The organism is Solibacillus sp. FSL W7-1324, from assembly GCF_038008025.1.
Taxonomy (GTDB): Bacteria; Bacillota; Bacilli; order Bacillales_A; family Planococcaceae; genus Solibacillus.
Genome location: NZ_JBBOYH010000001.1, coordinates 2,029,804 through 2,085,538, shown reverse-complemented (window position 1 = coordinate 2,085,538; position 55,735 = coordinate 2,029,804). Strand labels below are relative to the sequence as shown.

At 35.4% G+C, this 55,735-nt stretch carries 71 protein-coding genes and 1 pseudogene (1 of these 72 cut by a window edge); 55 read left to right on the top strand and 17 right to left on the bottom strand.

What is annotated here, in order from left to right; translation table 11 throughout:
* Both MKY71_RS10245 and MKY71_RS10240 read left to right on the top strand, forming a co-directional pair.
* Positions 1-153, top strand: the 3' end of a protein-coding gene (locus tag MKY71_RS10245) for a histidine phosphatase family protein (protein WP_340733633.1). 405 nt of this gene lie to the left of the window's left edge; 153 of the gene's 558 nt are visible here — the last part of the coding sequence; the start codon falls outside the window, past its left edge; its stop codon occupies positions 151-153.
* Positions 154-376: 223 nt separating this feature from the next.
* Positions 377-694 carry a hypothetical protein gene (locus tag MKY71_RS10240; protein WP_340732504.1) on the top strand — a complete coding sequence of 106 codons (318 nt, stop codon included), beginning with the start codon at positions 377-379 and terminating at the stop codon, positions 692-694.
* A gap of 334 nt (positions 695-1,028) precedes the next feature.
* Here the strand turns inward: MKY71_RS10240 and MKY71_RS10235 are convergent, their stop codons facing one another.
* Complete coding sequence (locus MKY71_RS10235) at positions 1,029-1,208, bottom strand: hypothetical protein (RefSeq protein WP_339171576.1); 180 nt, start codon at positions 1,206-1,208, stop codon at positions 1,029-1,031.
* A 292-nt stretch (positions 1,209-1,500) separates the two neighbouring features.
* Between MKY71_RS10235 and MKY71_RS10230 the strand changes: the two genes are divergently transcribed.
* Positions 1,501-1,785 (top strand): SH3 domain-containing protein, encoded by a 285-nt coding sequence (locus MKY71_RS10230; RefSeq protein ID WP_340732503.1) that lies wholly within the window; start codon positions 1,501-1,503, stop codon positions 1,783-1,785.
* Between the two features lie 287 nt (positions 1,786-2,072).
* Complete coding sequence (locus MKY71_RS10225) at positions 2,073-2,219, top strand: hypothetical protein (protein WP_340732502.1); 147 nt, start codon at positions 2,073-2,075, stop codon at positions 2,217-2,219.
* A 54-nt stretch (positions 2,220-2,273) separates the two neighbouring features.
* Here the strand turns inward: MKY71_RS10225 and MKY71_RS10220 are convergent, their stop codons facing one another.
* Both MKY71_RS10220 and MKY71_RS10215 read right to left on the bottom strand, forming a co-directional pair.
* On the bottom strand, positions 2,274-2,573 hold the full coding sequence (locus MKY71_RS10220) for a hypothetical protein (protein WP_339171565.1): 300 nt from the start codon (positions 2,571-2,573) through the stop codon (positions 2,274-2,276).
* On the bottom strand, positions 2,570-2,776 hold the full coding sequence (locus MKY71_RS10215) for a helix-turn-helix transcriptional regulator (RefSeq protein ID WP_339171562.1): 207 nt from the start codon (positions 2,774-2,776) through the stop codon (positions 2,570-2,572). The genes MKY71_RS10220 and MKY71_RS10215 overlap by 4 nt, the downstream gene beginning before the upstream one ends.
* A 295-nt stretch (positions 2,777-3,071) precedes the next feature.
* Here MKY71_RS10215 and MKY71_RS10210 point away from each other — a divergent pair, with 295 nt between their 5' ends.
* The 5 genes from MKY71_RS10210 (at position 3,072) to MKY71_RS10190 (ending at position 6,905) form a co-directional block, all read left to right on the top strand.
* Positions 3,072-3,551: a hypothetical protein gene (locus tag MKY71_RS10210; protein WP_340732501.1), complete on the top strand. Its 480-nt coding sequence runs from the start codon at positions 3,072-3,074 to the stop codon at positions 3,549-3,551.
* A gap of 139 nt (positions 3,552-3,690) precedes the next feature.
* On the top strand, positions 3,691-4,968 hold the full coding sequence (locus MKY71_RS10205; RefSeq protein WP_340732245.1) for an IS110 family transposase: 1,278 nt from the start codon (positions 3,691-3,693) through the stop codon (positions 4,966-4,968).
* Positions 4,969-5,374: 406 nt separating this feature from the next.
* Complete coding sequence (locus tag MKY71_RS10200; RefSeq protein WP_340732500.1) at positions 5,375-5,665, top strand: 3-isopropylmalate dehydrogenase; 291 nt, start codon at positions 5,375-5,377, stop codon at positions 5,663-5,665.
* A gap of 193 nt (positions 5,666-5,858) precedes the next feature.
* On the top strand, positions 5,859-6,185 hold the full coding sequence (locus MKY71_RS10195) for a nucleoside triphosphate pyrophosphohydrolase (RefSeq protein WP_340732499.1): 327 nt from the start codon (positions 5,859-5,861) through the stop codon (positions 6,183-6,185).
* Between the two features lie 75 nt (positions 6,186-6,260).
* Positions 6,261-6,905, top strand: coding sequence for a DUF6518 family protein (locus tag MKY71_RS10190; protein ID WP_340732497.1), 645 nt, complete (start codon positions 6,261-6,263; stop codon positions 6,903-6,905).
* Positions 6,906-7,082: 177 nt separating this feature from the next.
* Here MKY71_RS10190 and MKY71_RS10185 read toward each other — a convergent pair whose 3' ends face one another.
* The gene (locus MKY71_RS10185) at positions 7,083-7,772 is read right to left on the bottom strand and encodes a Dph6-related ATP pyrophosphatase (protein WP_340732495.1); all 690 of its coding nucleotides are present in this window, start codon (positions 7,770-7,772) and stop codon (positions 7,083-7,085) included.
* Positions 7,773-8,161: 389 nt separating this feature from the next.
* Between MKY71_RS10185 and MKY71_RS10180 the strand changes: the two genes are divergently transcribed.
* Both MKY71_RS10180 and MKY71_RS10175 read left to right on the top strand, forming a co-directional pair.
* On the top strand, positions 8,162-8,470 hold the full coding sequence (locus MKY71_RS10180; protein WP_339171553.1) for a hypothetical protein: 309 nt from the start codon (positions 8,162-8,164) through the stop codon (positions 8,468-8,470).
* Positions 8,471-8,616: 146 nt separating this feature from the next.
* Positions 8,617-9,582, top strand: coding sequence for a quinone oxidoreductase family protein (locus tag MKY71_RS10175; RefSeq protein ID WP_340732494.1), 966 nt, complete (start codon positions 8,617-8,619; stop codon positions 9,580-9,582).
* A 99-nt stretch (positions 9,583-9,681) separates the two neighbouring features.
* On the opposite strand, the gene MKY71_RS10170 is transcribed toward MKY71_RS10175, so the two are convergent.
* Positions 9,682-10,215, bottom strand: a complete 534-nt coding sequence (locus MKY71_RS10170; RefSeq protein ID WP_340732492.1) for a PadR family transcriptional regulator — start codon at positions 10,213-10,215, stop codon at positions 9,682-9,684.
* On the bottom strand, positions 10,212-11,054 hold the full coding sequence (locus MKY71_RS10165) for a sialate O-acetylesterase (RefSeq protein ID WP_339171548.1): 843 nt from the start codon (positions 11,052-11,054) through the stop codon (positions 10,212-10,214). The genes MKY71_RS10170 and MKY71_RS10165 overlap by 4 nt, the downstream gene beginning before the upstream one ends.
* A 180-nt stretch (positions 11,055-11,234) precedes the next feature.
* Between MKY71_RS10165 and MKY71_RS10160 the strand changes: the two genes are divergently transcribed.
* From MKY71_RS10160 to MKY71_RS10145, 4 genes are all read left to right on the top strand, one after another.
* Positions 11,235-11,819 (top strand): RNA polymerase sigma factor, encoded by a 585-nt coding sequence (locus tag MKY71_RS10160; protein ID WP_339171546.1) that lies wholly within the window; start codon positions 11,235-11,237, stop codon positions 11,817-11,819.
* Positions 11,812-12,588, top strand: a complete 777-nt coding sequence (locus MKY71_RS10155) for a polyphosphate kinase (RefSeq protein WP_339171543.1) — start codon at positions 11,812-11,814, stop codon at positions 12,586-12,588. The genes MKY71_RS10160 and MKY71_RS10155 overlap by 8 nt, the downstream gene beginning before the upstream one ends.
* A 118-nt stretch (positions 12,589-12,706) precedes the next feature.
* Positions 12,707-13,264, top strand: coding sequence for a hypothetical protein (locus MKY71_RS10150; protein ID WP_339171541.1), 558 nt, complete (start codon positions 12,707-12,709; stop codon positions 13,262-13,264).
* A gap of 213 nt (positions 13,265-13,477) precedes the next feature.
* Positions 13,478-13,951, top strand: a complete 474-nt coding sequence (locus MKY71_RS10145) for a hypothetical protein (protein ID WP_339171539.1) — start codon at positions 13,478-13,480, stop codon at positions 13,949-13,951.
* Between the two features lie 183 nt (positions 13,952-14,134).
* Here the strand turns inward: MKY71_RS10145 and MKY71_RS10140 are convergent, their stop codons facing one another.
* Complete coding sequence (locus tag MKY71_RS10140; protein WP_340732490.1) at positions 14,135-15,820, bottom strand: methyl-accepting chemotaxis protein; 1,686 nt, start codon at positions 15,818-15,820, stop codon at positions 14,135-14,137.
* Between the two features lie 230 nt (positions 15,821-16,050).
* On the opposite strand from MKY71_RS10140, the gene MKY71_RS10135 reads away from it, so the two are divergent.
* The 5 genes from MKY71_RS10135 to MKY71_RS10115 all read left to right on the top strand — a co-directional run bounded on the left by MKY71_RS10135 (position 16,051) and on the right by MKY71_RS10115 (position 19,739).
* A complete protein-coding gene (locus MKY71_RS10135; RefSeq protein WP_340732489.1) occupies positions 16,051-16,224 on the top strand; it encodes a Fe3+ hydroxamate ABC transporter substrate-binding protein in 174 nt (57 codons plus the stop codon).
* Positions 16,225-16,610: 386 nt separating this feature from the next.
* Positions 16,611-16,994, top strand: coding sequence for a hypothetical protein (locus MKY71_RS10130; RefSeq protein ID WP_340732488.1), 384 nt, complete (start codon positions 16,611-16,613; stop codon positions 16,992-16,994).
* 60 nt (positions 16,995-17,054) lie between these two features.
* Positions 17,055-17,444 carry a hypothetical protein gene (locus MKY71_RS10125; protein ID WP_340732485.1) on the top strand — a complete coding sequence of 130 codons (390 nt, stop codon included), beginning with the start codon at positions 17,055-17,057 and terminating at the stop codon, positions 17,442-17,444.
* Between the two features lie 388 nt (positions 17,445-17,832).
* Complete coding sequence (locus tag MKY71_RS10120; RefSeq protein WP_340732483.1) at positions 17,833-18,966, top strand: YibE/F family protein; 1,134 nt, start codon at positions 17,833-17,835, stop codon at positions 18,964-18,966.
* A 2-nt stretch (positions 18,967-18,968) separates the two neighbouring features.
* Positions 18,969-19,739, top strand: coding sequence for a YibE/F family protein (locus MKY71_RS10115; protein WP_340732482.1), 771 nt, complete (start codon positions 18,969-18,971; stop codon positions 19,737-19,739).
* A 177-nt stretch (positions 19,740-19,916) separates the two neighbouring features.
* Here the strand turns inward: MKY71_RS10115 and bla are convergent.
* A pseudogene (gene bla / locus MKY71_RS10110) lies at positions 19,917-20,567 on the bottom strand (class A beta-lactamase); the annotation flags it as partial.
* On the opposite strand from bla, the gene MKY71_RS10105 reads away from it, so the two are divergent.
* Both MKY71_RS10105 and blaI read left to right on the top strand, forming a co-directional pair.
* Positions 20,566-22,344: a BlaR1 family beta-lactam sensor/signal transducer gene (locus MKY71_RS10105; protein WP_340732481.1), complete on the top strand. Its 1,779-nt coding sequence runs from the start codon at positions 20,566-20,568 to the stop codon at positions 22,342-22,344. The pseudogene bla and the gene MKY71_RS10105 sit on opposite strands and share 2 nt — an antisense overlap.
* Before the next feature lie 31 nt (positions 22,345-22,375).
* Positions 22,376-22,756 (top strand): penicillinase repressor BlaI, encoded by a 381-nt coding sequence (gene blaI / locus MKY71_RS10100; protein ID WP_339171515.1) that lies wholly within the window; start codon positions 22,376-22,378, stop codon positions 22,754-22,756.
* 134 nt (positions 22,757-22,890) lie between these two features.
* Here the strand turns inward: blaI and MKY71_RS10095 are convergent, their stop codons facing one another.
* Complete coding sequence (locus tag MKY71_RS10095) at positions 22,891-23,853, bottom strand: ABC transporter substrate-binding protein (protein WP_340732480.1); 963 nt, start codon at positions 23,851-23,853, stop codon at positions 22,891-22,893.
* A gap of 184 nt (positions 23,854-24,037) precedes the next feature.
* Here MKY71_RS10095 and MKY71_RS10090 point away from each other — a divergent pair, with 184 nt between their 5' ends.
* The 7 genes from MKY71_RS10090 to MKY71_RS10060 all read left to right on the top strand — a co-directional run bounded on the left by MKY71_RS10090 (position 24,038) and on the right by MKY71_RS10060 (position 30,677).
* Positions 24,038-25,042, top strand: a complete 1,005-nt coding sequence (locus tag MKY71_RS10090; protein ID WP_340732479.1) for a FecCD family ABC transporter permease — start codon at positions 24,038-24,040, stop codon at positions 25,040-25,042.
* Positions 25,039-26,094, top strand: a complete 1,056-nt coding sequence (locus MKY71_RS10085) for a FecCD family ABC transporter permease (RefSeq protein ID WP_340732478.1) — start codon at positions 25,039-25,041, stop codon at positions 26,092-26,094. Before MKY71_RS10090 ends, MKY71_RS10085 begins: the two co-directional genes overlap by 4 nt.
* A 25-nt stretch (positions 26,095-26,119) precedes the next feature.
* On the top strand, positions 26,120-26,944 hold the full coding sequence (locus tag MKY71_RS10080) for an ABC transporter ATP-binding protein (RefSeq protein WP_340732477.1): 825 nt from the start codon (positions 26,120-26,122) through the stop codon (positions 26,942-26,944).
* Between the two features lie 427 nt (positions 26,945-27,371).
* Positions 27,372-28,649 carry an IS110 family transposase gene (locus tag MKY71_RS10075; protein WP_340732245.1) on the top strand — a complete coding sequence of 426 codons (1,278 nt, stop codon included), beginning with the start codon at positions 27,372-27,374 and terminating at the stop codon, positions 28,647-28,649.
* A 407-nt stretch (positions 28,650-29,056) separates the two neighbouring features.
* Positions 29,057-29,614, top strand: a complete 558-nt coding sequence (locus MKY71_RS10070; RefSeq protein ID WP_339171505.1) for a hypothetical protein — start codon at positions 29,057-29,059, stop codon at positions 29,612-29,614.
* 111 nt (positions 29,615-29,725) lie between these two features.
* Positions 29,726-30,130, top strand: coding sequence for a hypothetical protein (locus MKY71_RS10065; RefSeq protein WP_340732476.1), 405 nt, complete (start codon positions 29,726-29,728; stop codon positions 30,128-30,130).
* A 64-nt stretch (positions 30,131-30,194) separates the two neighbouring features.
* Complete coding sequence (locus tag MKY71_RS10060; protein ID WP_339171500.1) at positions 30,195-30,677, top strand: NUDIX hydrolase; 483 nt, start codon at positions 30,195-30,197, stop codon at positions 30,675-30,677.
* A 100-nt stretch (positions 30,678-30,777) separates the two neighbouring features.
* On the opposite strand, the gene MKY71_RS10055 is transcribed toward MKY71_RS10060, so the two are convergent.
* On the bottom strand, positions 30,778-31,044 hold the full coding sequence (locus MKY71_RS10055; RefSeq protein ID WP_340732474.1) for a YesK family protein: 267 nt from the start codon (positions 31,042-31,044) through the stop codon (positions 30,778-30,780).
* 157 nt (positions 31,045-31,201) lie between these two features.
* On the bottom strand, positions 31,202-31,717 hold the full coding sequence (locus tag MKY71_RS10050) for a nucleotidyltransferase family protein (protein WP_445683743.1): 516 nt from the start codon (positions 31,715-31,717) through the stop codon (positions 31,202-31,204).
* Between the two features lie 191 nt (positions 31,718-31,908).
* On the opposite strand from MKY71_RS10050, the gene MKY71_RS10045 reads away from it, so the two are divergent.
* The 4 genes from MKY71_RS10045 to MKY71_RS10030 all read left to right on the top strand — a co-directional run bounded on the left by MKY71_RS10045 (position 31,909) and on the right by MKY71_RS10030 (position 35,286).
* A complete protein-coding gene (locus MKY71_RS10045; RefSeq protein WP_340732472.1) occupies positions 31,909-32,316 on the top strand; it encodes an NUDIX hydrolase in 408 nt (135 codons plus the stop codon).
* 29 nt (positions 32,317-32,345) lie between these two features.
* Positions 32,346-32,789: an NUDIX hydrolase gene (locus MKY71_RS10040; protein WP_340732471.1), complete on the top strand. Its 444-nt coding sequence runs from the start codon at positions 32,346-32,348 to the stop codon at positions 32,787-32,789.
* A 484-nt stretch (positions 32,790-33,273) separates the two neighbouring features.
* The gene (locus tag MKY71_RS10035; RefSeq protein ID WP_340732470.1) at positions 33,274-33,843 is read left to right on the top strand and encodes a manganese efflux pump; all 570 of its coding nucleotides are present in this window, start codon (positions 33,274-33,276) and stop codon (positions 33,841-33,843) included.
* A 420-nt stretch (positions 33,844-34,263) separates the two neighbouring features.
* Complete coding sequence (locus MKY71_RS10030; protein WP_340732469.1) at positions 34,264-35,286, top strand: CAP domain-containing protein; 1,023 nt, start codon at positions 34,264-34,266, stop codon at positions 35,284-35,286.
* A 139-nt stretch (positions 35,287-35,425) separates the two neighbouring features.
* Here MKY71_RS10030 and MKY71_RS10025 read toward each other — a convergent pair whose 3' ends face one another.
* The gene (locus MKY71_RS10025) at positions 35,426-35,608 is read right to left on the bottom strand and encodes a DUF4017 family protein (protein WP_340733632.1); all 183 of its coding nucleotides are present in this window, start codon (positions 35,606-35,608) and stop codon (positions 35,426-35,428) included.
* A gap of 314 nt (positions 35,609-35,922) precedes the next feature.
* Entirely contained in the window at positions 35,923-36,153 is a 231-nt protein-coding gene (locus MKY71_RS10020) for a hypothetical protein (RefSeq protein ID WP_340732468.1), read from the bottom strand.
* Between the two features lie 211 nt (positions 36,154-36,364).
* On the opposite strand from MKY71_RS10020, the gene MKY71_RS10015 reads away from it, so the two are divergent.
* The 9 genes from MKY71_RS10015 to MKY71_RS09975 all read left to right on the top strand — a co-directional run bounded on the left by MKY71_RS10015 (position 36,365) and on the right by MKY71_RS09975 (position 43,060).
* The gene (locus MKY71_RS10015; RefSeq protein ID WP_340732467.1) at positions 36,365-36,643 is read left to right on the top strand and encodes a hypothetical protein; all 279 of its coding nucleotides are present in this window, start codon (positions 36,365-36,367) and stop codon (positions 36,641-36,643) included.
* A 141-nt stretch (positions 36,644-36,784) separates the two neighbouring features.
* The gene (locus MKY71_RS10010; RefSeq protein WP_340732465.1) at positions 36,785-37,324 is read left to right on the top strand and encodes a hypothetical protein; all 540 of its coding nucleotides are present in this window, start codon (positions 36,785-36,787) and stop codon (positions 37,322-37,324) included.
* A gap of 95 nt (positions 37,325-37,419) precedes the next feature.
* Positions 37,420-37,884 carry a GNAT family N-acetyltransferase gene (locus tag MKY71_RS10005; protein ID WP_340732464.1) on the top strand — a complete coding sequence of 155 codons (465 nt, stop codon included), beginning with the start codon at positions 37,420-37,422 and terminating at the stop codon, positions 37,882-37,884.
* A gap of 156 nt (positions 37,885-38,040) precedes the next feature.
* Positions 38,041-39,318 carry an IS110 family transposase gene (locus tag MKY71_RS10000; protein ID WP_340732245.1) on the top strand — a complete coding sequence of 426 codons (1,278 nt, stop codon included), beginning with the start codon at positions 38,041-38,043 and terminating at the stop codon, positions 39,316-39,318.
* 410 nt (positions 39,319-39,728) lie between these two features.
* Positions 39,729-40,196 (top strand): GNAT family N-acetyltransferase, encoded by a 468-nt coding sequence (locus MKY71_RS09995; protein WP_340732462.1) that lies wholly within the window; start codon positions 39,729-39,731, stop codon positions 40,194-40,196.
* A 32-nt stretch (positions 40,197-40,228) separates the two neighbouring features.
* Positions 40,229-40,714 (top strand): HIT family protein, encoded by a 486-nt coding sequence (locus tag MKY71_RS09990; RefSeq protein WP_340733631.1) that lies wholly within the window; start codon positions 40,229-40,231, stop codon positions 40,712-40,714.
* A gap of 54 nt (positions 40,715-40,768) precedes the next feature.
* Positions 40,769-41,689: a phosphotransferase gene (locus tag MKY71_RS09985; RefSeq protein ID WP_340732461.1), complete on the top strand. Its 921-nt coding sequence runs from the start codon at positions 40,769-40,771 to the stop codon at positions 41,687-41,689.
* A gap of 191 nt (positions 41,690-41,880) precedes the next feature.
* Positions 41,881-42,357 carry a CarD family transcriptional regulator gene (locus MKY71_RS09980; protein WP_340733630.1) on the top strand — a complete coding sequence of 159 codons (477 nt, stop codon included), beginning with the start codon at positions 41,881-41,883 and terminating at the stop codon, positions 42,355-42,357.
* Between the two features lie 157 nt (positions 42,358-42,514).
* Complete coding sequence (locus MKY71_RS09975; RefSeq protein ID WP_340732460.1) at positions 42,515-43,060, top strand: D-glycero-alpha-D-manno-heptose-1,7-bisphosphate 7-phosphatase; 546 nt, start codon at positions 42,515-42,517, stop codon at positions 43,058-43,060.
* A 61-nt stretch (positions 43,061-43,121) separates the two neighbouring features.
* On the opposite strand, the gene MKY71_RS09970 is transcribed toward MKY71_RS09975, so the two are convergent.
* Complete coding sequence (locus MKY71_RS09970; RefSeq protein WP_340732458.1) at positions 43,122-43,769, bottom strand: DUF421 domain-containing protein; 648 nt, start codon at positions 43,767-43,769, stop codon at positions 43,122-43,124.
* 169 nt (positions 43,770-43,938) lie between these two features.
* Between MKY71_RS09970 and MKY71_RS09965 the strand changes: the two genes are divergently transcribed.
* The 11 genes from MKY71_RS09965 (at position 43,939) to MKY71_RS09915 (ending at position 51,339) form a co-directional block, all read left to right on the top strand.
* A complete protein-coding gene (locus tag MKY71_RS09965; protein ID WP_340732457.1) occupies positions 43,939-44,469 on the top strand; it encodes a helicase in 531 nt (176 codons plus the stop codon).
* 60 nt (positions 44,470-44,529) lie between these two features.
* Positions 44,530-45,021, top strand: coding sequence for a DinB family protein (locus MKY71_RS09960; protein ID WP_340732456.1), 492 nt, complete (start codon positions 44,530-44,532; stop codon positions 45,019-45,021).
* 20 nt (positions 45,022-45,041) lie between these two features.
* Positions 45,042-45,479 (top strand): DMT family transporter, encoded by a 438-nt coding sequence (locus MKY71_RS09955; protein WP_340732455.1) that lies wholly within the window; start codon positions 45,042-45,044, stop codon positions 45,477-45,479.
* A gap of 425 nt (positions 45,480-45,904) precedes the next feature.
* Positions 45,905-46,627 (top strand): DUF5694 domain-containing protein, encoded by a 723-nt coding sequence (locus tag MKY71_RS09950; protein WP_340732454.1) that lies wholly within the window; start codon positions 45,905-45,907, stop codon positions 46,625-46,627.
* 47 nt (positions 46,628-46,674) lie between these two features.
* Positions 46,675-47,172: a GNAT family N-acetyltransferase gene (locus MKY71_RS09945; RefSeq protein ID WP_340732453.1), complete on the top strand. Its 498-nt coding sequence runs from the start codon at positions 46,675-46,677 to the stop codon at positions 47,170-47,172.
* Between the two features lie 252 nt (positions 47,173-47,424).
* The gene (locus MKY71_RS09940) at positions 47,425-48,303 is read left to right on the top strand and encodes a pirin family protein (RefSeq protein WP_340732451.1); all 879 of its coding nucleotides are present in this window, start codon (positions 47,425-47,427) and stop codon (positions 48,301-48,303) included.
* A gap of 112 nt (positions 48,304-48,415) precedes the next feature.
* The gene (locus MKY71_RS09935) at positions 48,416-48,580 is read left to right on the top strand and encodes a hypothetical protein (RefSeq protein WP_340732450.1); all 165 of its coding nucleotides are present in this window, start codon (positions 48,416-48,418) and stop codon (positions 48,578-48,580) included.
* Between the two features lie 56 nt (positions 48,581-48,636).
* Entirely contained in the window at positions 48,637-49,089 is a 453-nt protein-coding gene (locus MKY71_RS09930; protein ID WP_340732449.1) for a GNAT family N-acetyltransferase, read from the top strand.
* A gap of 11 nt (positions 49,090-49,100) precedes the next feature.
* The gene (locus tag MKY71_RS09925) at positions 49,101-49,592 is read left to right on the top strand and encodes a fructose-bisphosphate aldolase (RefSeq protein ID WP_340732448.1); all 492 of its coding nucleotides are present in this window, start codon (positions 49,101-49,103) and stop codon (positions 49,590-49,592) included.
* Positions 49,593-49,634: 42 nt separating this feature from the next.
* Positions 49,635-50,471, top strand: coding sequence for a hypothetical protein (locus MKY71_RS09920; protein ID WP_340732447.1), 837 nt, complete (start codon positions 49,635-49,637; stop codon positions 50,469-50,471).
* A gap of 259 nt (positions 50,472-50,730) precedes the next feature.
* A complete protein-coding gene (locus tag MKY71_RS09915) occupies positions 50,731-51,339 on the top strand; it encodes a cysteine peptidase family C39 domain-containing protein (RefSeq protein ID WP_340732446.1) in 609 nt (202 codons plus the stop codon).
* A 50-nt stretch (positions 51,340-51,389) separates the two neighbouring features.
* Here the strand turns inward: MKY71_RS09915 and MKY71_RS09910 are convergent, their stop codons facing one another.
* Positions 51,390-51,917: a DUF2179 domain-containing protein gene (locus MKY71_RS09910; protein ID WP_339171416.1), complete on the bottom strand. Its 528-nt coding sequence runs from the start codon at positions 51,915-51,917 to the stop codon at positions 51,390-51,392.
* Between the two features lie 319 nt (positions 51,918-52,236).
* Between MKY71_RS09910 and MKY71_RS09905 the strand changes: the two genes are divergently transcribed.
* A complete protein-coding gene (locus tag MKY71_RS09905; RefSeq protein ID WP_340732445.1) occupies positions 52,237-53,490 on the top strand; it encodes an S-layer homology domain-containing protein in 1,254 nt (417 codons plus the stop codon).
* Positions 53,491-53,531: 41 nt separating this feature from the next.
* On the opposite strand, the gene pdxT is transcribed toward MKY71_RS09905, so the two are convergent.
* Together pdxT and pdxS are read right to left on the bottom strand one after the other, a co-directional pair.
* Positions 53,532-54,119, bottom strand: a complete 588-nt coding sequence (gene pdxT, locus MKY71_RS09900) for a pyridoxal 5'-phosphate synthase glutaminase subunit PdxT (protein ID WP_340732444.1) — start codon at positions 54,117-54,119, stop codon at positions 53,532-53,534.
* A 1-nt stretch (position 54,120) separates the two neighbouring features.
* On the bottom strand, positions 54,121-55,005 hold the full coding sequence (pdxS, locus tag MKY71_RS09895) for a pyridoxal 5'-phosphate synthase lyase subunit PdxS (RefSeq protein WP_339171411.1): 885 nt from the start codon (positions 55,003-55,005) through the stop codon (positions 54,121-54,123).
* A 190-nt stretch (positions 55,006-55,195) separates the two neighbouring features.
* Here pdxS and MKY71_RS09890 point away from each other — a divergent pair, with 190 nt between their 5' ends.
* Positions 55,196-55,675 (top strand): nucleoside deaminase, encoded by a 480-nt coding sequence (locus MKY71_RS09890; protein ID WP_340732443.1) that lies wholly within the window; start codon positions 55,196-55,198, stop codon positions 55,673-55,675.
* Positions 55,676-55,735: the final 60 nt, after the last annotated feature.

Sequence of the window (55,735 nt, the reverse complement as noted above, 5' to 3'; positions counted from 1 at the left end):
ACACATGGAAATATAATGGTTTTAATCATGAATTTCTTTGATAGCCAGTTTGATTTTTCTTTTTGGCAAAATCTTGATATGCCAGATATATATAAATTAACTTTTAATGGTAAGGTGCTAACAAACGTAGAGAAAGTATGGCAAAGAACATAATATAATTCTTCGATTAAGGGCTGCTCTAGTTGAATAAGATGTTCAATAATTGGGCGTGATTTATAAAGAAGAAGATCGCGTTTTATACGTTATAGGAATAGTATTCTAATAAATTCCTTATAGATAACTGGATATTTATGTTAAAATTTAAGCTAGTTTGTGAATTAAAACTATCGGGTCATTATCCTTTAAAAAAGATTTGGTGTGAAAGGAGAATAAATAAATGGAGAGTAGATTAAGAAAATCAAGTATATATGGACTATTGTTTGGATTGGCCATCTCTATTTTATTTGTTAATTATAAGGATGTTACACAGATAGGGGATGGGGTTTATCAAACTACATATAAACCTGTAATTGAATATATCGTTTCAATCTTGCGCTTCGGAATTATAGGAATGTTTTTAGGTTTATTTATTGGTTGGAAGAGTTTAAAGGGACAACAAAATTCCCAACAAAAAACCAAACAAGAAAAAACCTATTACCTCCTGTTCTTTTTAATTGTTTTCCTCGTCTCAAGTATTTTGATGTTAGTTTATTAAATTGTAATAATAGTTAATTACTAAAAGCTCTTTAGTAATCATTATTTTTATGGCGCTATTCTTGTATAACGAAAGGATGATATTATGGCAAGAAATAAGAAAAATGAGGTACTAATTGTTATTCTAAGCAGCTTATTACTTCTCGTTTTGCCTACACTTTACTATAGAGAAGCAAATAGTTTAATAATAGGCACTTATACTATTATCATGTTTATTATACTATCTACGTTAACGATAAAAATGATTAGACAATATTATAATGGGAAAGAAAATTAAAGGGGAGATTTCTAATTTTCGGATATTTAATGTTTCAAATCTGACTCATATGTACGATTCAAAATTCACCTTTTTTCCCCATATTACTTTTATTCAAAAGAATTGAACCACCTTGAATAAATAAAAAAAATCCAATAAATTTTACGGTGATTTGCCACAAAAGATGAAGATCTGAAACATAAATAGTAATTATTTTGGCTCCAATTAATAATAAAATTAAACCTAATATTTTTTTCAAAGTAATTCCCTCTTATTTATTGCGACTTATTTATAAAATTCAATAAAATTGTTAAATTTCCTTTCACAACGAGCTAAATTGTGGAGAACGTTAGGTCAATAAAAAATGATAAGATTGGCCTTACTATGGTTCAAAACCTACATAAAAAGGTGTGAGATAATGCGTTCAACGAAAATAATGTTATTTGGAATCTCAATAATGCTAATCTCATTATTCATTCAAAATGAAGAGGGGATTAATCTTTATGGAAGAGAGATATTTATTTTAGCTTTTGGCTTTTTCATAATACTAATTGGATTCTTTTATAAAGGTAAAAAGCAATAAAGTTAAACGATTTTCACAGGGAGATAAAAATAAATACAAAATTCAAATATCTAAACCAGTAATACCAAAAGGAAAAGTAACAGCATATCATTTAAACGTTCGCTCTAAAGCATCAAACAGTGGAAAAGTGTTAGGATCTATTGCTAAAAACAAAGAAGTAGAAATACTTGGCAATGAAAAAGGCTGGTATGTCATTTCCTATAAAGGGAAAAAAGGCTATGTGTACAGTCGATATATTAACTTATTAAAATAATGTGAAAACACTCATTCGGGAAAAACGGATGAGTGTTTTTTATAGTAGAAAACCATCCAAGAAATACGTTATATGTCGGTTAAGAATTTATTGATAAAGAGTACAATCCGGTGCGAAACCTCAATATGAAGATCACGTTTTCCTTAAAAAAATCAGGTTGTGAAGAAAAGAAAGGAATATACATTTAGTAAATCGAAATAACTATATAACGCACGATTTTCTATTTATAGATAAATTATACAGTTTGCTTTATAATAATTTTAAATACTTAAAGGTGGAGTGATTGAATGTTAAAATTTGTAGATGACTTGGCAGGCGCAGTCTTTGATATATTAAAGTCAACTTTATACTACATTTCATACTTCATTGTCGGTTTTACTTTAGTCGCTTTACCCTTATTTTTAATTGCTAAAATATTTGAATGGCTGTTATAAATTTGTTAGTCTTTGATGCACAAAAGCTCCCGTTAGTTACTAAGAACGGGAGCTTTAAATTTTTCTTGAGTGATATAAATACACACTTGAAGCTATACTTTGAATAAAATAAGTTATCATAATAATCATTATAAATGCTTCTATTGGAACTAATTTCAATACACCAACCAAAATAACTCCTAGTATAATCCCACCTGACAAGATTGAATAAGAAAGAGATTTAGATTTATAAATTAATTGTAATCCTCGTTCATCTTTAGACTCCTTGTCACTTTCAAATCTAATCTTATAAATCTCCGCTGCTATTACTAATATAACTAAAAAGAAAATAGCATATTCTATAATTAAACTCATTTATTCTCCTCCTTGTAATTAAAGATAGTTGTAATAGGAACGTCTAATGCGTTCGCCACTTTAAAAGCCAGAATTAATGATGGGTTGTATTTGTTTTTCTCCATGGCTGCGATTGTTTGACGACTCACTCCTATCTGGTCCGCTAATTGTTGTTGTGTCAATTTCTTTCTTGCTCTAAATACGTGAATTTCATTTTCTAACATTAATAATCACCTGTGCCTTTAAATGAATTGTAATATATTTACAACAAAATGTAAAGAATATATTACAATTCAAATACTAAAACAAAATTTAGAAGTGTAGCTTATCATCTTTTAATAGCATTTATTATTAACCATTCGGGCGCAATTCTTCACTAAGAAGATTGCGTTTTTCCGTTATATGGTCATGTCGTTGAATAACCTACTTTTATGAACGTTGGGCCAAACAACCCCTGGGATCTGTGTTTACGGGTATGATACAATTTAAATACCAAATATTAGGGAGGTTTCGCTAAGGATGGCAAAAGAAATTATTAACGTTGTTTTAGCAATGAAAACCTTTGATACATCCAAAATGGATTCGTGGTCTGATGAACAGTGGCAGGAATTTGTGGGAGAAGAAGAAGACCACGGAGGCATACAATTGTTGTTGATAAATGATAACAGTTTTTATCTAAAAATAACCGGTATTCACTTTGATGAAGAGACTGAAGAAATAGTTTTTAATTTTGATACACAAAATAAAATGAATAAAAATATAAAGATTCAATTCGGTCACTGGCAAATTGATGACAATATCTATAATCTTATTGCGAAAAAACCACTATATTTGGTTAATTTTTCTGGGGTTAGAAGTTTTCAAAAATGCGTAAAGCGCTCTAATTTAAATGAGTGGGACAAGACAATAATTGAAATGAAAATTATAGATGCAGAAATAAATATAATTATTAGAGACCTCGAATTACAATTAATTAAACATTTTACACAAATTTTTTAGGTTCCAAAAAATACGTTTACAAAGGAGCATTCCTGTTAGAAGGATTTTCGGGGACTTGAAAACAAAAAAGCCCTCCTGTATGATGCTTGAGTGTCAACCGGAAAATTGACTCGCACATCCACAGAGAGGACTTACAACAATGAATTTTAATACGAATGAAAAAATTAATCAAGTTTCTGAAAATACACTAGTAATCGGTATCGATATTGCGAAGCACAAACATTTTGCTTGCGCTATTGATGATCGAGGCCGAGTGCTCCAAAAATCATTTCCTATTACACAGTCACGCATTGGATTTGAAGGCTTTTATGAGCGCTTACTCGCTCTAAAAACCACTCATGAAAAACAGGAAATCCTCGTTGGTTTTGAGCCAACAGGACACTACTGGATGAACTTGGCGGCGTTTCTGACAAGCTACGGAATACCATTCGTGATGGTCAATCCAATGCACGTCAATCGTTCCAAGGAATTGGACGACAATCTTCAAACGAAAAATGACCAAAAAGACGCACTTGTCATTGCTCGCCTCATGCGAGATGGTCGCTTCAGCTATCCACGACATCTCGAAGGTATCGAAGCGGAGTTACGAAATGGTGCGACATTACGTTCAAAGATTCAAGAAGACTTAAATGCCCTACAAAATCGCATGATTCGTTGGCTGGATCGCTTTTTTCCTGAATTCACACAAGTGTTTAAAAGCTTTGGGAAAATGGCGTATGCGGTACTTGAAAAAACACCATTACCAACAGATATTGTAGGCAAATCACCAGAAGAGTTACTATTTTTATATCGCCAGGTAGACGGTCTGAAAAGCCCACAGCTACCAAAGGCAAAACAATTAGTCGAGGTAGCAGAAAGCTCAATCGGACTGACAGAAGGTATAGTGATGGCCAAATTCGAAATCGCCACGCTTCTTTCCCAGCACAAATTGATGCAAGCACAACTAGACGACTTAACAAGTCAACTCGCAGAGTTAGCCAAACAAATGACGGATTATGACTATTTAGCATCGGTACCTGGAATCGGGGATGTCACGATTGTCGATTTACTATCAGAGATTGGTTCTTTAACGCAATATACACATCCACGCCAATTAATTAAACTAGCGGGACTCACATTGCGTGAAAACTCTTCCGGTCAGCAAAAAGGACAAAAACGGATTTCTAAACGAGGTAGAAGAAAACTTCGCGCCCTCCTCTTCCGAGTCATGATGCCTTTAATCTTGCATAATCCAGCATTCAAACAATTACATGAATACTACACAACACGTACAGTCAATCCGCTTCGAAAAAAGCAGTCCATCGTCGTGTTATGTGGGAAGTTACTGAAGATTTTACATGCCTTATGTAAAAAGAAAACCATGTTTAATGAACAACAAATGATGAACGATTTTGCCAGTCTCCAAACAGCTGCTTAAGCGTACTTCATCAAAAGTTTAACCAAGAGGATGACACGGAGAAGCCGGCATTATTTACCCCATCCGACCGTGATTAATTAAACGAGTCCCTAAAGGAGCATCGCCAGCCTCTGCCTTATGAATAGACCGAACGAAGGAATGTACGCGCAATCAGACGCCTAGAGACATGGGAGGGTCCGTCATCATAAGCTACGCAGAGATCCAAAAGTGCATCAATATACAGCACAGGATCAGGAGGAACATTACCAATTAATGGTTCATCTTTTAGCGAAGCTTTCAGATATATTGTTAAAAAAATCAATAATTACAAAATAAAGATAGATGTACGTGTCGGGAGAATATTTTTTTGACACTCTAAAATGGCGTGAGCCATTGATACATCAACATTTATAGAGGGAGGGGTTAAATGACTAATTTTTTCTTAATCCTTATGATTTTCTTAATTGTTGTTGCAAATGTTATTGGATTTATATCCTACAGGAAAAAGAAAAATCTATACTCTTGGGCTTTTGCAATATTTATATCAGCAGTTTTATTTGGGGCAATCGGGGGTGTATTAGCACTTTTAGTTATTCGTGATGCTTTTGCGATATTTTACGGTTTCCAGATAGGGCAATATTTACTAATAAACAGTGTTATTGTTCTTTTTATTGCCATTTTAATGACTGTAATAAGGAAATACAACAGAACTACCTAATTCACCACTCTCTCTATAAAATAGTTAAATCTGGCGCTTTCCTAGTATAAGGAAGGGCCTTTTGGGACGCAATTCTTTTACAAAGAACAAACTATGAGGGGGATATACAAGCATTAATAAAATTTGTTATTAAATTCTTCACGAATTAATTTTAAGAAGTAAGGTTTCAATTTACATAAAGGAGCTTAAGATTATGCCTGTATATAATAAATTAGTAAGAGATAGGATTTTAGAAATTATCGAATCTGATGGATTAGTTTATAATGCTCGAATACTCGAGCCAACGGAACTCTTAAAGGAAGTTAAGGCGAAAATGATCGAGGAAGCCAAAGAGTTTCAAACAACAAAAACTGTTAATGAAAGCGTGGAAGAATTAGCAGATGTTTTAGAATTAATACATACAGCTCTTAGTACATTAGGTGTGACATATGATGAGCTAGATGAAGTGCGGTTGCAAAAAAAGGTAAGGAGAGGTGGTTTTGAAAAGGCAATTTACTTAGTAGACGTAAAAGACAAGTGATTCAATTCGCTGTTAAAAACTCTATTATGAACAATTGTGACATTGTATGTATTAATAATGTCGTGGAGGAAATAAATGATAAATTTTTTAAATAAGATTCGTAGACCAAAAAAAATATCGCAAACAAAAAATTTATTATATACGGCTTCAATTTTAATTATGGGCGTTATTTTAGGCGTAATTTCCAAGGTGCTTGATACAATCCCAAGTAATTATTTACCTTATTCCCTTGAAATGTTAGATTTAGGGAACTTCTTTTCTCGCATGGGGGTTTGGATTTTTCTTGCGGTAGTAATATCTATGTATAGCAAATCACCCATTAGGTCTGCCATAAATACTTTTTTGTTTTTTGCAGGTATGGTCGGTAGCTATTATCTATACACAGTTCTGGTGGCTGGTTTTTTTCCTAAATCATATATGATGATTTGGATTTTCATGACTATTATCTCGCCATTTTTGGCTATTGTATGTTGGTATGCAAAAGGAAAAGGTATTGTAGCTATAACTATTTCATCAATTATATTTATGCTTATTACAAGACAGGCTTTTGGTTTTGGAGTTTGGTATTTTTACATTAAATATAATCTTGAATTGTTACTCTGGTTCGCCACAATTTTTGTTTTATATCAGTCTCCAAAACAAATAATTCAGGTGGTAACAATAGGTATGATTCTTCGGTTCCTTACCAATGAGATCAATCTATTCTGGGGGATGTTATAACTTCTATTTACCCTCTTACAGGAACGCTTTTTCATTAAGAGGCAAGTAGTAAAAGAGATGACGAATGAGCGCGATTCTTAATTTTTACAAAAAGGTAACTATATTGAGAATAAAAGCGTGATTTGATCCATTACAAAACACGCTTCTTCGTTTTGTATTTTTCTCAGGCTTAATGAGTTACTCATCTAGCTCTAAGGGTAAAAAAGCATATTCTCCGTCCTTAATAATTTCACATTTACGGACTGGAATAGGATGTTTAAAAATGGGCCCATCTAATACTGTAGTATGGAACTCTCCACCTTCTCCGCAAGGGTCAACCCCACGAGCTTCAAGTTCCTTCACGTAATCATGAGTTAACATTCGCCCTAAATCGTCTTCTCGCATTCCAAGTGATAAATTTACAGTTACAATAATCGTTACAAAACCTAAATTTATGAACTCTTCGACAGCTTCTTGATGGTTCATTCCCCATAAAGGCATTCCAAGCTTTAATCCAGCATACTTCGTAACTTTTTCATGCCAACACCCATGTTTCGGCATATCTAAGTCGCCAGTTACTAACACTTCTGCTCCTTGATTTTTAGCCTTTTCTAAAAGATGTATAAATACTTTTTCATAATCTGTCCAACTTGCAGCTGCAGTATATACGGGCAAACCTATGGATTTAGCTTGGGCCTGAATGAGTTCCGGAGGCATTCCATGAGATCTTGAACGTTTTCCTTCTTCCTCCAGCATGACAATCAGTCCAACCGCTTCTCCAACCATCATTGCTTTATATAGAGCTAAGGCACTATCCTTTCCTCCGCTAAAAGAAGCTATAAATTTTTGCCCGTAAGCACTATTTTTCCAATCCATTAATTCTGCCATTTCTATCTTTCCCCCTTATATTTAATGACTTTAATGAGTTTTCATAGCTCTAATTATTTGTTTAATTTTATCACGAATGGACCTTATAAATAGGCTAGTATTGTATCCTGGTAGAATAAGGTTGAAATAAAAGAAAAAATTATTTCAATAAAATTCCTTCATACGACAGAGAATTGAGATGTCCGATCACTAAATGAGGTTATTCCAGTATGCAATTTTAGGGCGCGTTCCTTGTATTAGGAGAGGGTCTTTTTTCCTTTTCCTTTAAAGGGCAAAATAATTGAACTCAGCCTGATTTTTCTAGGTTACAATTTAGAAGATATTGTTAAAAAGTGACGGGTAGGAATATTGAAATTAAAATGAGAGATTTAAAGATTAGGGGGAGTACGATGAAAAAAGTTTCAATTTTATTGATTATAGTCGTTTTATTGGTTCTCGCCTCTTGTGGAGGACCTTTTAAATCAACGGCCTCGATATTGATAGTTATTGAAAAGGGGCATTCAAGTGACTTTAAAGAGTATTGGATTAAAGCATACGATCCGAATAATCAAACTAAAGAAGAAGCATTTAAGATTGTAGTTCAAGAAGAAATGGTATGGAACTTAATTGAGGAAAATAAAGAATATTTTTCTTTATATTCAAAAGAAGGAGATAAATCCTGGATATTAGAACAAATCGAACATATAGAAAATCAATAATGTTGGAGCTGTTGGTTAAGTATGTCCATCCATTAAATAATCAACCTAAAGTATTATGTTAATATTTCCCTTTTTATTTTACGATAGTTAATACAAGGTCAAAAATGAACTAGTAGACTACTTGAGAATTGAAAGAGGGGGAGAAAATGAAAGCTATAATTCAAAGTGAATTTGGGGATGCAAATGTCCTTTCATACAAGGATGTTCAAATACCGGAAATTGGAGATGAGGAATGTTTAATTAAGGTCGCTTATACAAGTGTGAATTATGCAGACATTAAAAAACGGATTGGGAATAAAGGAAAAGGGAATTTTCCTTTAATATTAGGGTTAGATTGTGCCGGGATAATTGTAGAAACCGCTCCTACTTCGAGTTTTTCAATTGGCGATCGTGTCATTGCATTTCCTAAAGATGGCTCCTATGCAGAATATGTACGTGCAAATGAAAAGCTAGTTTTTAAAATTCCTGACACACTTTCATTTGAACAGGCAGCTGCAATGCCTACAGTAGCCATCTTGTCGTACCTACTATTACATGAGATAGGGCTAGTAAAAAAATCTGATACTATTGTTATACATAGTGCTGCTGGCGGTGTAGGTTCAATGCTTGTTCAATTAGCGAAAATTGCAGGCATTCAACAAGTCATTGGAACAGTCGGTAATCTTGAAAAAGCTAATTATGTGAAAGAACTAGGGGCTGACGTAGTTTGCACTTACGAAACATTTACCGAAGAAGTCTTAACAGTTACAAAGGGTCGAGGTGCAAACATTATATTCGATTCTGTTGCAGGTTCTGTAACAAGTAGAAGCTTAGATTGCTTAGCTTTATATGGGACGCTTGTTCAATTTGGAAATAGCAGTGGGGAAGCTGGTCACTTTAAAACAAGTGATGTTCATAGTAGCTGTCGAAACATAAAAGGATTTAGCCTAGGTACAACAAGGGAACATGATCCATTACGATTAGCGCCTGTTGCTGAAAAAGTAATTGAACTATTTAATTCACAACAGATTTCACTTCCAATTGCACAAATTTTTAATTTAGAGGATGCTGCTGCAGCTCATGAATTAATTGAGAGCCGGAATTATGAAGGGAAAGTTTTACTGAAAGTCTAGTGGAGAAAAGTTAACTGAATCAAGTAGGGCGCGTTCCTTTAAAAAGGATACGCCCTTTATTTCATTTACAAGTGAGCGGAAGAGGATTATAGCTTTAATCTATACTTCTTCTATGTCTGCCTTCAAATCTTTAAACCATTTCAAGTTCACTAGATGGTGAGAACGAGAATTTTCATTCATGCGGCGAAAATAATCAATTTTACCAGGAGATTCATTGGTGTTGGCTAAGTATTCATCAAGAAGAGCGATTCTAGCTTCCGTTTGATCAATTTGGGATTGGATTAATTCTAATAATTTATTCGTATCAAATTCATCTGCAAACAATAATGCCCCGTAGAATTGTAAGTTTACATACTCGGATTTAGTCCCATATTTGGTCATTAACTTTTCGAATTCTTCAATCCCTAAAGAGGTGATTTCATAGGGATGAATTTCGCGTCCATTTTTAGAATGAGTCTGATGTGTTTGTTCTATGAAACCTTTCTCTTCAAGTTGTTGCAAATTGTAATAAAATGATCCTTTAGTGAAGTTCACGATATATTTATAATGCCGCTTTTCCATTAAAGTTAAAAGCTCGTAGCCATGAGCACCAGGATTTTGCATAAGTAAGCCAAGGATAAGTAAGGGAATCAAAGTTGCATCACCTTTGCCATATTTTCTTCAAATTCTTTGTATGTGATTTTACCAAGAGCCAAATTCATACTTTGAATATAAATTTGTTCCGTTTTCGAATAGTTATTAGTGATTTGTAGGGATTGTTCCTCTTCAGCAAGAGGCTCTAAAATATGACCCTTTTTCGAAAATGCTTCGTAGTAACGATAACCGAATTTTCGTTGGGAAACAGCGTTCAAATGAATACCATCCGGATTGGCCGTTAGCCCTTCTGCTGTTACGAAATAACAATTTTGCTGTTCATCTGCAAATCTACGTAATTGATCATTAATTTCTTGATACTCTGTAGAATATTTTCCGAATCCGGTTTTTCCTAAAAATTCACCAAGACCTCCGATGATTAACGGAACATCTTCAAGTGCTAATTCTTTTCTCAAAGAGTCAATAATTAAAGATAATTTTTCATAATAGGTTTCATGAAGAGAATTATTGCTATCACTTTCACCTTGGTGCCAAAGTATACCGCAAATTTCGCTAGACTCTAGTGCGAAACGAGCTTCAGATAAAGCATGTTGAAAAAGAGTACCTTGAGGATGCCAGTCATTTAAGGAACTGCCACCTTCTGCACAGGGTATTAAACCAATTTCTTCATCCGGGTTGGCTTTTGACCATGCCTCTGCAAATGAAGCTGCTAAACTTACCCCAGCAACAGGGCGGTCATAATTAATAGGCTCTGTCATCATTTGCCACTGTCCGTTACGAAGCATTTTTATTTTTTCATTATAGATTGGGTCGACTTCATGCAAAAAGCCACGACCTGCCATATTGGATTGTCCTAACATCAAAAAAGATTTTATCATTTTATATTCATTCCTTTACTCAATAGTCTAATTAGACTGTCGTCAATTCTTTATAGCTAAAGCTCAAAAGCGATTTAAACCTAATTTATTTTTAACAAATTGAACTATTTTAGTAAAAAAATGCAATATAAATTTCATTAATGACGTCTTATATATAGAACCAAAATGGAGGTGTTAAAAATGGTTAATAAGGAGGTTTATTCTAATAAATTCGATACTTATTCACTAGATACAATAAAATCAAAACCAATTGAAGCCATTGAAGACATTATGGATACTTATGGGGATGAAATCAAAAAATTCATTTATACATATTTGAGAAATGAAGCAGATACCGATGATGTTACACAAGAAGTGTTTGTGACTGTATATTTGAAGATAGATTCTTTTAAGGGGGATGCCTCTCTTAAAAGCTGGATCTACTCAATTGCCGCAAATAAGTGTAAAGACCACATAAGAAAGCACCGTTTACGTCCGCAAAATTTATTTCAACGACTAACTCAGCAAGATATCAAGAAAAACCAAAGTAGTGATCTAGCAGAAGAGTATATTCGAGGCAGTGTAAATGAAGGTCTTTTCGAAAAAATCATGGAACTCCCTGTTAAATATAGAGAAGTCATAATTCTTTATTATTATAAAGAGTTGTCCATTAAAGAGATCAGCTTTGTTTTGAAAGAAAAGGAAAGTACACTACAATCACGTTTAGTAAGGGCAAGAAAGAAATTACGAGAGATGATTAATAAAGGAGGGATTATTCTTGGATAAACATCTTAAAGAACTAAATTTTGAAGAGAAAATTAAGACCTCATTTACAGAAGATAATAAAAGAATGATAATGAATGAGATTCATAAAGTAGAACAAAATAGAATTACAAAGCCGCATTATTTTCAAAATATACTAACGGTCGTACTTACTGTAGGAGTTTTATTTTTTGGTTTTATTTATGTTAATAATCATGAAGGAACTAATGAAATTGCCGGAGATACTAATCAAACTGAAAATCATCTTGGTAAAAATCAAAATAATGAAGGCTCACTTGCTGTCTCAGACAATGATAAGGAACAGGAGAATGAGAAAAAAGTGTTGGAAGTTGGGAGGAAGTTTACTTTTTGGGACCCTGAGAGGTTTTATAAATACGATTACAAAACGGAAACCTATACTTATTATGATTTTTCAGACTCTAATTACAATTTATATGCGGCGCACCTTAAGGCAGCAGTAATTACAGATAATGCTATCTATATGAGTCCAAATGAATTAGAACCATCTATATATGTGCAATATTTAGAAAGTATTATTTACTTGTTAGAAAACATAGAACATGGAGAAGATAAAGAAAAAAATGAGGAATTTAAAAAAGCGGCGCAACTAGCTAAACTAGCGCTTAAACAGGGTGTGAGCAACTGGGAACCTACATTAGAAGAGCTGCATGAAGTGTTACATGAATTAGATGAACATTATAATACTAACCCCTTTAAAGATGGAATTACAGGTAGTAATGGAATACGATTACTTGCCGATCCAGAGGAGTAGCAATGTCAAACTGGTTCCTAATTAGCACTTACTCGAGTGCTTTAATTCAAGGAGGGATAAAGCATATTACGGTAAAGAATTAAAGCAACAGTAAACTTGAAATCAGAAGGGGAAATTAATGAGAAAGATTTTTACTGGGATAGTTTTAATAACAATATTTTTAACTGCGTTTCTATTTTATAATCACAAACAACTGCCTGATAAAGAAGATGTATTTAAAATCACCAAAAATTGGTCTCAAGGAACAGAAGAAGTCTATTTAGTGAGGAAAATTGGTGAGGAATGGTTAACCATTTATAGAGACAATCATTCGATTACGATTGCCCGGTTAGAGCAAAACTGGTTAGGGTATTGGGACATAATAAATGAAGATGGCAGCAAAACTACAATATCTACGATTGATTATCATATATCGCAGAGTGATCAATTAAATTGGAGTGCAGGTTCAAGAGGGGAAATATCACACTACTTCGGTCAAATTATCAATCCTGATATTAAGAAAATAGAAGTCGAAACTCAAAAAAACCACTTTGAAGATGCATTAATAATTAATTCGGGAAAAACTCAATTTTTTTACATTAAAACTAATGGGGAGTTAGTATTGCCTGTAAATATTAGAGGACCTTCTGAATCTGGTAAGTTAATCTATTCTACACTTAAACCAATTAAAAAGTAAATTTTTGATATTTTCTTCTACCACAATTTTTTGGAAGAATTTGAAAATAGTCTTAATAAATCTAGCGGGGTTTTTCAATATGTAATTTGTTATTCCCTTATAGAAGATCGTGTTTTTCCGTTATAGGCCAGATTATGGAGCAACAAAAATTTAAAATAAGAAAGAGTAAGTATTTTTTTCAAGAATAAATAAAAGTTTGCAGGGGGTGTATTTATGTTGAAAAAAAGATTAGTTTTAATAATTGCAGTATTTTTATCGTTAGTAATTGTGGGCTGTAATGATGAAAACTCAATTGAGAAAAAAGAAAATAAAATTCAACACAATTGGAATGAAAGTCCATTATTTGAATCGGGCGACTATACAATGATTGGTGAAGAAGGACGATTAGGTTTTATCTATGATGATAGCGAAGATCTTAGATTTTATCCTAATAAAGTCAATAAATACATGTGGCATTTTTGGGGTGAAGAACAGGAGCTTGAAGGAGAGGTGAAAATTACTGCCACACATGAAAATGATAATGAAGAAATCTATGTCACTGGTGGGGGAATAAGTGGTGCAAATAACGGGGCAGATCGTCATATGCCATCTAATATGAGTTTACCTAAGAGTGGAATGTGGAAATTAGATGCTTATATTGGTGATAGACTATTTGGAAGTGTATATGTGAAGGTTCATAAGAAGTAATGAATTATTAGACTAAAAAAAGAAAATGAATGATACTCAAAAATCTGGGCGCTTTCCTTGAATAAAGGAAAGCTTTTTGTATTAAAGGGCTAAAAAATAGTGTAAAAAGAACATGAGTGAAGTAGAACCATTACAAAAGGCGCGGCCGAATGAAAAACCTCATTCGAGCTACGCCTTTTCAATTTATATTTTAAATTGGTGAACTAAACCGCGCAATTCACTTGCAGTTGTCGTAAGTCCTTCTGTAGCGTCAGTTATTTGAGCTACTAATGCTAATTGTTCCTCAGTTTCACCTGAAATGGTTACCGCATGTTCCGAAGTGCCGCGTGATAGTTCGGCAACCGATTCAATAGAGGCATTAATTTCTTCCATACTTGCAGCCATCTGTTCTGAAATGGCTGATAGCTCTTGTATTTGTGCATTAGATTTTTCAAATTCACTGACGATGTTTTCAAATGTTTCGCCAGCTTGACTCACATAAACAATGCCACTCTCAATTTCTTTATGTGTATGGCTCATAAATTCGGAAACCCTCACAGTGTCCTTTTGTATTGCGCTTACAATGTCTGAAATCATTTTAGCTGATGCATTGGATTGCTCAGATAACTTACGTACTTCATCGGCTACGACAGCAAATCCTTTCCCATGTTCACCAGCTCTTGCCGCTTCAATCGCAGCGTTTAATGACAATAAGTTGGTTTGGCTTGATATATCAGTTATAGCTTTTGTTATATTGCCTATTTCTAATGAGCGTTTTTCTAATTCCTTAATAACATCATTTGTTTTCGTATTGGCTTCATAAATCGTTGTAATTTGATGAACCGCTTTTTCAACGTTTGAGAAGCCTTGTTTTGCCTGAGTCATTGATTGTTCCGATGATTCAGCAATATCCGCTGTGTTTTCTGAAATGTTCGCTATGCCAATCGTCATTTCACTAATTGCGACTACACTTTGTTCAATCATTTCCTGTTGATCCGAAAGGCTATCCGTGATGTTCGTCACCGATTTAACGATATGTTCCGTTGAACCAACATTTTCTTTCGCATTTTCTAACACATTTTCCGAAGAACGCTCGACTATATCGGAATGATTGGAAACTTCCTGGAGCAATATCTTCAAGTTATCGGCCATCTTATTATAGTTGTTCGCTACATCTGTAATTTCGTCACTTTTAGATGCCGTAAGTCGTTGTGAAAAATCCCCTATACCGGCGCTTGTCAGAACAGCCGAAACGTCGCTTAAACGCTTTTTAATGCCTTTTGAAAAGTAAAGACTTGTTACGGTTGCTAAGACAATCATAATTAAAACGACAATAACAAAGCTCTTTATGATCTGAGAAACAATGGAGGTAATCATTGACTGCGAGGCTCCTATATAAAATATTCCAATTACTTCCCCGTTGCTGTTTATTAATGGTTCATAGGCTGCTTGATATTTATTCCCCGCAACATCGGCTTCACCGAAGAACTTTTCCTTATTCTTTAAAACTGCAGTCGCTACTTCATCGGAAATTTTTGTCCCAATTGCACGCTCCCCGTCAGTTTTTACATTCGTAGTAACACGTGTGTCGCCTTTAAAAATCGTGACAGTACCATCCGTATCTGCCCCAATATCATCTACGATCTCATAATTTTCATCTATCAGAACATCCCCTTTATACAGCTGGTTGTTCTTCAGATTCCAGTCACCCGGATATCTTTCATTAATATAGCGATAGGCTAAATCTAAATCGCTTTTTGCTTTTTCTAGCGCAAAATCTTTTACACCTGAACGTACTTGATTGGTAACTACTAAACCAATAATCAGTGAAAATAATAATATAACACTAATAAATAGCAAATTTATTTTGGTACCTAGTTTAAAACTCATTGTTTTCTTCTCCTTATTTTCACTAAATGTAGGTCTAAGTTCTTATGACATTTAACAATTATATAGCAGCTTGGCATAAATTTCTATTGTTAATATATTCAAAATTAATGTTTTAATATTGGAAATTCTGAAGGTAAACTTGAATTATTACTTTGTTTAAAGAACAACGAAACTTTTCTTTAGAGTTAAACGTAATAAAGATTAACTTGATTGAGGGGTGGATATATACATTGTTTAAAATTATGCCTAAATGTATTAAATGCGATAAAGAAATTAAGGGAAACGATGTAGTTTTTGTGAAAATGCGTTATCCAGAACGAAAAGGTATGACTGAAATTAAAGCCTATATACAAAATGAAGGAAGAATAATTTGTGAGGATTGCTATAATAATAAGACTAATTAATGGTTAAAGAATTATGGCGCGCTTTCCTTGAATAAATAATGTGCTTTCTCCAATTATAGGGCCATTAATAGTATTTGAACCGATTCATAAGTAAATGAGGAACCACCTGGAATGTTGATTAGTCAACATCTCAGGTGGTTATTTTAATTAGAACCTGTTAAATTACAGCGTTGAAATATGATTTGATAAGGAGCTACCATTCAAATTTTAACTAAGCTAGAGGATAAAAAATTAAGGTTTGAATGCTTTAGTAAACCATAACTCAGAAGAAATAGGTATAGATATTCCACCCAAAGGCAAGCATTTTTTGGAATAGCCCGATATTTCCATTATTTAGTATATAATTGAATGAGAAAAATGAGAAATACATAGAAAAGAGGAATATAATGAGCCTTTACCGTTATTTTGCTTCAAAAAACCCTTTACCAGTTGTTACAGCTTTAGATGAAAACCATTTCGGAGAACAGTTTGAAGTTCTTCCTTATAGACAAAACCCTCCTATCGCGGCAGGAGGTCAAATTCAAAAGCCTAATATTTACAAAGTAAGAGGGAATAATAGTGAAATGTTTTTAAACCAACTTGTTGACTATATTAAGGAAAATGTTGAAGAACAAAACCGAGTGGAATTTTGGTCAATATGGCACAATGAAAAAGTACCTTCTAAAAATATATATCGGGTCAATCCACAGCAAATAACGATTGAAAATATCAAATTTATAAATGAAAATGACAATTGCTGTATTAAATTTTTCTTTAAAAATAATAAGTGAAATGAGAATAAAATTTCACACCTTTCAAGGATAAACTAATTTTAGTTAAGGGTGATTTTAGTGGGGAAATGTATTTTGATTTTGTCTTTAACACTTTTATTATTTGGTTGCCAACATATCAATGAAGAGAAGGCTGATAATACTGACAGTGTAGAAAGTATTAATATTTATAAAATGAAAGGATTTTCGGAGATTATAGAGGAGTCGTTAAATGTAATAACAGATTCAGAAGAAATCAATAGTATTGAAGAAATAATTAAGGGTGCAGAGAAGGTTGCCGGTATTGTTGATGTATTTGACCCACATTATCAAGTTGAAATCGGAGAAAAAACATATTATCTCTGGATACATAATAAAGAGGCAGCCACAATAATGGATGAAGAGGATACTCGTACAGTTTATAAAATTTCTGGTAATTTAGTTGAAAGATTAATTGAAATTATTCATTAGTAATAACTCTGACAAGAGACAAATGCTGTTAAATCAACACCTGGCTCTTTTTTTGTACTCAACAACTTTGATTTAAGAACGTCATTAAAACTATTTTTGTAAAATTATAAATCCTCTATCAATAGAACAATTAATAGAAAAACTTACTTAACTTCAATTACAAAGACATAGCTTGAACTTCCCTTTTTCCAATTGACAGAGGTCTCTTTATTAAAAAAAATCGTTTAGCTGAACAAGGAATTACCGATTGGGCGCTTTCCTGAAATCAAAGGAATGGCCCTTTTTGGCATTGGCTATTTTCTTTTAAATTGTTTTTTGTGAATAAACACCATTTTGCTTTATTTCAAATTGAATAATATAATATCATTTTATTAAGAGGGGGAAACGTATGCAGACTTTGCAATTACTTTATCAAAAAACAACAAAACGGCAGCGATTATTCTTTAGTATCCTTGTCTGCTTATTTATAGCATCCCTGATTTGGGTTAATCAAAACCATGCTTTCTATAAAAGCTCAATTGCTGAACTGATAGAAATAACAGATATTAGTTCAACGGAAGTGGAAGATCCAAATCATAATAAAGATGTGTTATACCAACAGAAATTGGTTGCTGAAGTGAAAAATGGTGAGGAAAAAGGATCGAGAATTAATCTTATAAATGACTATTCCATGTCGCAAGGATTTGATCAGAAATTTAATGTAGGTAGTGAAGTGTTTGTATCGATTAACTCTGTGACTAGAGAAAATGAAATACTGACTGGTTCAATTACAGGTGTAAAACGGGACAAATACCTCGTCGTCGTTTTATGGGTTTTTATTTTTATTTTACTTATAGTTGGTAAAAGACAAGGTCTGTTATCTGTAATTAGCTTGGCTTTCAATGCAACATTATTATGGTTTGCACTTGATATTAATATAAAATATGCCAACCAAAGCTTATTATGGATATGTGCACTGAGCATTATCATCTTTACAGTTTTTTCATTATTGCTTGTAAATGGTAGAAATGAAAAGACATTTGCAGCAATTATTGCCACTTTAGTAGGCACATTTTTATCACTTGCCATTACATACCTATGTTTAGTTATTACAAGTGAAAAAGGACTGCATTATGAAGAATTACAATTTATTACACGACCTTATAAAACCGTCTTTTTAGCTGGGTTATTTATCGGCTCTTTAGGAGCGGTAATGGACGTTGCCATAACGATGTCTTCTTCTCTTTTCGGATTGTATGAAAAAGATCCGACTATTTCTATTAAGGCGCTTACTAAATCAGGTTTAGAAATTGGTAAAGATATAATGGGGACAATGACCAATATATTATTTTTCGCATATGTCAGTGGATCGATTCCAATCCTTCTACTATATTTTAAAAATGCGTCACCGTTTGGATATACAATGTCCATCAATCTATCCTTAGAACTTGTACGTGCGTTATCTGGCGGGATTGGTATTGTATTGACGATTCCGGTTGGATTATACACAACAATGTTTTTTATAAATAGAAAGAAGGCATAATCATGAATGTATTAGTATTACTATCGGGAATATTATTCATGTTAATGGCAATCATCGGCGGGAAAAAGGGGATTCGTTCGTTTATTGCGCTATTTTTAAATTTTGGTGTAATCGTTGTGTTGCTATTTTTCATGAATGATCCTACACTCAATCCAGTTATCCTTACACTCATCGCCTGTGTATTTATTAGTTGTATTAATCTTTTTTACATTAATGAAGTGAACTGGACAACAAAAACCGCTTTTTACGCAACAATCGTCACAACAATTGTATTGGTTATCTTTATTAGTTTCATCACGAATAGTGCGATGATACAAGGGTTTGGTGAGGAAGAAACCGAAGAAATGGGGATGTTCTCATTTTATATCGGTCTTGATTTTGTGAAAATTGCTGTATCCGTTATTATCATGAGTACGATTGGTGCGATTACAGACGCAGCCATTGCCATTGCTTCTCCAATGCGTGAAATGCATATTCATCATCCGCGTATTGAACGAAAAGAACTCTTTTATTTTGGATTAAGCATCGGTCGTGATATTTTAGGAACAAGTACCAATACATTATTTTTTGCCTTTTTTGGAGGTTACTTAGCTTTACTCATATGGTTTAAAGATTTATCTTATTCTTTTGGGGAAATCTTCAATTCTAAAGTATTTAGCAGTGAATTGATTACCATTTGTTGTGCAGCTATTGGTGTGACCCTTGTTATACCAGTTACTGCTTGGATTACAGCATATTTTTTAACACGTAAAAAGACAGATATAATATCTTAATTTAAATCATCCCATTTATCTCATGGAATAACATCAATTATATTAGCTGCCGATCAATAATTAAAACCCAGCTTATCTGTAATAAGATAATAGCTGGGTTTTTAGTATATTCTCAACGTAACAGTAAACAGCAGCTAGGTAGTAGATAAACTATAAAAGCTTTAGTTACCATAAGAGTTAATCGGTTACTTTTAGCGTGTCGATAACGATTTTTGCAGCTTCAGCAATAAGCGCATCATCATAAGTGGCGTCAGCTGTCTCACGGTCAGATAGTATGGCGATTACAATTGGTTTGCGGTCTGGCGGCCATACTATGGCAATGTCATTTCTTGTTCCGTAAGCACCAGCTCCACTTTTATCCCCCACAATCCAACCTTCAGGGACACCAGCGCGGATTAATTTGTCTCCCGTAGCATTTCCGATAAGCCAATCGTTCAGGAGTGACTGTTTTTCTGAAGAAAGCACGTCATCAAGTGTGAATGCCTTTAGACTTTGGGCAAGTGCTTTTGGTGTACTTGTGTCGCGAGACTCTCCCGGCGTAATAAAGTTTAAATCAGGCTCGAATCGCTCAGATTCCGTCTCCGTATCGCCGATTTCCCTAAGGATCGATTCAAATCCTGCAGGACCTTCAAGCTCATTGAACAGTAGGTTACCTGCCGTATTGTCACTGTAACGGATGGCAGCTTCTGAAATATCACTTAATGACATTCCTGTATCTACGTGATTTTTTGTAACAGGTGAATATGTAACTAAGTCTTCCTTATTGTACGAAATGATTCGGTCAAGATCTTTTATCTCGTTTTTGGCAAGAATTGCACCTGCAGCAATGGAGAATATCGCGTTTTTTACATACTTTATCATCTGTTTTATGGTGTCTTCGTTTACCGTTGTAGGAATTATGTTGGCACGTAGAATATTCCAGAAACAGTTATCTGCAAAAGGCCAATATCATTTATGGTTTTTACTGTTCATCGCGCTGGTTCTGCCTTTCACTCCAGTACAATACTTGCCTTTTGAATCTTTTGGTTTTCCAATGGATGCATATCAAAGCAATGAACCAAGCTCTTCGTTTGAGGAGGAAATAGAAGTTCAAAATTCGAATTGGATGCAGGACTATTCGATATCCGTCAATCGTTCCAATATAGAAAATTTAAACCTCATTACGGCCTGTATATGGTTTTCAGGGATGCTATTTATGATGACTCTGGCACTAAAAGCATTTTTTGAGGTAAAGAGAATAAAAAGAACGACTTTTCGCTTGGAAAATAAAGAAGTGCAGTTATTATTTGAAGCGTGTAAAAAGAAATTGAACATATCTGGCCATGTTGTTGTGGGAGAGTCGCGGCATGTTAAATCGCCGATGACATTTGGCTTCTTTAAAAATTATGTCGTGTTGCCGGCTAACTTCGATGAATGGCTTACTTTGGATGAAATCAAATATATTTTTCTGCATGAGCTACACCACTATAAATCAAAAGATACCGCTGTAAATTACCTAATGGTTATTTTTCAGATCATTTATTGGTTTAATCCGTTCGTTTGGCTTGCATTTCGGAAGATTAGATTAGATCGTGAAATAGCCTTTGACCATGCAGTTTTAAAATCGCTGGATGAAGAAAATCACAGGGCATACGGGCTAACAATCATTCATTTTATTGATAAAGTTTCACGACATGGAAATTTTAACTTAGCCAATCAATTTAACGGCCCCAAAAGCCAAATCAAAAGTCGGATAGAACATATAGCATCCTTTAAAACAGAAACTATGCTTTTAAAACTGAAAAGTACAGTAATTTTCACTGTTTTAGGGGTACTGGTTGCTGGTCAGATTCCAATCATTTCTGCCATGGCAAATGATTCTACTCATTATAATTTTAAAAATGAAAACGTGCTTTATATGGACTTAAGTGAGGAGTTTGCCAACTTTGAAGGTAGCTTTGTGTTATATGATAGCCAAGCGGATCAATATCACATTTATAATGAAGAAAAAAGCACTTTAAGAGTATCCCCGAACTCTACCTACAAAGTATATAGTGCATTGTTTGGATTAGAATCCCAAGTGATATCAGCTCATAATTCACTAATCAAATGGAATGGTACCCAATATCCGTTCGATTCTTGGAATTCGAATCAAAATTTATCAATGGCGATGCAATATTCAGTAACTTGGTATTTTCAGGACATTGATAAAAGAAATGAGGCAGAAACGATTCAATCCTATTTGAAGCAACTCAAATATGGTAATTCCGATATGTCTGGAGGAATCGATCAATTTTGGCTCGAGTCATCCTTGAAAATTTCTCCGGTGGAACAGGTTCAATTATTAATAAGCTTATTTACCAATCAGTTAGGATTCAAGGAAGAAAATATCCAAACCGTGAAAGAAGCAATGAAACTTGAACAAAACAATAGTAGGGGCCTATATGGAAAAACAGGTACAGGGACCGTTAATGGCAATGAAATAAATGGTTGGTTCATCGGGTATGTAGAGAGTGCGGAAAATACGTATTACTTTGCAACCAATATACAGAATGAAGAAAATGCCTCCGGAAAAAGGGCGGCAGAAATCACTTTATCCATTTTGAAAGAGAAGGGGATATATTAAGTGAAGCTCGATAAAAAGGAGATGGAACGGTGTGTCAAAAAAAATTCCTAATATCTCGGAATCCGAATGGGAGATTATGACGGTACTCTGGAAAGAGGCACCTCTTACTGCCAATGAGATAATTTCCAATCTGCAAGAACGCACGGATTGGAAACCTAAAACAATACGTAGCCTTTTGGATCGCCTTGTCAAAAAGAATGCGGTGGGTGTGAATAAAGAGCAGCGGATTTATACTTTTTACCCGCTTTATACGCAGGATGAATGCCAACATGCAGAAGCGGAATCATTTGTGAAGCGAATTTATGGTGGTACTTTAAAATCGATGCTAGTCCAGTTTATCCAGGAAGATTCCTTATCTGATGAGGATATTAAGGAATTGCGCTCAATATTGGATCCGAAGCCCAAAAAATAAACTAAATTAAAATGCAATGGGACTTTATGAAAAAGACCCAAGCTATCATATTTTCGACCCGATTGGAAAGCTAAAAAACATCGACTCTTAAGGACAGAATCGATGTTTTTTTGACATGTAAGTAGAGTACACTCCTATTTTAGAAAGGTCTTTTCAATATCATCGAGCATAAAGTTAGCAGCTTTTACACCACCAGCTGTATTCCAAATAACCTCATCAACCTTGTATACTTCTCCTTTTTGCGCAACTTTCAGGTTATTAAATAGAGGATCCTCTAACCATTCATTTTCTAGATCAGAAGCAGCTCCGTCCCCAGTTTCGTAAGTAAAGTAAAACAGAATATCGCCGTCCATTAATGGCATTTGTTCCTTTGTGGCCCCTTTAATTGCAAATTCATCAACATCCTGACTCTCAGGTCTTGCAAATCCAAGTTGATCTAAAATAACGCCGGAAAAAGAATCCTTTTGATAAATACGCACATCTCCGGCCATAAAGCGGACCATTGAGACTTTCATAGTTAATTTATCGCCAAGCTGTTCTTTTAAGTCAGCAATTCTGGAATCGTAAGTCTCGATTACTTCTTTACCTTTCTCTTCTTTATTCACAGCTTTTGAGTAAAGTTCGAAATTGTTTTTCCAGTTCCCGCGTAAATCATCAGCAAATACAGTTGGAGCGATTGCGCTTAGTTGTTCGTATATTTCTTCCTGACGCATTTTATTGCCGATAATTAAGTCAGGTTGCAATGCAGCGATTGCCTCGACGTTTACTTCACTTTCCAAACCAACCACTTTAGTATCTATCATCTCATCTGCAATATGATCATACCAAGGATCACCTGTCCATGATTGAACAGCGCCTACAGGTGTTACTCCCAGCTCAAGAAGGGCTTCCGTACCTTCATTTGTTAAAATAACTACTCTTTCGGGAGTTTTCGCTATTGTTGTTGTACCCATTGCATGTTCAACCGTATAGCTTGTATCTTCTTTCTTTGAATCACTTGCATTCTCTTCGGATCCGTTGTCATTACTTCCACCACATGCCGTTAAGATCAAAATAAACATGATAGAAAGAATCGATAGAATAGATTTCGATTTCATATGTATTCCTCCTTCAATGTAATGATAATAATTATCATTCATGTGAATATCTTAAGTGCTCCTAAAGAGGGTGTCAACGATTAATTGAAAATGATTATCAAAATCATTGACAGAGTAGTAGTCCTTACAATAAACTGATTTCAGAAATATAAAACTTTAAGATTTACTTCGAAAGGTAATAAATATGCTATTAAAATCAAATGGGTGGAGGGTAGCGGGGCTCCTTTTTGCTATCTTATTATTCTTATTATTAATGTGTGGAAGTATCGTATATGGTTATACAGATACAACTTGGAAGATCGCCTTGGATGCTTTTCAACATAATAATGGTTCAAACGAACATCTAGTCATTACAACGCTCAGACTACCAAGGGCGTTAATTGCTGCAACAGTCGGCATCAGTCTGGCTATAGCCGGTGTCTTAATGCAGACATTAACGAAAAACCCACTTGCATCTCCGGATATATTTGGGGTAAATGCCGGTGCCGGTTTTGCAGTTGTTATTGGAATAACCGTATTTTCGATGGGAAATTTACAAGCGATTGCATGGGTAGCATTTTTGGGGGCGGCCATTGCTGCAATTGGAGTATATGTTATCGGTTCGATTGGAAGAGAAGGGCTGACACTGATTAAGTTAACGTTAGCAGGTGCAGCTACGGCAGCCATGTTTTCTTCTTTTACACAGGGGGTTCTTGTTCTAGATGAATCTGCTCTGGAGCAGGTTTTATTTTGGTTAGCCGGTTCTGTTCAAGGCCGAAAGCTAGAAATATTAATATCGGTTTTACCCTATTTAATTTTTGGGTGGTTAGGTGCTATGCTAATTTCCCCAAAAATGAATGTTCTATCGATGGGAGAAGATGTCGCTAAGAGTTTGGGGCTTCGAACAGGTCTGTTAAAAGTGTGGATGGCCATTGTAATTATTCTATTATCCGGCGGGGCAGTAGCCATTGCCGGTCCCATTGGATTTATAGGAATCGTTATCCCGCATGTAGCAAGATCAATTGTCGGTATTGACCATCGTTGGTTGATTCCGTTTTCAGGTATTCTCGGTGGCATTTTGTTGCTTGCATCTGATATTTTAGCCCGTTATATCATCATGCCTCAAGAGGTTCCGGTAGGGGTTATGACGGCAATTATTGGAACTCCATTCTTTATCTATATTGCTAGAAAGGGGTTTAATGCAAAATGAGTAATCATAAGACCATTAGATTTTTTAACGGAAAAATTTCGTTTTTATTGGATAGACGAGCAATAAAAGTTTTTGCCATAACCGCAATTATAGCCGCAATTATATTTATTATCAGTACAGGAATAGGCGATATGAAAATTAGTCCGCTCACAGTAATAAAAGTATTTTTTGGCGGTGGGACGGATATGGAACAACTGGCAGTGACTTCATTTCGTTTGCCACGCATCATTGTTGCGCTTATGGTAGGCATTTCGTTGGCTGTTGCGGGTGGAATTCTACAGGGGATGATTCGAAATCCATTGGCTTCTCCGGATATTCTCGGCATTACAGGAGGAGCGGCAGTTGCAGTGGTAGGATTTTTAGCCTTTTTCAGTGATGAAAACAATGCATTAACTGTAAGTATTAAATGGATGCCTTTAGCTGCATTTATAGGAGCCGGTGTAATTGCAGGGCTCGTATATATATTAGCATGGAAAAATGGTGTATCTCCATTTCGTCTCATATTAATTGGAATTGGGATATCTGCTCTTATGCAGGCTTTAACAACATTATTGATGGTTATGGGCCCTATCTATCGTGCCAGTCAGGCAAATATTTGGATTACCGGTACTGTAAATGGATCTACTTGGGGGAATGTCAGTGTACTGGTTCCATTGGCTGTATCTCTCGTTTTAATTGCTATGTTCATGACAAGGAATATGAATATTCAAGAACTAGGAGATGAAATTGCGACCGGTGTTGGTAGCCATGTTCAGCGTCAACGTATATTTTTTATGATTGTTAGTACGGCATTAATAGGTGTCTCGGTTGCTTTTGCGGGGGGAATCGGTTTTGTTGGTTTAATGGCACCGCATATGGCAAGAAGGTTGGTTGGTTCGTCCTTCGGTGCTTTATTGCCAGTTTCAGCGCTTATAGGTGGAATTTTAGTGATGTTGGCAGACTTAGCTGGCCGAACACTATTTTCTCCTTTGGAAATCCCAGCTGGGGTCTTTACATCCGCAATCGGTGCGCCTTATTTTATCTATTTACTATATCGGACAAGAAATTCATGATTGAAAGTTTAAGGAGTTGACCAAAATGACCCAAGCAATTGAAACGAAAGAGTTAACACTTTCATATGGAGATTCCATTATTATTGAAGAAATGGATTTACTCATACCAAAAGGGGAAATCACTGTTTTTATTGGGGGGAACGGTTGCGGTAAATCAACGCTTCTTCGCTCTATTGCCCGACTGTTAAAGCCAAAAACAGGAGCTGTATATTTAGAAGGAACTGCAATTGCGAAGATGTCAACGAAAGATATCGCAAAACAGATGGCCATTCTTCCGCAATCTTCTGTTGCTCCTGAAGGGCTTACCGTTCTTCAGCTTGTAAAACAAGGCCGCTATCCTCATCAAACATGGTTAAAACAATGGACGGAGGAAGATGAGGAAAAAGTAAATGAAGCATTAAAAGCTACAGGGATAGAAGATTTAAAAGACCGAGAAGTAGATTCCCTCTCAGGAGGACAACGCCAAAGGGCATGGATTGCCATGACATTGGCTCAGGACACGGAAATAATTCTTCTTGATGAACCGACAACCTACTTGGATATGGCCCATCAAATTGAAATTCTGGATTTACTATTTGAATTGAATGAGAAAGAAAATAGAACAATTGTGATGGTGCTGCACGATTTGAATTTGGCTTGTCGATACGCACATAATGTTGTGGCAATTAAAAATAAAGAAATTTTTGCTCAAGGCAAACCTGAGAATATAATAGACAGAATTTTAGTAGAAAAAGTATTTGGAATGGAATGTGAAGTTACTATAGATCCTCTTTTTGGAACACCAATGTGTATCCCTTGCGGAAAAGGCAGATGCATACTTAAACAAAGAGAAGTAGCACATGTATTATAAATTCAGATGACGGTCAATAAGAAATCATCTGATATATCCCTTGAGACACTTACCTTGAAGAAGGAAAGTGTCTTTTTTTATGAAATGAATTAGGTCATTGATGAAAAGCAAACGTGTCCATTATCCTGAAGCTAACAAATTATGTTTTAAATTGGAGGACTTCTTTTTGTCTCAAGAATTTTATCATAGAAGGTTGAATTCAATGAGAACAATGGTATTTAATGGTAATAATATCCAGAAAATTGAAACTTTATACCAACTTATTCGTATAGTAGTTAATAACACAAATACTTATTCATATTTAATTCAAAGGAGCATTCCTGTTAGAAGGATTTTCGGGGACTTGAAAACAAAAAAGCCCTCCTGTATGATGCTTGAGTGTCAACCGGAAAATTGACTCGCACATCCACAGAGAGGACTTACAACAATGAATTTTAATACGAATGAAAAAATTAATCAAGTTTCTGAAAATACACTAGTAATCGGTATCGATATTGCGAAGCACAAACATTTTGCTTGCGCTATTGATGATCGAGGCCGAGTGCTCCAAAAATCATTTCCTATTACACAGTCACGCATTGGATTTGAAGGCTTTTATGAGCGCTTACTCGCTCTAAAAACCACTCATGAAAAACAGGAAATCCTCGTTGGTTTTGAGCCAACAGGACACTACTGGATGAACTTGGCGGCGTTTCTGACAAGCTACGGAATACCATTCGTGATGGTCAATCCAATGCACGTCAATCGTTCCAAGGAATTGGACGACAATCTTCAAACGAAAAATGACCAAAAAGACGCACTTGTCATTGCTCGCCTCATGCGAGATGGTCGCTTCAGCTATCCACGACATCTCGAAGGTATCGAAGCGGAGTTACGAAATGGTGCGACATTACGTTCAAAGATTCAAGAAGACTTAAATGCCCTACAAAATCGCATGATTCGTTGGCTGGATCGCTTTTTTCCTGAATTCACACAAGTGTTTAAAAGCTTTGGGAAAATGGCGTATGCGGTACTTGAAAAAACACCATTACCAACAGATATTGTAGGCAAATCACCAGAAGAGTTACTATTTTTATATCGCCAGGTAGACGGTCTGAAAAGCCCACAGCTACCAAAGGCAAAACAATTAGTCGAGGTAGCAGAAAGCTCAATCGGACTGACAGAAGGTATAGTGATGGCCAAATTCGAAATCGCCACGCTTCTTTCCCAGCACAAATTGATGCAAGCACAACTAGACGACTTAACAAGTCAACTCGCAGAGTTAGCCAAACAAATGACGGATTATGACTATTTAGCATCGGTACCTGGAATCGGGGATGTCACGATTGTCGATTTACTATCAGAGATTGGTTCTTTAACGCAATATACACATCCACGCCAATTAATTAAACTAGCGGGACTCACATTGCGTGAAAACTCTTCCGGTCAGCAAAAAGGACAAAAACGGATTTCTAAACGAGGTAGAAGAAAACTTCGCGCCCTCCTCTTCCGAGTCATGATGCCTTTAATCTTGCATAATCCAGCATTCAAACAATTACATGAATACTACACAACACGTACAGTCAATCCGCTTCGAAAAAAGCAGTCCATCGTCGTGTTATGTGGGAAGTTACTGAAGATTTTACATGCCTTATGTAAAAAGAAAACCATGTTTAATGAACAACAAATGATGAACGATTTTGCCAGTCTCCAAACAGCTGCTTAAGCGTACTTCATCAAAAGTTTAACCAAGAGGATGACACGGAGAAGCCGGCATTATTTACCCCATCCGACCGTGATTAATTAAACGAGTCCCTAAAGGAGCATCGCCAGCCTCTGCCTTATGAATAGACCGAACGAAGGAATGTACGCGCAATCAGACGCCTAGAGACATGGGAGGGTCCGTCATCATAAGCTACGCAGAGATCCAAAAGTGCATCAATATACAGCACAGGATCAGGAGGAACATTACCAATTAATGGTTCATCTTTTAGCGAAGCTTTCAGATATATTGTTAAAAAAATCAATAATTACAAAATAAAGATAGATGTACGTGTCGGGAGAATATTTTTTTGACACTCTAAAATGGCGTGAGCCATTGATACATCAACATTTATAGAGGGAGGAATTAAAATGCGAACTCATTACTCGCCTCGTCTAATCTTTTTAGTGCTCGCCATCGTCGCACTTATCAGCATACCTGTTGTCGGAGCAATATTACCGGTGTTCTATGTTCAAACATTTATATTTGATAGAATGGCAATTATCCTTTATCCGGATGGAATTAATTTTAGACTCGTAATGGCTGCTTGCTTTATATTATTTATCGGATTAATGATTCCGGTAATCAAACAGAACAAACTCTTTTATAGCCTTTCAAGTATTATTATTGCAGGTGCCCTCTTCGTATTCTATTTATCAATCTTAAGTTATACGTATATAGGAAATGAACAAGTGGTTTCAAACAAATTGTTCGATGGCAAAACATTTCAATGGTCTGAAATTGAAGAAGTAGTGCTCGAATATTACGTAGATGATATCGGTACACATGAAGAATACATTTTCACTTCAGTTGATGGAAATTCTATTCGAATTCCTTTAAATGATCAGTTCCTACATGAAGATAAAAATGAAATCTACAGAGTGGCAAAACAAAACAATGTAGAATTTATTGAACGTGAGAAAATGTAATTTACTAAGGATGATTGGCTAATCTGAAAGGTTAATGAACTGAATTCTAACTGTTAGCCAAAAATAACGGTTGGAATTCAGCTTTTTATTAAGGGGGAAGGAGATGGAAGCGTGAAAAGAATTTTATGTTTAGTGATTTGTGTTTTCCTTTTAACTGGTTGTAATTATGAAACGAGAAGTCATGAGTATGTTGGAGAAAGTGATAATTGGGCGATTGATTATAAGTATAATGTCAAAATCAAAAATGATGAAAATCATAGTGAATTTGAGATAAAAATAAACTACAAAGGCGAAATTGATAAATTAGCAAATGGAGAAGCAATACAAGTTACATATAAAATTGGAGAGAAAAGTGGTTCAGAAACTTTCATAGTTAAGGATGCAAGCGAACCATTATATCTTGTTAGTCCTGGTAATCTGAATGCTTCTACTTTGGAAGGAAACGAAGTAGGAATAATAACTGTCTCATGGGGTGAAAATTACGAGGAGTTTGAAATTAAGAGTTCAAAAGAATGACGTTTCATAAATAAGTCTTTACCGAAAGGAACCTTTAAATAAGCATCATAATAGGAGGAGAAATATGACTACAACATATGTTAATTGGGGTGAATCAAGAGTTAAATTGACTTGGGAGAAAAATAGTGTACTCCCTCCAAATGATTTAATTACAAGTGTACATGGATTTTGTTTTTGGGAAGATCAGCTGTTATTAGTCGACTTAATCGATAGGGGATGGGATTTCCCGGGAGGACACATTGAACCTGAGGAAACCCCAGAAGAATGCTTTAAACGGGAAGCTTTGGAAGAAGGTTATATTGAAGGTGAATGTAAGTTGTTGGGGTACATAGTTGTAGACCATACGGAAAATCCAAATTGGGAAGAAAGCAATCCATATCCAAAAGTCGGTTATCAAGTGTTTTACAAAATGGATATTAAAAAGCTCTTACCATTTGAAGGAAGACATGAATCTTCTCAACGGATCTTTATTAATCCTAAGGACATTTCTAACTATTATCCAAAATGGAATATTCTTTATCAGGAAATCCTGGATTGTACTTTATAATCCTCATAACCAATAGTCATAAGGAAAGACACAAAACGTTGTAATTACAACACTTGTGTCTTTCTGCCGTATTCTAGGTAGTGAAAATAAAAGATTTAGTTTACCTTTTTGAGAGAGTGCCAACAAAAGTACCTATCCACACGCCTGCAAAACAGGTAATCGTGAAGTAAGCCAAAAAGATACCATCCCAGCCTCCGACAACATCCTTGCTAAAAATAATTAATCCAACACTAATTAGACTTAAGACAGTGGCGGTTAAAAGTACTACTTTTTTTGAAACTTTACGGGATGTAATATACATTCCAATTGCAAACACAATTCCACAAAGTAATATTGGCGTCCATCCCTCTAACATCAAAGCATCCATTTAATTACCTCCTGTTATGGTATTCCGTAACCTGAGCAATTCATTATTTATATTACTTTCTATTATTAAATATATCGTAATATCATTTACTTTGCCACCTAGAAAATGCTAAATATGTCATTTCATCACCCGGATTATTTGGGGGTTGTCCCAAATTTTATAAGGGATAAACTTTAATTTTATGCCAAATAGTCTGCCAATTCTTTGTTTTAATTCGATTTTCATAAATTGAAGCAAGTTCTTTTGTTTCCTTAAAATATGGAGTTGGCTTCACTTTTAAATTTATCACATCATCTATTCCGTACGGACAAGTAAGAACCAAATTATTTTCCTTGTCTAACTTTATTCCTAATGCAGTCGCAGTTTCCGGAAACTTTGAAATTGCATCTTCCGAAGAAGTATAAGGAGGCAGGTTATTGATGATGTGCATTCTTGCTTCATTTTTAACTGACCAGGGGATATTAGGCATTTTACAACTCAAATTAGCCTCTAATTCCTTTTCATAATTTTCATCTACATTCAATTTATCAAAATAGATAACATCAACATCTGGAATTTCAGTGCGATTATTAAATCCGTGCAACGTATCCCAGATTTTCGAACGTACAAATCCCGCACAAATCCACCAGTCAGGCAGATTTAATGTACTTACCAATTTTATAATTTCAATCATATTTTCATCGCTTTTGATTAATTCGATAATATCATCTGTACTATTTAACAAATTGAATATATCCCCCTTTTGACAATTCGAACGTATATTCCTATGTTAACACATTAAACCAAAAGGTAGAATATTCATAATAATTTTGAGGTAGTTAATGCTATAATTGGTAAAAATTATAAAAATAGGTGGTTGGGGATGTGCAATATAAATATTGGAATGGAGCATCTGCCATTATTATTAAAAACAACCATGTATTAATGATACGTACAAAAGGTTCTAATAGTTGGAACATTCCTTCCGGGGGAGTAGAAATGGGTGAAACTGCAGAGAAAGCTTGCATACGTGAAATTGCAGAAGAAACGGGATATGAAGCAAAGATTGTAAAAGAATTACATACTAAAAAAACAATTATTAAAGAATATAAAGTAACGACAAAATATTTTTTGTGTGAAATAACTGGTGGGAATATTCAATATCAGGACCCCGATGAAGAAATTGAAGAAATTGCTTGGAAGAATAGCGATGAAATTTCCAAAATAATTCATACATATCCTGAAGACCAAATAATTATTGAAAACTTAATTTCAAATTACGAGGGAAATTAAAATAAGACTATATTCAAAAGGAGAAAAAGATGGGCTATATTAAATCGCTTAGAAGTATTGTTGGAACAAGACCGATTATTGCACCTGGATCGGCAATCATTGTGATGAATGAGGAGAATGAGTTATTATTACAATTACGCTCAGACACAAAAGATTGGGGAATTCCTGGAGGCGGTATGGAGTTGGGGGACAGTTTTGAAGAGACAGCTATAAAAGAATTGTATGAAGAAACAGGGCTTATTACAAATCAATTAGAAATGTTAGGTGTAGCTTCTGGTAAAGAGTTTTATTATAAATTTCCTCATGGGGATGAGATCTATAATGCTACTGTTATTTATAAGGCAGTGGAGATAGGCGGAGAAATGAGAAAAGATGAAGAAAGTTTGGAGCTTGCATATTTTTCACTAGATTCTTTACCTAATTTAAATTATACAACTCGAAAGATTTTAGAAAAAATTGGATACATAAAGTAATATAATACCGTTTGATACCAAACGATAGCCAACTAACTGAACGTCTCAGTTAATTGGCTATTGTTTATAATTAACGTAGTTTTTTGTATAGGAAGGTTTAGTATTAATTTTTGAAATCCACTTCCAAAGTAGAAAAATAATAAATGTATTATAAATAACAGAGAAAAATCGAAAAATACATTCGTCATTCCTAAGTTATAGGCTTCAAATATTGATACCATCTGATCTCCCTTATACTGAATCCATTTAAATGGTAAGCCAAAAATCAAAGCGATTATAAAGCTAATCGTGATTATTTTCATTTTTATCATGCCTACACCCCGGTTCTCACTCCTAATATTCCTCTATTATCTTTAAATGTCCTTTTGGATAACCATAATTTAAACCACTGTACTTATTCGCAAGGTTTACAAGGCCTCTGATTGAACAAAAGTTTTGATCCTGCATAAGGTAAAAGGTATGACAGGTTTTTTGGGAGGATTTTATGCATTGGGTCACCATTATTATTGTAGGTATAGCGGCTAATTTAGATAATTTGGGGATTGGATTGGCTTATGGAGTAAAAGAAACAAGAATCCCTATTTTATCAAACATAATCATTGCTTTTATTTCCATGACTTTTACTTATTTTGCAGTATTAGCTGGCGGTACGTTAAGCGAATATATTTCACCAAATATGGCCAACTATGTAGGGAGTTCTTTATTATGTATGATAGGGTTATGGACATTATTTTCCAAAAGATTAACTAATCCGGAACCATTTAAAAATCCGGAACTAATTGATTGGGATGATAATCATGTCATTTCTTGGAGAGAAGCAATATACCTTGGACTTATTTTATCATTGAACTGTATGGCAAGTGGACTGGGGATTGGTGCAAACGGTATTTCAGCTCTTTGGACCGTTCTCTCTATAGGATTCTTCTCTTTAGTGACAATTGGAATCGGCAGCCATTTTGGTTATCTCCTTAATAAAACATTTATCGGTAAATATTCGACAACGATTTCCGGTTGGTTACTGATTATAATAGGTCTTTATGAAATGCTTGTTTAATCTCAATGCATCGGACAGGATATTTTCATAACCCTACAGAATTCTAAATCAAGTTCAGCAATTGATTTTCCGTAATATACGGCCGCTTTCCTTATTAAAGGTAAGCGGCTTTTAATTATGTATATTATATAACCCACCAAATCCCAATTAGTTCCAAAAAATATTGAAATAAAGTCCATAAGTTGTAATCTTCTTGTAACATACGTAATAGTAATGCGTGTTTGTATAAATCTTAAAATCTGTCAATATTTATTCAGTGGAAGTATACTTTTTTTCTGGATGATTTTGTGAATTTAACAGTTTCGAACCCATTGATTTTTTGGAATTTATTAATAGAATGCTATTCTTACCAGTTTATGGACCATTTATTACGTATTTTCTACTGTAACATAGTTTGTGTAGAAGAGGAGGAATTCAAAAATGAATAAAAAATGGTTAGCAACATCACTATGTGCAGCAACATTATTTGCAACATCTATTACTGCGGCTAATGCAGCAGATATAAATAAAGAAGAAAATAAAGGTGCAAATACTCAACATATTCAACTTATTAAAGGTGATCATTATCAAGAGTTGGCTTTAAAATTAATTAAGCAAATTTCAGTAAAAGGCGAATTCGGGATTTTATCAAAAGATGCGATTAATAAAGCTTTAGTTAATATTGATACTAATAAAATAGTTAAAGAGGGCAAAGTAGTAAATACACAAAAAACTACTACTAATAAAGAAGCACAAAAAGAAACGACTACTAAAACAGTGGAAAAAGAGGATAAAGCACCTCAAGCTCAAGCACCAGTAAAAGAAGAAAAAGCTCAAACTGTTACAGAAAATAACGATGCAAAAGCACCTGAAGCATCAACAGAAGAAAAAGCAACACCGGTTACAACGAACAATGATGTAAAAGAAGAGCAAGCACCAGCAAAAGAAACAACTGCACCAGAAACAACGACAAATACACAGGCAACACCTGTGACAAATAACAATAATACACAAGCACCATCAAACTCAAATAACCAACAAACAGAGGCACCAGTAAAAACTACTACGAACAATGCTAGTCAGTCAGTTTCTGAATTTGAAAAACAAGTGGTAGACTTAACAAATGCAGAACGTACAAAAGCAGGTTTAAAACCGCTTGAAATGCACACGTCATTAATGGGTGTAGCTCATGCAAAATCAGCAGATATGGCGAAAAATAATTACTTTTCACATACAAGCCCGACATTTGGAAGCCCGTTCGATCAGATTAAATCTGCAGGGATTTCATACCGTTCTTCTGGAGAAAACATTGCACAAGGCCAAAGAACACCACAACAAGTAGTACAAGCATGGATGGATTCACCAGGTCACCGTCAAAACATTATGAATGCCAATTTCACACATATTGGTGTAGGTTTTGTTGAAGATGGTTACTATTGGACACAACAATTTATCCAACTATAAGAATTTAAATACGGTTAGGCTACTTATCGTCCATTCTATGGGCGTTAAGTAGCCTAATTTTTTTTGTTCTGCAATTTATTTTGTAAAGTGAATGCATAAAAAAATGAACAGTGTTTGTTGTTCATTTACATTTTTCTAATCAATGCGTAAGTCTTTTGTCCAAAAATATAGAGAACAAAATAGCAATGATTAAAGCGGGTATGGCATAAATTTGTCCTACTAGCAATTTCCAACCTATTGTATTATATCCCTCAGAAGCTGGTAGAATAACAGCGATTAGACAAACTAGTAAGTAAACTAATAGAGGGATAATTTTTTTCATCATCGGTTAATTCACCACCTTATAATTAAATTTAAGTGACTGCCAAAATATCTTAAAATATTTACTGAATCGAACATTTAATTTACCTCACCTTTTCAGTTCAATTCCAAATAGGGTTGTGCTTTTTTTCATTATACCACCAAAATATAGTAAGCTAATATAAGCAAAATGGGGGATTATTGAAACTAAGGAATATTTCACATAATAATGAACTGCGGAATGGAATCAGACCGAACGATATTGTGTGATAAGACAAAAAAGAGAGAAAAAGAAAAAACAGCCCAAATTGAGCTGTCTTATTTAACAATCAATTGTTAATAGAGGCGTTGCTGATTACACGGTGGAAAACCAGATATATCTGCAATCATTGTAAAGTCATACTGTTTCAGTGCAAATTGTGTGTGATACAGATATTCAATAACCATTAACTTTCCGTTTGATACACCACAAAGTACCCCAGATGTCCCCTGACCATTTGCGAAGGATATACCAATCGGTTGTCCTATTAAATAATTAACCTTATGTTGCCATGGTGGCATTGTCATCAACCCTTTCTGTGTAGTTTATGCTTCTGGAAAGGGTATGTGCTACTTCAGGAATAAAACCACATTGATTCCGTTCAACATTATAAAGATTTATTAATTTTATAGGTTAAGTATTAATTTTTCATTCCTTAATCTTCATTAAAAAAATTTTGAATTTTGTTCGAACGAAATTAAATTTTTTACAGTCTAATAAATAAGGAGGTGGCGTACGTTGGAGAATTTACTTGAAAAAGCTACCGCTGTCGGCAACGGCGTCTATTTAAACTCACCAGTCAAAAATGATCAAGGCCGCCAACCCTTATATCCTGCTGAAAAAGAGGATGGTACGCCACTAAACTCGACAAGTAGCAGTTTCTCTACCTCAGCCTATGAAGGATTTAATTATAGAGAGTATTATGAGGCATACAATGGTAAAGCAAAACTATGGATCAGTTACATTGATAATCCAATAGCAAACGACGTTGAGGTTAAAATAGACTTAGCAGAATAAAGATAGATCTCAGTTGATTTAGTGAAAAGAAGCATTGTTCTCTACTGGAATGATGCTTCTTTTTGAATAGGAACTTTATTCCATTATTGGCGTTAACTATCTTTAAGGAAAATTTAATTTTGAACAATTAGGGGGGAAGCTATGTCTTTAACTTTATTCTTATTTATAGGATTTATTGGGGTATTCCTGGTAACATTTCTCAAAAGGCCGTTAATCAACTTACTTGGAGAAGACAATTTTCTAATAAACAGACTAAAAAATGCTGAATGGTTTCAAAATTATTGGTTAGCGAGATTGTTTCTATTTATTATGAATGCGATCCTATTTTTCTCAACTACCGTTATCATTTATTTGTTAAGTTATTTCTTAATTCCGTATGTACATTTACTTGTGATGGTACTTGCTGTAATCGGAAGTATCTTTTTATGGATAATAATTAATAAAACTTGGCAAGGTACGAAAAGAAACCGCTTAAAGTTGGCAGTAATCGGTAGCAGCTTTTATTTAATCTTGTCTCTGATGCTGATTTATATGTTAGTTACTCTAGCGCCTTCCTTTCCAGGTGATGATCCTTTTATGAGAGCGATCGGAATATTTTTGGGTATTGTGGTTACTACATTTGCATTTATTTCTTGTTTAATCTTTACTGGATTTTCAAAAACAATTGATGAAAGAGCGTGATTCTATAAATAGAATCAGCTTTTTTTATTTGTATATAATGGTAAAATTTAGGTGTGTTATTTTTTCTTAAATACGCTTAGGGTTGGGTGATTTATATGAATATAGATTTATTATCAAACCAGCCAGAATTTATCAATGAAGTTTCTGAAATGGTCTATAAAGAATTTGTAGTAAAAACAGGTAGTAGAATGAAGTTTGAAGAGGTTGTTCATTACTTTTCTAACACTAATGAGTATGCATTCCCCATAACTCTAATAGCTTATGAAAATGGACACTGTTTTGGTACGGTATCGATAGTTGAAAACGATTTAAGTGTAAGAAAGTTTTATAAACCTTGGCTTGCATCTCTTTATACAAAACCAGAGTATCGGGGACGAGGGGTAGGGAAATTGTTAATGAAAGAGACGATTAGCATAGTAAATGAATTAGGGTACAATGAGCTGTTTTTAAGAACAGAAGATGCTTCTGATTATTATAGGAAGAGAGGGTGGACTTTCCTCGAAACTGTTTCTGATGAAAAATATGAAAAAATTGATGTGTTTAAAATGAAATGTAGATGAAATAGGAGTCTGGATAGACTTTTAGAAGAGACTTTATAAAGGAGCATTCCTGTTAGAAGGATTTTCGGGGACTTGAAAACAAAAAAGCCCTCCTGTATGATGCTTGAGTGTCAACCGGAAAATTGACTCGCACATCCACAGAGAGGACTTACAACAATGAATTTTAATACGAATGAAAAAATTAATCAAGTTTCTGAAAATACACTAGTAATCGGTATCGATATTGCGAAGCACAAACATTTTGCTTGCGCTATTGATGATCGAGGCCGAGTGCTCCAAAAATCATTTCCTATTACACAGTCACGCATTGGATTTGAAGGCTTTTATGAGCGCTTACTCGCTCTAAAAACCACTCATGAAAAACAGGAAATCCTCGTTGGTTTTGAGCCAACAGGACACTACTGGATGAACTTGGCGGCGTTTCTGACAAGCTACGGAATACCATTCGTGATGGTCAATCCAATGCACGTCAATCGTTCCAAGGAATTGGACGACAATCTTCAAACGAAAAATGACCAAAAAGACGCACTTGTCATTGCTCGCCTCATGCGAGATGGTCGCTTCAGCTATCCACGACATCTCGAAGGTATCGAAGCGGAGTTACGAAATGGTGCGACATTACGTTCAAAGATTCAAGAAGACTTAAATGCCCTACAAAATCGCATGATTCGTTGGCTGGATCGCTTTTTTCCTGAATTCACACAAGTGTTTAAAAGCTTTGGGAAAATGGCGTATGCGGTACTTGAAAAAACACCATTACCAACAGATATTGTAGGCAAATCACCAGAAGAGTTACTATTTTTATATCGCCAGGTAGACGGTCTGAAAAGCCCACAGCTACCAAAGGCAAAACAATTAGTCGAGGTAGCAGAAAGCTCAATCGGACTGACAGAAGGTATAGTGATGGCCAAATTCGAAATCGCCACGCTTCTTTCCCAGCACAAATTGATGCAAGCACAACTAGACGACTTAACAAGTCAACTCGCAGAGTTAGCCAAACAAATGACGGATTATGACTATTTAGCATCGGTACCTGGAATCGGGGATGTCACGATTGTCGATTTACTATCAGAGATTGGTTCTTTAACGCAATATACACATCCACGCCAATTAATTAAACTAGCGGGACTCACATTGCGTGAAAACTCTTCCGGTCAGCAAAAAGGACAAAAACGGATTTCTAAACGAGGTAGAAGAAAACTTCGCGCCCTCCTCTTCCGAGTCATGATGCCTTTAATCTTGCATAATCCAGCATTCAAACAATTACATGAATACTACACAACACGTACAGTCAATCCGCTTCGAAAAAAGCAGTCCATCGTCGTGTTATGTGGGAAGTTACTGAAGATTTTACATGCCTTATGTAAAAAGAAAACCATGTTTAATGAACAACAAATGATGAACGATTTTGCCAGTCTCCAAACAGCTGCTTAAGCGTACTTCATCAAAAGTTTAACCAAGAGGATGACACGGAGAAGCCGGCATTATTTACCCCATCCGACCGTGATTAATTAAACGAGTCCCTAAAGGAGCATCGCCAGCCTCTGCCTTATGAATAGACCGAACGAAGGAATGTACGCGCAATCAGACGCCTAGAGACATGGGAGGGTCCGTCATCATAAGCTACGCAGAGATCCAAAAGTGCATCAATATACAGCACAGGATCAGGAGGAACATTACCAATTAATGGTTCATCTTTTAGCGAAGCTTTCAGATATATTGTTAAAAAAATCAATAATTACAAAATAAAGATAGATGTACGTGTCGGGAGAATATTTTTTTGACACTCTAAAATGGCGTGAGCCATTGATACATCAACATTTATAGAGGGAGGTATAAGATTCATGGTAGTCTCATTGTGTAAAGCAACTATAGATGACGCGGCTATGCTGCATGAAATGCAAGTGAACGCATTTATGCCCTTACTGGAAAAATATCAGGACGATGATACAAACCCAGCAAATGAATCTTTAGAAAAAGTTATTACTCGATTCAAACAACCGTTTACTGATTACTATTTGATTAAGTATTTGGAAGATACTATTGGTGGTATTAGAATTGTAAAAATGCAAAATAAATCTTATCGCGTCAGTCCTATCTTTATTTTGCCAGAGCACCAAGGTAAAGGGATTGCTCAAAAAGTTTTTGGAATCATAGAGGAAATTTATCACGACGCCCAATCATGGGAGTTGGACACTATTATGCAAGAAAAAGGGCTTTGTCACCTCTATGAAAAATTAGGCTATAAAAAAACAGGTAATACCAAAAAAATAAATGAAAAGATAACGATAGTTTTTTATGAAAAATCTTAATTGATTTAAGTAAACGGTAAGGGGGTTATTGTATTAAGAAAAACACATTATCAAATGGAAAAATCGTTGAAGTTGAATGTTTAAGCTGTGCCCTAACAAGTGGATTGATAGAACCGGATGGCGGTGTTGTCTATGAAACGAAGTATTTCCACGCCCATCAAGATGTAGCTTATCCAATCAAGGGGTTAATCATATTAGCTTCTAAAAGACATATCAAGTCTTTTGATGAATTAACTGAAGAGGAAAAATCAGATTATATTCAGGCGTTAACCAGAATAAGACAGGCTCAAAGAGAAGTATTAAAGATCGAGTACGTTTACTACTTTTATAATGAAGATACTACCCACCATTTCCATACTTGGATGGTTCCTAGATATGAGTGGATGTATGAGTTTGGCCGCTCTGTCGAGTCCGTTAGACCTGTACTACTTCATGCCCGCAACCATATGAATGATTCTAAAAATAAAGAAGAAGTAATGACAGCGATTGAATTATTAAAAAAAGAATTAAATACATGATTGTAGGTAATGAGGTATCAGTGGTAAATTTCATAAACAAAGGAGGTTTAACAAATGGGTGGAACCGAAATCTTAAATTTATTTGGATTTGAAGTGGAAGAACAACCAATAAGCATTTACCCATATTCACCAGTATACCGAGTGAAATATGGTGATCAGGAGGTTGTCGTAAAACGAACACAAAAAAAGGCAGCAAGTGTCATTTCTTATACGACCATGCTGAAAGATAAGGGGATAAATGTTGTAACGCCAGTTAAATTACAAGTTGATAATCCGCAAAAGTATAATGATACAAACTATGTAGTTTATCCATTTATTGAAGGTGAGAAATATTCAGGCAAAGACAATGAAATTTATGAAGCCGGTAAAATGTTAGGACAGATTCACAGCTGTTCACCTGTTACAAATGTATATGACCTCCTTGCGTATGATGTATATGATTTTAATGAAGAAGAAGTAGAAGAGAGTACGGAGGCAATTATTCATCATGCACATAAAGCCGGACTAAAAATTGATCCAGCAATAAACACAAAGTTGATGGAAAGTGTAGCAATTCAGCAGGAACTTTGTAATGCCAATTTACCGCATGTGGCAACGCCTCATGATTATAAAGCAAATAATTTAATATTCACCCCCGCACCATATTTAATTGATCCAGATAATGCGGCATGGATTCCAAAAATATTTGATCTGGCCCTCGCATTACTACTTTTTCATAATGAGCATGAAGAAGCACCAGATCGGGTCTTTACAAGAGGTGAATGGGAACTTTTTTTATCGGGTTACAGAGAGCACATGGACATTACCGATGAGGAAAAAAACTTTTGGGAAATGGCCAAACAGCACGTATTTCTAGATGAAGTGATGTGGTTAATGGCGGAGTATGAGGAGGATTGGCAAAAACTTTCTCAGCAAAAATTATTTAATAGCTTAATTCAAATGTTGTTAAACAGCGCTGACTATAAACTGGTATAAAACGAATACATTATGATACGTAATCAATCTTTTATTAACCCACCACCTCTTCATTCGCATCCAAAACGATTCTTATTGTAAAACCAATAAAAATCGTTTGACACTAATGTTATGTGTATGTTATTATTGAAAATTTGTTAAAAATCCATATACGTGGTAAGGTTAAGAAGGTTACCTTATGGTTGCCAAATATGGAGGTGGATTATTTGTTTCAAATTGGTGAAAATATTATTTATCCAATGCAAGGAGCAGGTATCATTAAAGCCGTAGTAGAAAAGGAAATATCAGGTGAAAAACAACAGTGTTATGTCATAAAAATGTCAATCGGTAATATGCTAATCACGATTCCGAAGGACAAAATATTGAATTCAAGTATACGACCTGTTACTGATATAATGGATTTGAAACACATCATTCACATTTTTCAGCATGGAGAATCCGATAAATTATTGTCGTGGAGACAAAGATATAAAGTGAACTCGGACAAAGTGAAAACGGGTAAAATACTGGAATGTGCTGAAGTTGTACGTGATTTAATGCGTATGAAAGAAGAAAAAGCATTAAATACAAGTGAAAGAGAAATGTTAAATAGCGCGCATCATTTTTTGAGGATTGAACTCGGATTAATTAAAGGGATTACTGAAAATCAAATTAAAAGTTTCGGCTAAAGATAATAAAAGACTTCCAAAAGGGTGCGATTCTTGTAAAGAATTGTGTCTTTTTTTATGGATGGATAATATTAAGAAAACTATTGAATACTTAAAATAAGAATTGCTTAAAGTTGATTGTTTTTAACATACTAAAAATAAAAAAGGTGTGGATCGTTTGAAAAGAGCAGTGTTCCTAGATCGAGATGGTGTCATTAATGAAGTGCTGACGAAGCGAGTGAAATTTGTAAATGAACCGAAACAATTTTATTTTTTACCAGGAGCAGAAGAGGCCATAAAAAGCTTAAATGACCATTTTGACTATGTGTTTGTTGTAACGAACCAAGGTGGCATCGGATTAGGTTATATGAAGGAAAAGCAGTTGCAGAAAGTTCATGACCATATGGTGGCCGAGTTGAAGAAAAAGGGCGCAACGATTCATGAGGTTGCCTATTGTCCGCATAAACCAAAGGCCGGGTGTGAATGCAGAAAACCCAATAGCAAAATGATCTTGGATTTAGGTGAAAAATACAATATTGATCTTGAAAAATCCTATATGGTTGGTGATACGGATACAGATATTCAGGCAGGAAAAAAAGCCGGGACAAAAGCCGTTTATATTGGTGATAGCGATCCACTAGCAGACGCAGTGTTTCCTGATTTAAAAGAAGCAGCCCAATGGATTATTCGTGATCTTCACAATGATAATAAAAAACTTAAATAATCGAAAATTGGCTCAGTTCTTTTAATAGAAACTGAGCCAATTTTTTATTTCATTAACTTAGTTATTCATAAGTCTGAATGTAAAATCCATTTTCCTCTGACCATTCCGCGTAATAGATTTTTTTGATATCCCCATGACCTTCCTCTTTTAATCGTTGAATAATCCATTCCTTATCTTTCCCGATTTGAGCCAGAATTCTTTCTTCAATTTGACCTTCATCGATCAGCAAATGTGTTAGCACACCACCTGTATTTTCATCGGGGGAATCTTTTTTCAATACGCTAATTTGCCCGCCCGGCTCCAAAAGGGCATATTTTACTTCACTAACTGAAAAAACGCCTTGCATCCGCAGCAAGGATCGTAGTTGTTCGGATTCCATTTTATTTTTTTCTAATTCTTTAATATCCAATCGCCCATTATTAACGAGAAAAGCCGGCTCTCCTTTAATAATCGGACGTAGCCTTTCAAACTTTCTTACAAGAAAATCGGTTAAAAGGTACAGCGCAGTCCATAGGCCAATCGTATAGAGGACATCCCAAACCTTTACTTTTTCATCATATACTCCTTCTTCCAACGTTCCACCGAGAATGACGATAAATATAAAATCGAATGGTGTGACTTCAGTAAGTTCCTTTTTACCGATAAAGCGGATAACAACCATCAGTGCGATAAACCCTGCAATAATTTTAATAGAAATAGCTGTAATCATTTGTTTCACGCTCCTATTAACCTTTGATTACCCTGAAGGCTACCAATTTAAGCTGGTCTTAAATCACTAGTGGTAATAAAAGGGATGAAGGAGTATTTACAAGTTTAATCGAAATGAATAGGAAAGGTTTAACAGCACTATTTTAATTAAAGGGTGAGGAGGCAAGGAAATGCGAATATATCCTGATTGTCCTGTTATTACAAAAACAGTTGAGGTAGGAGGGCTGTCAAAAGTCGACCTTATTCGAAAACTGGAGCAATCGTCTATTTTATTGAACCAGTATGGTGAGAAATTATTACATGATGATCGGTTTATTACTACCGAAACAAAATATAGCGTAGAAATTGTTGAACTATCAGTTAGAGACCTTGGCTTTCCGAATGGCGCAACACTTCCTGAAATCTTTAAACAAGCAAATGAACTAGGATTACAGTTATGTCCACCAGAACTAGGCCCCTACTTACGACTGGAATATGTAGATCAAGAGGAGGGGAATGCAGGCGATCTTTCACGAAAAAAAGAGGCGCCTACTGGGTCTGTCACGATTGCATCACACTTAATTAGTGACGAAGAAAGTTTTCCGAAGGGATTTTATGTTAGAAAAGTTGATGGTGTGTTATGGTTGCGCGGATATGTAGCCGACAACTTGCATGTGTGGAATCCCGATAACCGGTTTATTTTCCAATTAGGCAACGAGTAGTTTCCTCAATGGAAACTTTATTATTAAGGTTTTATATTGGTAAAGAATAATTAAACAGAGGTGGTTCATCTGCTGAAGGAGAAATCAGAAATATTAGCGCATCATCAAAACTTCATAACGTTTATCCATAGTCTGAATTCTAAGGATGAAACGCTATTAAGAAAACCGATTGCGGAAGGTAAGTGGTCAATCATAGAAATAGTTGGTCACTTTTACCCTTGGGATGAATTTGTGTTGCAGCAAAGAATCCCATATTTATTTACCGGAGAATCCTTACCTAAAGCACCGAGTGACGATGAGCTAAATAGCCGATCTTCTTTCATTGCCAGAAGAGAGTCTATTGAAAATACTTTGAATAAATGTGTTGCTGTACGACAAGATTTTATAAAACAACTATTGCAAGTTTCTGAAGATAAATGGTTAAGTCCAATACAGATAGGCCAGTCTACTTTAACGTTTTACGAGTATTTAAAAGGTTTAATGGAACATGACCTTCATCATATAAATCAAATTAAATCTACTATTAATACAGGTGATTATTCTTCCTGGTAATCACATTGGAGGAACTGTTGATGATAAAATTGATAATTGCATTTTTAGCATTGATCGGCGGTTCGGCAGTCGCTATACAAAGTCAAATCAATGCCTTACTTAGTAAGAAAGTAGGCGTATTAGAAAGCGCAACTGTTTCTTTCATGGTAGGAGCTCTTGCATTATTCTTTTTAGCTTTCTTTTTCGGAAAGGGAAATTTATTAACTGTATTTACTGTACCAAAATGGCAATTAATCGGAGGATTGTTAGGCGCATTCTTTATTGTCATTAACATCTTTTCTGTAAATTTAATCGGAGTTGCCGCAACCTTTATGGCAGTGATTGTTGGACAGATTTTACTCGGTGCAATTATTGATCATTTCGGACTTTTCGGAGGGGTTACCTATCCAATGAATATGACGAAAGTAATTGCCCTTGCGTTAATGTTTGTTGGGATTTATTTGTTTAATAAAGCTTAATGAAATCCGTTAAAGGACGATTATTCAAAAAAGTGTCCTTTCATTAAATGAATATTTATCTTTAACCTATTTTGAGAAGAAACTATTATCTGATTAAAGTCTTTAAAAGGCAGGAGTGAAAATTATAAAACACAAAAAGATGTTCTTTTTACTGTTCATCATATTTATATTGTCATTTTTGATTCGATTATATATTAATAATGAAGCATTCCAAGAAACAAAATGGCGGGATGCCTTATTCTTTTCGTTTTGGACGACAGTCGGGCTCTTGATTCTTTATATCATCCAAATTACTGTGGAAAAATATAGTCGGAAATAAGCATACGTATGTAAACAAAATAAAGGTTTCTGTTTGGCAATCTTGTTGTTCAGTGAATCAGTTCTAAACAAGGACAAAGTTTTTGAAAAGATAAAGGAGCTTAAATATGGAAATTCTATTAGTTGGAACGTTTCATCTAGGCGATACCTCGGACATGAACGAATTATCGGAAAAGGATAAAAGTAAATATAGCGATAACGATTTCGAACAGTTGGCAAATGATATTGCAGAATTCCAGGCAGATCAAGTATTTGTGGAATATCCATTTCTTCTACAAGAACATTTAACTTCAGTTTATCGCTCGGCAGAAGTATACGAAATAAATGAAGCATTTAAGGGAAATGAGATTTATCAAATTGGATTCCGGTTAGCGAAAAAGCTTGGACATGATGCCATTTATGCAGTGGATTGGAACGAGCAGCCCGAAGAATCGCTTGATTTAGGTCTCGTTGCAGAAGGAATATCGAAAACAGAGTTCGAGGAAATTATGAACCGTGTTAAGTTGGTACTTGAAAAGGACTCTACTATAATCCAGCAAGGGAATATCATTGAGCTGTACAAACATATTAATTCACATGAATACATAGTAAATGATCATCAAGTGTATGTGGATTTAATGCAGCTCGATGATGAAATTGCGTTTGAGTGGGTAACAAAATATTGGTATTACCGTAATTTACGAATCGTACGTAATATAAAAAAATCCATTCTTCCTGAAACAAAGCGGGCTGTTATTTTATATGGAAGCGCACATAACTATCTATTTAAACAACTGCTGGAAGATGGCAAAGCAATTAAAGTTATTCCGTATGGAGATTGGTCTGAATGAATTGAATTTGAATAAGTATATGGCTATATAAAGGGGTTAGGAACAACATGATTACATTAAGAAATGTGCAAAAGACAGATTTAGAAGAGCTGATCGTCATTGAAAATGAAGGCTTTACAAAAGAAGAGGCGGCTACAAGGGAAGCCTTTGTGGAGAGAATCCAGCTGATTGCGGATACGTTTATAGTTGCTGAAAAAGACGGAGAGATTGTTGGTTATATTAATGGTCCAGTAATTCCTCAAATCTACATAACGGATGACCTTTTTGAAGAGATTAATGAAAATCCTAAAAAAGGCGGCTATCAAAGTATTTTAGGTGTAGCTGTCTCTAAAAAGGCTAGGAAACAAGGCATCGCTCGAATACTATTTGATAAAATGGAGCAGCTCGTAATTGAAAATGAACGCCAAGGAATCACGTTAACATGCAAGCAGGAATTAGTTCCTTTTTATGAAAAGCTCGGCTTTATGAATCACGGCATTTCCGATTCACAGCACGGTGGCGTCAGCTGGTATAACATGGTCAAGCTGCAAGAGAATATGGATTAATGACATAGGTGGATTTCGTTGTATTGGAAATCCTCTTTTTTAAGCAGATTTATCTTCTAATGTTTTATATTGCATAAGTAAGTTAAGTGCAAAGGGGAATTAAATATGAAAATTCACAAAATCGATCATGTAGGGATCATAGTAAATAACCAAGGCATAATTTTAGAGTTAGCGGAGAAAATGCGATAAACTTTAATTGGAAGTTTTTGATCTAATAATTTAATCATAGTAACCTTGGTGGGAGGAATACAATTGGCAACTAATACAGCTTTTCAAAGAGAAATTAAAAGTTTTTGGTATCCAGAGTACAACAAAAATGGGTATCCACATCTCCAACAAGGATTCATTCTACATCCCAATCGTAATGCTGAATTCGATCCATTTATTTTAATGGCAGAAGATTGGTATAAACGTGGCGTATTCTCTGATCACCCGCACCGTGGATTTCAAACGGTAACCTATGTTGTCGATGGCAGACTTGAACATATTGATAATGCCGGCGGGTACAGCATTTTAAATGCCGGGGATGTTCAATATATGAATGCCGGCTGGGCAGCTCGACATGCGGAAGAAGCATTTGATGATGACTTGATTCATACATTACAGCTCTGGCTGAACCTGCCGAAAAGCTTAAAACATACAGAAACGTCTTATCAAAATATTTATGTTGAAGATGCACCTGTAGTTAATATTGATGGGGGATTCGTTCGAGTTTATTCAGGGGATATTGCGGGTGTTAAAGGGCCAATGCAGAGCTTAGTTCCGATTACGATGACCGAAATTACGCTTCGTGAAGGTGCTGAGTACACGCATGTCTTACCTGAAAATCATAATTCATTCCTGTTTATGTTGGCAGGTGAAATGGAGTTTGGGGAAAGTAAGACCAAAATCTCCAAAACAGGAGCGGCTACAATCTCTTATAACGAAGCTGGTTCTGAAGACAATTCAAGCGAACTAAAGATTAAAGCAGCTACACGTTCTAAAGTTTTAATTTATTCAGGTGTACCGATTAGAGAAGAAATCGCTCTAGGCGGACCGTTCGTGATGAATACTAAAGAAGAAATCAGAGAAGCATTCCGTGATTTACAGCTAGGGAAATTTGGACCGCCAGCTGTAAGAAATAAAAACTGATACATTCCCGTTATTACAATGAACCAGATGGAACTGAGCCATCTGGTTTTTTGTTTTCACCAAATTCGACGCTTAAATTATGGTAAAATTGATAATATAAGGAGAGGATTACATGGATTTATTATCGTTTGCTTTTTTAGGATTCTTACTTTACATCGTTGTTTTTTTGGCGGTAAAGCATGGGATTAATTATTCTGAGCTTGGAATTTTAATAAAAGAGAAATATAAGATTGAAGAAGAAAAATCAAATATAAGTAATGATATTGAAAAAGAGTAGGAAAAGGAAAGTGAAAGTGATAAACAAAACTAACCGAGAAGTAAAGGGGGACAACTATGGAGATTAAAAGGTTGGAAAAATGCGAAAAAGTGCCAATGGAATTATTACTACTGGCGGACCCTTCTAAAAGTATCGTGGAAGATTATTTGGCAAAGGGAGAATGTTTTGTAGCTGAAAGTAATGAGCAAATCATCGGTGTCTATGTCCTGTTGCCGACAAGACCAAAAACCGTGGAAATAGTCAATGTAGCAGTAGCTGAAGAACATAAGGGAAAAGGGATCGGGAAATTATTAATCGGTGATGCCATTGGTGTAGCCAAAACAAAGGGCTATAAGACGATAGAAATTGGTACGGGAAATTCAAGTATTGGGCAATTGGCGTTATATCAAAAATGTGGTTTTCGGATTGTTTCAGTTGATCATAACTATTTCATTAAGCATTACTCAGAAGAAATTTACGAGAATGGCATCCAGTGTATCGATATGATCCGGTTATCGAAAGAGCTATAGGGAGGGACAATATGAAAAAAACCATATTTTTATTCGTTGTGTTTTCCGTCCTGTTTATATTGACTGCGTGCAGTTTTCGAGCAGAGCCTACTACTTCAATTGAAGCCATAATTTCACCATTGACCGAGGATGAATTTGAGCGAGTTGGAACACATGAATTAGAAAATCCACATATTGATGATTTCAGAAAATTTATATTAAACGTGGAAGTGAATAATGTAGCCGGCCAGAAAGTTCATTTTGCATTTAGCGATAGTTGGAAAGAAGCGCTTGATTCATTGGATGCTACAGACCGATATTGGTTTGGCGGCGGTGGTGAACAAAATAATGAGAGTGAGAATTTCGCAAAGCATACTCAGGAATTTTTCTTTTATTCTAAAGGATTAAATGAAGGATTAATCAGAGAGGCATTGAATACGATTATTTTTCAAGTAAGGATCGACAACGATGGGGAAATCGTGACAGAAGAATATAAAGTTGGGGATTTAGTGGAGTTTGAATAAGTCAGGGCTTAAATCATTAATTAATAGATTGGAGACATCTTGATGAAAATATACGATCTAGCTAGTCCATTTCTTAATTACTATGAACCTTCCAAAGAGTACTACGAAAATTATTTTAATCAACACCCTCAAATCTATAGCTATTACTTTGATCATCATTGTAAAAATAAGGAATTGAAACTTGAAAATGCATTAAAAGCTCATCCAAATAAAATTGAACAAATGTGCTGGATTACCGAGAAATTAAAATCGCTAACTCCTCAAATTACAAAGGAGTACGAAAAGCGGTATCCGATAAAATTTACAAAGGATGTTTATATTTTTGTCGGTTTAGGTGGTTCAAATGCTTATACTTATCGTTCAATGGATCCTCATATTGCTTTTTGTGTTGAAAAATTTGAGCAAAATGAGGCGGGTCTAAAAGTAATTATTGCACATGAATTTGGCCATGCAGTCCATCACCTTTTCACTACACATAACGGGATAGATGCAGAAGATATACAATGGCGTAACCCATTCACATGGCTTCTGCAAGAGGGCGTAGCAACGTACTTATCAACTTTAGTAGTAGAGGCAGATCAGGATATTTATTTTGCATATCAACCAGATCCAGAGTGGCTGAATTTTTGTGAAGAAAATACAAAAACCTTTATCAACGTTTTTCAGCAAGATTTAGCTCAATGTACTTCAGCTGAAATATTTAAAGAATGGTTCTCGATTAACGGGGGTCAAACATTTGGCTATAGCCGGCTTGGTTATTATATTGCTTATCTTTTAGTAAAGCATTTGGTAGATGAGGAAGGTATTGAGAACGCTAAGCTTTCTTGGGGACATCCGGATTTTGAAGCGAGAATGAAAACGTTGTTACGCACTTTTTAAATTATAGAAACCCACTAAACATTTAAGGATGCTGATAATTATGAGATGGAGAAAGTCTTTAATCACAATGCTTATGTTTATAGCAATGTATTTTTCAGCTTCTCAATTTCTTGTTCGGGAAGATTTAATTTCTAAGTTTTTTGCAGGCATGTACTTTTTCTTTTCATTGGTTATTGGAATTGTACTACTATTGGAAAATTCTAAGAAGATTAAACAAAAATAGTAGTCACACAATGCATTCATATATTGGGGGAGTAGCATGATTATAATTAATTCAGTTGTTTTTTGGGTTATTATCTCACTAGCCATTAATACGTATTTAATGACTTTGCCGATGCCGGTTATAAGAAAAAAGGATTTTCCGGCTACTTACATGATTCAGCACGAGAATAGAATCGACTTCCAAAAAGGGACGGAATGCGCGGCATTTTCAACGGCGTACCTGTTGCGTCACTTTGGTAAGGATGCTGAAGGGGAAGTGTTATATCAGCATTTCCCGAACAAAACAAAAACAGGCAATGTATACCCGAAAGGAATACGGGCGGTATTAAAAAATAAGGGATTTAAGACCCATTATTATAAAGGGAATATAAATTCATTGAAATACGAAGTCAGCAAAGGGACACCGGTCATTGTTTTTATTAAAGTGAAGAAGGATCTCAAAAATCTGCATTTCGTCCCGGTAGTCGGATATGACAAAGAGTTTATTTACCTTTCAGAGTCACTCGGTCATTTAGTAAATGATGAAGGCGAACTGAAAAACTATAATCGAAAAGTTCCGATTGAAGAATTTAAAAAACTTTGGGATGTAAAAAGAATCCATATGCTTCCTTACAGCAATACATATATAGCAGTAGAGGGAAAATAATTTGAAACAAAAAAACGAGCTGGAATCAATGCATCCAGCTCGTTTTTATTTTAACGTCGTAGTTTAAATTTACGCATGCGGTCGACTAAGAAGCCGCCTTTGAATGATTTTGGCTCATATGAAATGATAAAGGCTTTAGGTTCAATTGACTCAACAAGCGAGAATAATTCTTTTTCTCGGTTTCGTTTCGCCAGAATCTCATATTTATAACGTTCACTGTCACGACCTTCACTGACAGATGTCGTAATGGCAAAGCCGCTGTTTCTTAAAGTATCAATCAGTTCCTGGTTTTTCTGCTGTGTATTGATTGTAACAGAGACATAACCGATAGCCAGTTTATTTTCAATCATTGTTCCGACCGGTATCCCGATACTAAATCCGAGTGCATACACAACCATCGCTATAAAGTTCTGATCACCACTAAAAATGATAGAAAGTGCGAATACGTTAATAAGAACTTCTAAAAATCCGAAAATCGAGGCTAGAAGTCTCATATCTTTGACTAAGAAAATTGTTCGTAGGGTCATTAACGGCACGTATACGAGCTGTATGACCAGGATTAGGATTATTTCCTGCATGAAATCCCCTCTTTCACTCAAAAATTTACTTTACTTTTTTACTTCTACCCTAATATGAAATTTATATTCTTATTAATTATTTGAGCAAATGCTATAAAATGAGGGGGAAATGCATTGCAGTTGCTATATTGATACTTCTTAATCATTATTAGGCCATTAGGTTAAACGGTGATTTTTGATTAATCTTAGTAGGTAAAGTTAGGCAATATGCCCATCAATTAGTATTAATAAAATGATATTTTATGCACTAAGACTAATAAAAAACTGCTATGATGATAGAGTCCGAGATTATTATTTGAATATTTAAGGAGTTATGAATTTGGCGAAATCAATCAAAGCAGTACTATCACTATTAATTTTTCTACTAGTTTTTAATTGCAGCTCATTAAGCACGAGTGCAAAAAGCGTAAACCTTCTCCCGTTTGAAGACGAAAAGTCTGGAAGAAACAGTAACGCCTATTTATCTACACAAGAATATCCTTCAACTAAAATGAAGGAAGACTTTATTAATGAAATTTCTACATATGCAATGAAAGCAAATGAACAATGGGGAATTCCTGCTAGTGCAATTATTGGAATGGCAGCTCTGGAAAGCGGCTATGGCACAACAAGAATAGCAGTGAATGCGAATAATCTTTTCGGAGTAAAGGTTTGGGGGTATAACCCGAAGAATGCCTGGCAGTTGAAAGGACAACCTGATGAAGATTATGAACCGGTACCTGTGCTGAAGGATTTCGGAGAAGACCGTAAAATTTATGATGAAAGCAAAAGAAGGGATAACTGGTATCGCGCTTTTAGTTCCTATAAAGAAGCGGTTGAATATTTGGCAGGGAACTTACTGTTAAATGATCGTTATCGTTTCGCTAAAACCAACTACGAAGAACGGATGAAAAAGGGATGGGATTATGAGCGGGCTTCCAAAGAATATTTGTTTGACATTGCCAACGCCGGCTATATCCATTTAGGCGGGGAATACTATCGAAGTAAAGTAGGAGTCATCATGGATGAACGTAATTTATATCAATTTGATGATAGAAAGTTAAAGGACATAGGTGGACATTGGGCCGAACAACAGATTTTATTCTTAACTGAAAAAGGTTGGATCTCCGGCTATCCTAATGGTACATATAAACCGAATCAATCGATAACAAGAGCTCAGGCTGCTGCTATTATTAGTAACTTTTTATCACTGACTACAACAAATAAAGACATCTCTTTCACTGATGTGGAAAATAGTTTTTGGGCAGCAGATTCTATTCGTTTAGTTGCACAACATAAAATTATCAATGGTATTGGTGATGGACGTTTTTCACCGAATACATATTTAACAAGGGCACAAATGGCTCAAATTTTCTATAATGCCGGTTTTTATAGCCAACCTGCTAACAAAGGTGTAAATTCATTTAAAGATGTAGACTATAACTTTTGGGCATCTCTTGCGATAGAAACGATGAAACAAGAAGGCATAATGGCGGGCTATACGGCTAGCCGGTTTGGTCCAAACAATCCGACAACAAGAGCACATATGGCAGCCATGATCTATCGGATACATGAAAAGGGTTTGAATAAATAATACGGCAAATAAAAGAAGCACACAATTGTGCTTCTTTTTGTCTATCTAGGAACCTTTTTAAAATCAGTTACCATACCGATGAAATATTCGAGGATTCGAACATCATCAGTCAGTTCTGGATGGAAAGAGCAGCCTAAAAATTGGCCGTCTCTGGCTAGTACGATTCGTTCTTCATATGTAGCAAGTATTTCGACATGTTCACCGACTGAGACAATATGCGGTGCACGAATAAAAACTGCCGTTATGTCATCACCGATTGATGGAATTGATAGCGGTGCTTCAAAGCTATCTACCTGTCGTCCAAAAGAATTTCTTTCCACTTCTACATCCATTAAACCGAGGTGAGGAGTATTGGAATCCTTAATCTTTCTGGCCAGCAGTATAAGTCCGGCACATGTCCCGAACATTGGTATACCTTGCTGTGCCAGTAACTTAATAGGGTCTAACAAATCATTTCGTTCTAACATTTTACCAATTGTCGTACTTTCTCCACCGGGTAAAATTAGACCTTCAATACCAAGTAAGTCATCGCATGTTTTGACTGCAACAGCCTCATGACCAAGAAGTTCAATTTGCTGTATATGCTCTTTTACCGCACCTTGTAATGCAAGTACTCCTATTTTCGCCATTTTACCAGCCACGCTCCTGCATCCGTTCATTAACACTCAATGAGGCTATTTCAATTCCTTTCATCGGTGTGCCAAGTTCCTTCGAGATTTCAGCAATCAGTTTGTAGTCCGTATAATGTGTAGTTGCTTCCACGATGGCACGTGCAAATTTTTCAGGGTTCTCTGATTTAAATATACCGGAACCAACAAATACACCATCTGCACCAAGTTCCATCATTAACGCGGCATCTGCAGGTGTTGCCACGCCACCAGCTGCAAAATTTACAACAGGTAAACGTCCTAAACGCTTAATTTCCAATAATAATTCAAATGGGGCACCTAAAATTTTTGCCTCGGTCATTAATTCGTCCACATTCATTCCGACAACGCGACGAACTTGGGCGTTAACTTTTCGAAGGTGGCGTACTGCTTCCACAATGTTGCCTGTACCTGGTTCACCTTTCGTACGAAGCATAGAAGCCCCTTCACCAATACGTCGAGCTGCTTCGCCTAAGTCGCGGCAACCACAAACAAACGGCACTGTATAATCACTCTTAAGTAAATGGAATTCTTCATCAGCAGGAGTTAAAACTTCACTTTCATCAATATAATCCACACCCATTGACTCCAATACACGTGCTTCTACAATGTGACCAATTCGTGCTTTTGCCATGACCGGAATCGTGACGGCATTCATTACTTCCTCAACAATCCGTGGATCCGCCATACGGGCAACACCACCAGCTTTTCGGATATCTGAAGGCACACGTTCCAAGGCCATTACTGCTACTGCACCTGCCGCTTCCGCAATTTTTGCTTGTTCTGCATTAATGACATCCATAATAACGCCGCCTTTTTGCATTTCTGCCATTCCTCGTTTTACTCGATCTGTTCCAACTTGTACCATGTAAATAACCTCCATTCCTGTAATGACTCTTAGTATAATAAATATTGACCATATTAAAATAGTCAATTTAATATGAATCTTTAGGGTCAGTGGATGGATACCTGGAATCCTGGGGCAAAGACAGTCTGATAATTCTGTTATAATAATGATTGCAAAGGCTTTCTACTTACAGGTTAAGGAGGTTACGAATTTGATAAATAATATAGATTTAAAACATTTACATCGTTGTGTTGAATTAGCAAGAATAGCAATTGAAAAAGGTGACGAGCCATTTGGATCAGTACTTGTTTCCGCTGAGGGTGAAGTGTTATTTGAAGATCATAATCATGTAGCAGGCGGTGACCATACACAGCATCCCGAGTTTGCAATAGCGCGTTGGGCAGCAAATAATATGGAACCTGAAGAAAGACGCAGAGCGACAGTATATACTTCAGGGGAACATTGCCCGATGTGCGCCGCTGCTCACGGTTGGGTTGGTTTAGGGCGAATTGTTTATGCAAGTTCATCTGAACAATTGGCAAAGTGGCTAGAAGAATTTGGACAAGCACCTTCACGTGTACGCAATCTGTCCATTCAAGAAGTTATTAATGATGCAATAGTAGATGGTCCTGTTCCTGAACTAGCAGAGATAGTCCACCAACTTCATCGTCAGCATCACGAAATGAAATGATGAATAAAATATAAAATGATTTTGTGGCAAGCAAGCGCGATTCTGTAAATAGAATAAGCG

Excerpts from the sequence above, each read along its gene's own strand:
- MKY71_RS10240 (WP_340732504.1), top strand. The coding sequence starts at position 377 with ATGGAGAGTAGATTAAGAAAATCAAGTATATATGGACTATTGTTTGGA.
- MKY71_RS10225 (WP_340732502.1), top strand. The coding sequence starts at position 2,073 with ATGTTAAAATTTGTAGATGACTTGGCAGGCGCAGTCTTTGATATATTA.
- MKY71_RS10220 (WP_339171565.1), bottom strand. The coding sequence starts at position 2,573 with ATGAGTTTAATTATAGAATATGCTATTTTCTTTTTAGTTATATTAGTA.
- MKY71_RS10215 (WP_339171562.1), bottom strand. The coding sequence starts at position 2,776 with ATGTTAGAAAATGAAATTCACGTATTTAGAGCAAGAAAGAAATTGACA.
- MKY71_RS10210 (WP_340732501.1), top strand. The coding sequence starts at position 3,072 with ATGGCAAAAGAAATTATTAACGTTGTTTTAGCAATGAAAACCTTTGAT.
- MKY71_RS10205 (WP_340732245.1), top strand. The coding sequence starts at position 3,691 with ATGAATTTTAATACGAATGAAAAAATTAATCAAGTTTCTGAAAATACA.
- MKY71_RS10200 (WP_340732500.1), top strand. The coding sequence starts at position 5,375 with ATGACTAATTTTTTCTTAATCCTTATGATTTTCTTAATTGTTGTTGCA.
- MKY71_RS10195 (WP_340732499.1), top strand. The coding sequence starts at position 5,859 with ATGCCTGTATATAATAAATTAGTAAGAGATAGGATTTTAGAAATTATC.
- MKY71_RS10190 (WP_340732497.1), top strand. The coding sequence starts at position 6,261 with ATGATAAATTTTTTAAATAAGATTCGTAGACCAAAAAAAATATCGCAA.
- MKY71_RS10185 (WP_340732495.1), bottom strand. The coding sequence starts at position 7,772 with ATGGCAGAATTAATGGATTGGAAAAATAGTGCTTACGGGCAAAAATTT.
- MKY71_RS10180 (WP_339171553.1), top strand. The coding sequence starts at position 8,162 with ATGAAAAAAGTTTCAATTTTATTGATTATAGTCGTTTTATTGGTTCTC.
- MKY71_RS10175 (WP_340732494.1), top strand. The coding sequence starts at position 8,617 with ATGAAAGCTATAATTCAAAGTGAATTTGGGGATGCAAATGTCCTTTCA.
- MKY71_RS10165 (WP_339171548.1), bottom strand. The coding sequence starts at position 11,054 with ATGATAAAATCTTTTTTGATGTTAGGACAATCCAATATGGCAGGTCGT.
- MKY71_RS10160 (WP_339171546.1), top strand. The coding sequence starts at position 11,235 with ATGGTTAATAAGGAGGTTTATTCTAATAAATTCGATACTTATTCACTA.
- MKY71_RS10150 (WP_339171541.1), top strand. The coding sequence starts at position 12,707 with ATGAGAAAGATTTTTACTGGGATAGTTTTAATAACAATATTTTTAACT.
- MKY71_RS10145 (WP_339171539.1), top strand. The coding sequence starts at position 13,478 with ATGTTGAAAAAAAGATTAGTTTTAATAATTGCAGTATTTTTATCGTTA.
- MKY71_RS10140 (WP_340732490.1), bottom strand. The coding sequence starts at position 15,820 with ATGAGTTTTAAACTAGGTACCAAAATAAATTTGCTATTTATTAGTGTT.
- MKY71_RS10130 (WP_340732488.1), top strand. The coding sequence starts at position 16,611 with ATGAGCCTTTACCGTTATTTTGCTTCAAAAAACCCTTTACCAGTTGTT.
- MKY71_RS10120 (WP_340732483.1), top strand. The coding sequence starts at position 17,833 with ATGCAGACTTTGCAATTACTTTATCAAAAAACAACAAAACGGCAGCGA.
- MKY71_RS10115 (WP_340732482.1), top strand. The coding sequence starts at position 18,969 with ATGAATGTATTAGTATTACTATCGGGAATATTATTCATGTTAATGGCA.
- MKY71_RS10105 (WP_340732481.1), top strand. The coding sequence starts at position 20,566 with ATGGAGAATATCGCGTTTTTTACATACTTTATCATCTGTTTTATGGTG.
- MKY71_RS10095 (WP_340732480.1), bottom strand. The coding sequence starts at position 23,853 with ATGAAATCGAAATCTATTCTATCGATTCTTTCTATCATGTTTATTTTG.
- MKY71_RS10090 (WP_340732479.1), top strand. The coding sequence starts at position 24,038 with ATGCTATTAAAATCAAATGGGTGGAGGGTAGCGGGGCTCCTTTTTGCT.
- MKY71_RS10085 (WP_340732478.1), top strand. The coding sequence starts at position 25,039 with ATGAGTAATCATAAGACCATTAGATTTTTTAACGGAAAAATTTCGTTT.
- MKY71_RS10080 (WP_340732477.1), top strand. The coding sequence starts at position 26,120 with ATGACCCAAGCAATTGAAACGAAAGAGTTAACACTTTCATATGGAGAT.
- MKY71_RS10075 (WP_340732245.1), top strand. The coding sequence starts at position 27,372 with ATGAATTTTAATACGAATGAAAAAATTAATCAAGTTTCTGAAAATACA.
- MKY71_RS10070 (WP_339171505.1), top strand. The coding sequence starts at position 29,057 with ATGCGAACTCATTACTCGCCTCGTCTAATCTTTTTAGTGCTCGCCATC.
- MKY71_RS10060 (WP_339171500.1), top strand. The coding sequence starts at position 30,195 with ATGACTACAACATATGTTAATTGGGGTGAATCAAGAGTTAAATTGACT.
- MKY71_RS10055 (WP_340732474.1), bottom strand. The coding sequence starts at position 31,044 with ATGGATGCTTTGATGTTAGAGGGATGGACGCCAATATTACTTTGTGGA.
- MKY71_RS10050 (WP_445683743.1), bottom strand. The coding sequence starts at position 31,717 with ATGATTGAAATTATAAAATTGGTAAGTACATTAAATCTGCCTGACTGG.
- MKY71_RS10040 (WP_340732471.1), top strand. The coding sequence starts at position 32,346 with ATGGGCTATATTAAATCGCTTAGAAGTATTGTTGGAACAAGACCGATT.
- MKY71_RS10035 (WP_340732470.1), top strand. The coding sequence starts at position 33,274 with ATGCATTGGGTCACCATTATTATTGTAGGTATAGCGGCTAATTTAGAT.
- MKY71_RS10030 (WP_340732469.1), top strand. The coding sequence starts at position 34,264 with ATGAATAAAAAATGGTTAGCAACATCACTATGTGCAGCAACATTATTT.
- MKY71_RS10025 (WP_340733632.1), bottom strand. The coding sequence starts at position 35,608 with ATGAAAAAAATTATCCCTCTATTAGTTTACTTACTAGTTTGTCTAATC.
- MKY71_RS10020 (WP_340732468.1), bottom strand. The coding sequence starts at position 36,153 with ATGACAATGCCACCATGGCAACATAAGGTTAATTATTTAATAGGACAA.
- MKY71_RS10010 (WP_340732465.1), top strand. The coding sequence starts at position 36,785 with ATGTCTTTAACTTTATTCTTATTTATAGGATTTATTGGGGTATTCCTG.
- MKY71_RS10005 (WP_340732464.1), top strand. The coding sequence starts at position 37,420 with ATGAATATAGATTTATTATCAAACCAGCCAGAATTTATCAATGAAGTT.
- MKY71_RS10000 (WP_340732245.1), top strand. The coding sequence starts at position 38,041 with ATGAATTTTAATACGAATGAAAAAATTAATCAAGTTTCTGAAAATACA.
- MKY71_RS09995 (WP_340732462.1), top strand. The coding sequence starts at position 39,729 with ATGGTAGTCTCATTGTGTAAAGCAACTATAGATGACGCGGCTATGCTG.
- MKY71_RS09985 (WP_340732461.1), top strand. The coding sequence starts at position 40,769 with ATGGGTGGAACCGAAATCTTAAATTTATTTGGATTTGAAGTGGAAGAA.
- MKY71_RS09980 (WP_340733630.1), top strand. The coding sequence starts at position 41,881 with ATGGAGGTGGATTATTTGTTTCAAATTGGTGAAAATATTATTTATCCA.
- MKY71_RS09970 (WP_340732458.1), bottom strand. The coding sequence starts at position 43,769 with ATGATTACAGCTATTTCTATTAAAATTATTGCAGGGTTTATCGCACTG.
- MKY71_RS09965 (WP_340732457.1), top strand. The coding sequence starts at position 43,939 with ATGCGAATATATCCTGATTGTCCTGTTATTACAAAAACAGTTGAGGTA.
- MKY71_RS09955 (WP_340732455.1), top strand. The coding sequence starts at position 45,042 with ATGATAAAATTGATAATTGCATTTTTAGCATTGATCGGCGGTTCGGCA.
- MKY71_RS09950 (WP_340732454.1), top strand. The coding sequence starts at position 45,905 with ATGGAAATTCTATTAGTTGGAACGTTTCATCTAGGCGATACCTCGGAC.
- MKY71_RS09945 (WP_340732453.1), top strand. The coding sequence starts at position 46,675 with ATGATTACATTAAGAAATGTGCAAAAGACAGATTTAGAAGAGCTGATC.
- MKY71_RS09935 (WP_340732450.1), top strand. The coding sequence starts at position 48,416 with ATGGATTTATTATCGTTTGCTTTTTTAGGATTCTTACTTTACATCGTT.
- MKY71_RS09930 (WP_340732449.1), top strand. The coding sequence starts at position 48,637 with ATGGAGATTAAAAGGTTGGAAAAATGCGAAAAAGTGCCAATGGAATTA.
- MKY71_RS09925 (WP_340732448.1), top strand. The coding sequence starts at position 49,101 with ATGAAAAAAACCATATTTTTATTCGTTGTGTTTTCCGTCCTGTTTATA.
- MKY71_RS09920 (WP_340732447.1), top strand. The coding sequence starts at position 49,635 with ATGAAAATATACGATCTAGCTAGTCCATTTCTTAATTACTATGAACCT.
- MKY71_RS09915 (WP_340732446.1), top strand. The coding sequence starts at position 50,731 with ATGATTATAATTAATTCAGTTGTTTTTTGGGTTATTATCTCACTAGCC.
- MKY71_RS09910 (WP_339171416.1), bottom strand. The coding sequence starts at position 51,917 with ATGCAGGAAATAATCCTAATCCTGGTCATACAGCTCGTATACGTGCCG.
- pdxT (WP_340732444.1), bottom strand. The coding sequence starts at position 54,119 with ATGGCGAAAATAGGAGTACTTGCATTACAAGGTGCGGTAAAAGAGCAT.
- pdxS (WP_339171411.1), bottom strand. The coding sequence starts at position 55,005 with ATGGTACAAGTTGGAACAGATCGAGTAAAACGAGGAATGGCAGAAATG.